The following is a 56,658-nucleotide window of genomic DNA, read 5'->3' on the forward strand; positions in this document are numbered from 1 at the left end:
GGTGAAGGAGCTGCGCGACAAGACCAGCGCCGGCATGATGGACTGCAAGACCGCTCTCGCCGAGACCAACGGCGACATCGAGGCGGCCGTCGACTGGCTGCGCAAGAAGGGCCTGTCCAAGGCCGCCAAGAAGGCCGGCCGCGTGGCCGCCGAGGGCCTCGTGGCCGTGGAATCCTCCGGGCACACCGCCGCCATCGTCGAGGTCAACTCGGAGACGGACTTCGTCGCCCGCAACGACAGCTTCCAGGCCTTCGCGCGCGAAGCCGCCAAGATCGCCCTCATGGGCGACGGCACGGTCGCGTCCCTCGAGGCTGCGCACTTCCCGGGTTCGCAGACCACCGTGAAGGACCGCCTCCAGGAGCTCATCGCCACCATCGGCGAGAACATGACCCTGCGCCGCGTCGCGAGGCTCACGGTCTCCCAGGGCGTGATTGCGACCTATGTCCATAACGTCGTCGCCGAAGGCCTCGGCAAGATCGGCGTTCTCGTGGCGCTGGAATCCGAAGGCGATGTCGACGCGCTGAGCGCCCTTGGCCGTCAGATCGCCATGCATGTCGCGGCGACGAACCCGGTTGCGGTCGACGCCTCCGGCATCGATGCCGCCACGGTGGAGCGTGAGAGCGCGATTCTCCGCGAGAAGAACGCCGGCAAGCCCGACAACGTGCTGCAGAAGATCGTCGAGAGCGGCCTGAAGAGCTACTACAAGGAGGTCACCCTCCTCGAGCAGTCCTTCGTGCACGATCCGTCGAAGACCGTGGCCCAGGTCCTCAAGGAGGCCGAATCCAAGGCCGGTAAGCCGGTGGTCCTGAAAGGCTTCGTCCGCTATGCCCTCGGTGAGGGCATCGAAAAGGAGGAAGCTCCTGATTTTGCTGCGGAAGTTGCCGCGGCGGCCGGCACGAAAGCCTGAGGCCTCTTCTCTTCTCAAACGGCGGCTCTTCAGCCGCCGTTTTCATGAGAGCCCGGGAATGCTTCACTTAACGGAAGGGATGTCCCTTCCGGGAGCATTCCATCCACAAGAAAGAGAGGTCTGGCAGTGACGAAATTCCGGCGCATCCTGGTGAAGCTTTCCGGCGAGGCCCTGATGGCCCCCGACGGCTACTGGCTCGATCCTCAGACCCTTTCGGGCCTGGCGGAGGACCTGGCGGATGCGACCCGCGCCGGATTCGAAATCGCCCTGGTCCTCGGCGGCGGCAACATCATCCGCGGCGCGCGGATGAGCGCCGCCGGCTGGATCGACCGGCCCACGGCCGACGCGATGGGCATGCTCGGGACGGTCATGAACTCGCTCGCCATCGAGACCGCCCTGAACGCCGCCGGCGTCTCGGCCCGCACCATGGCGGCCGTGTCGATGCCCACGATCTGCGAGACTTATGCGCGCCAGCCGGCCCTGCACCACCTGGACAAGGGACAGGTGGTCGTCCTGGCCGGCGGGACCGGCAATCCCTTCTTCACGACCGATACGGCCGCCGTGCTCCGGGCCGCGGAGCTGCGCTGCGACGCGGTGCTGAAGGCGACCCAGGTGGACGGCGTTTACTCCGCCGACCCCAAGAAGGACCCCTCGGCCGTTCGCTACGACCGCATCACCCATGACGAGGCGATCGCCAAGGACCTCAAGGTCATGGATACCGCCGCCTTCGCGCTTGCCCGCGAGAGCCGGCTTCCGATCATCGTCGGGTCCGTTCACGCCCCTTCGTCGATCACGTCGATCCTCAAGGGCGAGGTGCGCTCGACGGTCGTGGCCCCTTGATGCAACCTTCAGGGAAGCGTAAGCCCGTTGAAATAGTTCGAGTTGGGATCAATCACGATGGCAACGACTTTTGACCTCGAAGACGTGAAGCGCCGCATGCAGGGCGCGATCAACGCGTTCAAGCACGACCTCGGCAGCCTCCGGACCGGCCGCGCCGCGCCGAGCCTCCTCGACCCGATCCAGGTCGACGCCTATGGCTCGATGATGCCGATCCCGCAGGTTGCGACCGTGAGCGTGCCGGAGCCGCGCCTGCTCAGCGTCCAGGTCTGGGACCGGGGCATGGTGAGCGCCGTCGAGAAGGCAATCCGCGAATCCGATCTCGGCCTGAACCCGCAGACGGAAGGGCAGGTCATCCGCCTCCGGATTCCGGAGATGAACGAGCAGCGCCGCAAGGAAATGGTCAAGGTCGCGCACAAATACGCCGAAGAGGCCCGCGTGGCGATCCGCCATGTCCGCCGGGACGGCCTCGACCTCCTCAAGAAGCTCGAGAAGGACGGCACCATCGGCGAGGACGACGCCAAGCGCCAGAGCGACCAGGTCCAGAAGGCGACCGACCAGTTCGTGGCCGAGGTCGAGACGGTGCTGACCGCCAAGGAAAAGGAAATCATGCACGTCTGATTTCAGGACGGCATGCGGATGCGCCCATGAACGGTGAAGCGAAGCGCTCGGTTGAGGCCCTCCCCGGCGGAGATGCGGGGGAGGGAATGCCTGCGCATGTCGCCATCATCATGGATGGCAACGGCCGCTGGGCGGCCAAGCGGGGCCTGCCGCGCTTCGAAGGGCACCGCCGGGGCGTCGAGGCGATCCGGCGGGCCGTGCGCGTGGCCGGGGATTTCGGGATCCGCTACCTGACGGTCTACAGCTTCTCGGCCGAGAATTGGCGCCGCCCCGCCCAGGAGGTGTCCGACCTGATGGGGCTGCTCAAGCGCTTCGTCCGGCACGACCTTGCGGATCTTCACGCCAACAACATCCGTGTCCGGATCATCGGCACGCGGGAGGGGCTGGCTTCCGACATCCGGCCCCTGCTCGACGAGGCTGAGCAGCTCACCCGCCATAATACCGGCCTGACCCTGGTGATCGCCTTCAATTATGGCGGGCGCCAGGAAATCGTCCGGGCCGTGCAGGCGCTCGCCCGCAAGGTCAAGGACGGGAGCCTCGCTCCCGAGGCCATCGATGCCGCGACCCTGGAGGCCCATCTCGACACCGCCGGCATCCCGGATCCGGACCTGGTGATCCGCACCTCGGGAGAGCAGCGGGTCTCCAATTTCCTCACCTGGCAGACAGCCTATTCGGAGTTCGTCTTCATCCCGGATTTCTGGCCCGATTTCGACGAGGCCATCTTCCGTGCCGCCATCGACGAATATTTCAAGCGCGAGCGCCGGTTCGGCGGGCTCAGCGCCAGGGCTGTATGACATGGCGGCGGACGTAAGCCCGTCCTCTTCCCCTGAACCTGCCGGAAAGCCACGCAGCGAACTCGCGACCCGGGCTTTGTCCGCCATCGTGCTGATCGCCGTCGCTCTCGCCACGGCCTGGGAGGGCGGCTGGACCTTCGCGCTGTTCTGGCTCGCCGCCGGCATCGCCATGATGGCCGAGTGGACCAACATGACCCGGGTCGAGCCGCGCCGTCCGGTCCAGATCGTTCTGGGCTTAGGGCTTGCGGCGCTCACGGTTGTTTTCCTGCGCGACATGTCCCTGGCGACCGGCGTCGCCGTGACTGTCGTAACGGCAGCGCTAGGGGCTTTGCTCGCCCGCGGTACCGAGGGGCGTCTGTGGGCGGTCAGCGGCTTCACCTACGGGGCAGTCATCGTGCTCGTGCCGCCCCTGGTGCGTGCCCATCCGTTTCTGGGCCTCGTGGGGCTTCTCTGGATGTTCGCGGTGGTCTGGGCCACGGATATCGTGGCCTATTTCACCGGCCGGCGCTTCGGCGGGCCGAAGCTCTGGCCCCGGGTGAGCCCCAAGAAGACCTGGTCGGGCTTTGCGGGTGGCCTCCTGGCCGGGACCCTGGGCGGGTTCCTGGTCGCCTGGGGGGCCCAGCGGCTCGGCTGGATCCAGCCCTTCAGCCTGCGCAATACCATCATCCTGTCCGCGATCGCCTCCGTGGCGAGCCAGCTTGGCGATCTCGGGGAATCTGCCCTCAAGCGGCATTGCGACGTGAAGGATTCGAGCCATCTGATCCCGGGCCATGGGGGCGTGATGGACCGCCTCGACGGCTTCTGGGCCGTCGCCCTCATCCTGGGGATTGTTCTCCTGATCGTCCGCCTTGCCACCTGACCCATGATGCCCTGACCCCATGACGCGCAGCCTCACGATTCTCGGTGCCACGGGCTCCATCGGCCGCTCAACGGCCGAGGTGGTCCTCGCCCACCGGGAGGAGTTTCGCGTCGAGGCGGTGGTAGGCGGCAGCAATGCTGAGGCACTGGCTCAGGTCGCGCGCAGGCTCGGGGCCCGCTTCGCGGCTCTCGCCGACGAGCAGAGCGGCCCGGCTCTGAAGGAGGCTCTGTCCGGATCCGGCATCGGCTCCGGGGCAGGGGCCTCGGCCGTGACCGAGGCGGCGGAGCGGGATGCGGACGTGGTTTTGGCGGCGATCAGCGGCACGGCCGGCCTGCGCCCGATCCAGGCGGCCCTCAAGCCCGGCCGCCGCATCGCCCTTGCCAACAAGGAGAGCCTCGTCTGCGCCGGTGAGGCCTTTATGGCTGAGGCCCGGCGCCTCGGCGTCGAGATCATGCCGGTCGATTCCGAGCACAACGCCCTCGACCAGGCCCTCGCGGCGGGACGGAACAGCGACGTGGAGACGGCAGTCATCACGGCGTCCGGCGGCCCCTTCCGGACCTGGAGCCGGGAGCGTATTGCCCAGGCGAGCGCCGCCGAGGCCTCCGCCCACCCGGTCTGGTCCATGGGCGCCAAGATCAACATCGATTCCGCTACGCTGATGAACAAGGGGCTCGAGCTTATCGAGGCCCATCACCTGTTCGGCCTAGGGGCGGACAAGCTCGACGTGTTGGTCCATCCCGAGGCGATCGTCCACGGGCTGGTGCAATGGACGGACGGCGCCCTTACGGCAGGTCTTGCCCTGCCGGACATGAAGGTTCCCATCGCCAATGCCCTGCGTCACCGTGAACGCCTTGCGATGGCGCTGCCCCGTCTCGATCTTGCCGCTATTGGCCGTTTAAGCTTCGAGAAGGCCGACGAGACCCGCTTTCCATGTCTCGCCCTGGCCAGGGCTGCGCTTCGGGCCGGAGGTGCGATGCCGACGATCCTCAACGCCGCCAACGAGATTGCGGTCGCGGCGTTCATGGCCGGCAAAATTAAATTTTACGCCATTTCCGAAAAGGTTGAGACGGTTTGTTCAATCTTCTCCGGAAGGAATATGTCGGCACCGGTCAGCATCTCGGACGCTCTGGCGATCGACCATGAGGCCCGGGAGGCGGCGCGGCAGCTTGTGCCGGTCTGAGGCAGGTTGGCCGCCGTGAGACCGATGCGAAAGGGATGATGATGGACTGGCTTTCGACGATCACCGGAGCAACGGGCTCCTTTCTCCTCACGATCATCTCGTTCCTGGTCGTCCTTACCGTGGTGGTCTTCATCCACGAGTTCGGCCATTTCTGGGTAGGCCGGCGCTGCGGCGTGGGGGTCACGGCCTTTTCGGTCGGCTTTGGGCGGGAGCTCTTCGGCTGGACCGACCGCTACGGCACCCGCTGGAAGATCTCTGCGATTCCCTTAGGGGGTTACGTAAAGTTCGTCGGCGACCTGAATGCCGCCAGCGTTCCCAACAACGACCAGCTCGTCCATATGAGCGCTGCCGAGCGGGCCGTGAGTTTTCCCCATCAAAATGTGCTCAAGCGCGCCGCCATCGTGGCCGCTGGTCCCATCGCGAATTTCATCCTGGCGATCGCGATCTTCGCGAGCTTCAACTATTTCAGCGGGCGGCAGGTGCTGGAGCCCCGGATCGAGGCCGTCCAGCCGGGCAGCGCCGCCGAGAAGGCCGGATTCAAGCCCCACGATCTCATCCTGTCCATCGACGGGCGGCAGATCGAGACCTTCGCGGACATGCAGCTCCTGGTCAGCTCCAGCGCGGGCGAGGCCCTGACCTTCACGGTGGAGCGGGGCGGGCAGACCGTTGCCCTGTCGGCGACGCCGAATTTCGTGGAGCGTTCCACTCCCTTCGGAAAGCAGCGGATCGGCCTCCTGGGTGTCGAGGCCTCCCGTGATCCGAGCGCCATCAAGCGCGTCTCCTACTCGCCCCTGGGCGCCTTGAAGTCGGGGGCTGTGGAAACCTGGAACCTGGTGGAGCGGACCCTCAACTTCATGCGCCGCCTCGTGCTGGGGTGGGAATCCGCCGATCAGCTCTCGGGTCCCATCGGAATCGCCCGCGCCTCGGGCACGGCTTTCGATGTCGGTGGGGTCTACAGCCTCATCAGCCTGATCGGGTTCATGTCGGTTTCGATCGGCCTCATTAACCTTTTTCCGATTCCGTTGCTCGACGGCGGACACCTCCTTTTTTACGCCATCGAGGCCATTCGGGGCCGTCCTTTGAGCGAAAAAGCGCAGGAAATCGGCTTCCGGATCGGCTTTGCAATCGTTGCGATGCTTATGCTTTTCGCAACCTGGAATGACATTGTTCACCTTGGCACAAGTTTTCTGGCTCGCGGAACGTGACAAGGACGCCACGCAGGACAAAAATGCTACTGTGTAGGGGAAAGCGCCGTTTGCAATGACGGCGAAAGTTTGTACAAGCGGATCACACCGATAAGGTTGGGAGCTTCCGTTCCCAGCCCGCGGAGCGATCCGCTGTAGGACAAAGATAAAGAGACGGGCCAGTTGATGATGTCGACGACCACGCCACGCCGGAGGAAACCGGCCGCCACCGCTATGATCGCCGTCAGCGCGATGATGGCTGGAATCACCGCCGCCGACACCGCGTTCGCTCAGCAGGCCAGCCGCCGGGCTTCCGTTGCGCAAGGACCTATCGTCAACCGGGTCGTGATCGAGGGTAACAAGCGTGTCGAGAAGGGCATGATCGAGGGCGAGCTCCAGGCTCGCGCCCGCGCTCCCTACGACCAGCGTACGGTGGATGCCGACGTCCAGCGCATCCTTGAAGTTTATCGCCGCCAGGGCCGCAGCCTCGCCCAGGTGACCCCCCGCATCGTCGATCTTCCCAACGGCCGCGTCGACATCGTCTATACGGTCGTCGAGGGCGACAAGACGGGCGTGAAGGAGATCCGCTTCGTCGGCAACAACCAGGTCTCGTCCAGCCGCCTGCGCGGCGTCATGACGACGACCGAATCGAACATCCTCAGCTTCCTCAAGAGCACCGACGTCTACGACCCGGCTCGTCTGGCGAACGATCTCGAGCTCGTCCGCCGCTATTACCTCAAGAACGGCTATGCGGATTTCCGCGTCCTCTCCAGCGACGTGCAGTTCGATCCCAATGCCGGCGGGTACGTGGTGACCATCTCGGTGGAAGAAGGGCCGCAGTATCGTCTCGGTAGCGTCGGCATCGATTCCCGCCTCCCTGAGGTGCCGGTCGAGTCCCTGCGCGGCGACCTGTCGACCTCTGCGGGCTCCACCTACAATGCCGACGCGGTGCAGCGCTCCCTGCAGGACATGACCACGGACATCGCGCGCCGGGGCCATCCTTTCGCGCAGGTCCGCCCCGTGGCGACCCGCGATCCCGCGACGCAGACGATCAATCTCTCCTACGTGGTCGAGGAAGGCCCGCGGGTCTACATCGAGCGGATCAACGTCCGCGGCAACTCCCGCACCCGTGACTACGTGATCCGCCGCGAGTTCGATCTCGGCGAAGGCGACCCCTACAACCGCGTCCTCATCGACCGGGCGGAGCGCCGCCTGAACAATCTCGGCTACTTCAAGACCGTTCGCATCTCCAACGAGCCGGGCTCCGCGCCCGACCGGGTGGTCGTGAACGTGGACGTCGAGGATCAATCGACCGGCGCCTTCTCGGTCTCGGGTGGTTACTCCACCCAGGACGGCCTCATCGGCGAGGTGGCGGTCAGCGAGTCGAACTTCCTCGGCCGCGGTCAGTTCGTCCGCGTGGCCGGTCAGCTCGGCCAGCGCACGAACGGCGTCGACTTCTCGTTCACGGAGCCGTACTTCCTCGGCTACCGCATGTCGGCCGGTATCGACCTGTTCTCGAAGTTCAGCGACCAGACCAAGTATTCCCGTTACGAGAACCGCGTGACTGGCGGCCAGCTGCGCCTCGGCCTGCCCTTCACCGAAGAGTTCACGGTGACGCTGCGTTACTCGCTGTTCCAGCAGGACCTGAAGATCCCGAACGACTACAAGCAGCCCTATAACGACTGCTCGCAGCCGCTGCCTGGCTATACGGTGCTCAATCCGGCCGGCGGCCCCGGTGCCGGCCTGCCGAACCGCTTCTTCTGCGAAGGCAACGGCGAAGCCTCGCTCGCGATCAAGGAATCGCAGGGCAAGACCCTGACCTCCCTGGCGGGCCTGACCTTCAACTACAACACCCTCGACAACAACAAGAACCCGCGCAACGGCTTCTTTGGCGAGGTGAAGACCGATTTCGCCGGCCTCGGCGGCGACTCGCGCTACTTCCGCGCCACCGGCGATCTCCGCTACTACAAGGAGATCTGGGAGGACGTGGTGGGGATCGCCCGTGTCCAGGGCGGCCACATCATGGGCTTCGGCAACGAGAACAAGGGATTGGGCGGCGGCGGCGGCGACCTGCGCATCGTCGACCAGTTCTTCCTGGGCCCGACACTGGTGCGCGGCTTCGCCAACAACGGCATCGGTCCGCGCGACGTGTCGAGCTACGACACGAACGCCAACGCCATCGGCGGCACCACCTACTTCGGCGGGTCGGTCGAGGTGCAGTTCCCGATCTTCGGCCTGCCGCGTGAGCTCGGCCTCAAGGGCGCGGTCTTCGCGGATGCCGGTACGCTGTTCGGGTACAAGGGCCCGACGACGTTCGACACGAACGGCAACAGCATCATCGACGGCTACAGCCCGACCCTGGGCTGCACCCAGAGCGCAGTTGTCGCCCAGGAGTGCATCCTGGTCCGCGACAGCCACAAGATCCGCTCCTCGGTCGGTGCCTCGCTCCTGTGGGCTTCGCCGCTCGGACCGATCCGCTTCGACTATGCCATCGCCCTGTCCAAGGACGAGGGCATGCCGACCGCGAACGGCAAGATCGGCGGCGACCGGACCCAGGCCTTCCGCTTCTCGGGTGGTACACGCTTCTAATCGGGGAGGGCGCCCTAGCGGCGCCCTCACTTCTTTTTCATGACAGATTTGAACTTCTTTCCGCAGAGCCAGGCGCTTTCCTTGCGTCAGGTGGCGGAGATGGCCCATGCCACGCTCCCCGACGGTGTCGACGGGGAGCTTTTGCTTCGTGGGGCCGCACCCCTCGAGACCGCCGGGCCTGACGACATCGCCTATATGGACAACGCCTCCTATGGAGAGGCCCTGGGCCGGACCCAGGCGGGCGCCTGCCTGGTGACGCCACGCTTCGCCGCAAAGGTCCCGCCTGGAACCGTGGCGCTCGTCACGCCCCAGGCCTACAGGGTCTTCGCGCAGGTCCTGGCACTGTTCTTCCCCAGCGCCATGCGGCCCGAATCCTCCTTCGCGGCCACGGGCATCTCGCCCGGCTCCTTCGTGCATCCGACCGCACGTCTCGAATACGGCGTGAAGGTCGATCCCGGTGCCGTGGTCGGTCCCCATGCGGAGATCGGCGTCGGCACCCTCGTGGGGGCGCACGCGGTCATCGGCGCCCATGTGAAGATCGGGCGGGACTGCTCCATCGGTCCTCATGTGACCATCACCCATGCGTTCCTGGGCAACCGGGTCATCCTCCATCCGGGCGTCCGCATCGGGCAGGACGGCTTCGGCTTCGCCATGGGCCCGCAGGGACACCTGAAGGTGCCGCAGGTCGGCCGGGTCATCATCCAGGACGATGTGGAGATCGGCGCCAACACCACGGTGGACCGGGGCGCAAGCCGGGACACGGTGATCGGGGAGGGCACCAAGATCGACAATCTGGTGCAGATCGCCCACAACGTGGTGATCGGACGCCATTGCGTCATCGTCGCCCAGGTCGGCATTGCGGGCTCGACCACGATCGAGGATTACGTGGCCCTCGGCGGCCAGGTGGCCGTGAAGGGGCACCTGCGGATCGGCATGGGCGCCCAGATCGCCGCGACCAGCGCGGTCAACAACGATGTTCCGCCCGGCGCCCGCTGGGGCGGCGTGCCGGCCCGTCCGGTCAGGGAGTGGTTCCGCGAGATCAACGCCCTTAAAAAGCTTGCATCCAAGAGCGATTCCGGCGATTCCGCCACCAACGACGGTCCGTCTTCTTCAACCTGAAGACGTTCGAGAGCCCCGGAGTGACTGACATGAGCGAAGCGCCAACCACGCTTCAAACCGCCGACATCATGCGGATTCTGGATCTCCTGCCGCATCGCTACCCGTTCCTTCTTGTCGACAAGATCATCGAGATTGATGGGGACAATTCCTGCATCGGCATCAAGAACGTGACCTTCAACGAGCCGCAATTCACGGGCCATTTCCCGACCCGTCCGATCTTTCCGGGGGTCTACCTGATCGAGGGCATGGCCCAGACGGCCGGCGCCATCTGCGTCGCGTCCAAGATCTCGCAGCAGGAGAAGCCCAAGCAGGTCTTCTTCATGACCATCGACAAGGTCAAGTTCCGCAAGCCTGTGGAGCCGGGGGACCGGGTCGAGTTCCACATGAAGAAGCTGAACAACCGGCGCAACATGTGGTGGTATCGGGGTGAGGCCAAGGTGGACGGCTCCCTCGTCTGCGAGGCGGAAGTCAGCGCCATGCTGGTGATGGACTGATGGAAACCTTCATCCATCCCACCGCTGTAGTGGAGGACGGTGCCGTCATCGGCGCCGGGGCACGGATCGGCCCGTTCTGCATGGTCGGCCCCGAGGTAGTGCTTGGGGAAGGCTGCCAGCTCCTCAGCCACGTGGCCGTGGCAGGGCGCACCACGATTGGTGCGCGCACGCGCATCTTTCCGTTCGCGTCCATCGGCCATATCCCGCAGGACCTGAAATATCGCGGCGAGGCCTCGACCCTGTCCATCGGGGCCGATTGCATGATCCGCGAAGGCGTGACCATGAATCCCGGCACCGAAGGCGGCGGGATGCAGACCGTCATCGGCGACCGGTGCGCTTTCCTGGCCAATTCCCATGTGGGCCACGACACCCGGGTCGGCAGCGACGTGATCCTGTCCAACAACGTGATGCTGGCAGGCCACGTCACGGTGGGGGATTACGTGATCTTCGGCGGGGGCTCGGCCGTCATCCAGTTCGCGCGGGTCGGCTCCCACGCCTTCGTGGGCGGCATGTCGGGGCTGGAGAACGACCTTATCCCCTACGGCATGGCCATGGGCAACCGAGCCCATCTGGCGGGCCTGAACATCATCGGCCTGCGCCGGCGCGGTTTCACGCGCGAGCAGATCCACGACATCCGCCGGGCCTACCGGCTGCTCTTCGCCGACGAGGGCACACTCTCGGAGCGGGTGGAGGACGTGGCGGCCGAGTTCGACAGCCATCCCTTCGTCCACGAGATCCTGGATTTCATCCGGGAGGGCAAGGATCGGGCGATCTGCACGCCCAGGGATCCGGTCGGTTCGGCTGGATGACCGGCAGCGGGCCGATTGCGATCCTCGCCGGCTCCGGGCAGCTTCCGATCCAGCTGGTTGAGTACCTCGAGCGGACAGGGCAGGATTTCCGGATTCTGGCCTTCCGCGGCTTTGCCGCGCCCGAGCTGCGCCGGCGCGCCCATGCCCAGGCGGACCTGCTCGATCTCAAGACCATCATGGCGACTCTGGAGAAGTGGCAGCCGCGGGCCGTGACCCTGGCAGGTGCGGTGCGCCGCCCGGGCTTCTCGGCGCTTCTCGGCGCCTATTCGCTCCTGCGCAACCGGCAGGAGGTGAAGGAGGTCATCGCCCGTGGGGACGATCAGGTCCTGCGCGGTGCCGTCATGCTGCTGGAGGAGCGCGGCTACACAGTCGTCGGCGCCCATGAACTGGCCTCAGGGCTTGTCGCACCCCTGGCCCTGCACGGCGACCTTCATCCGGGCCCGGACGACCGGGAGGCCGTGGAAGTGGGAATTTCACTCCTGACATCTCTGTCCGCCTTCGATATCGGCCAGGCGGCCGTCGTGTCCCGCCGTCACGTGCTGGCGATCGAGGGGCCCGAGGGAACGGACCGGATGCTGCGCCGTGTTGCAGGCCTGCGACGCTCCTGGCTCGGCCTGCGCCGGCGCCGCGAGGGTGGGGTGCTCATCAAGGCGGCAAAGCGCGGCCAGGATTTGCGGGTCGACATGCCGGCCATCGGTCCGCGCACCATCGTCGAATCCGTGCAGGCGGGCCTTTCCGGGATCGCCGTCGGAGCGGGCTCGACCCTTATCCTCGAACAGGAGAAGACGCTGAGGCTCGCCAATGAGCAGGGCCTGTTCCTGGTCGCCGTCGATCTGCCCTGGATGGAGGAAGGCCGTGAGTGAAGCTGCGCCGCTTGCGATCTGGATCGTCGCCGGGGAGGAATCCGGCGACCAGCTCGGCGCGAAGCTCATGCGGTCCTTGAAGGCGCGCCTCGGAGCTGCTCGCATCCGTTTCGACGGTGTCGGCGGCCATGCCATGGAGCGGGAGGGCCTGAAGAGCCTCTTTCCCCTCGAAGACATCGCCGTCATGGGGTTCTCGGCCGTCATCGCCCGCCTGCCGACCATCCTGCGGCGGATCCGCATGACGGCGGATGCGGCAGTCGCCGCGAAGCCGGACCTTCTCGTCATCATCGACAGCCCCGACTTCACCCATCGGGTCGCCCAGGCCGTGCGGGCGCAGGCCCCCGGCATTCCCATCGTGGATTATGTCAGCCCCTCGGTCTGGGCCTGGCGTCCGGGCCGGGCACCGAAGATGCGGGCATACGTGGACCATCTATTGGCCCTGTTGCCCTTCGAGCCTGAGGCGCATCGGCGCCTGGGCGGCCCGCCCACCACCTATGTGGGACATCCGCTGATCGAGCGTCTGGACGAGATCCGCCCCGCTGCGGGCGAGCGCGGGGCGGCGCCGGGAGAGCCCTTGCGGCTCCTCGTTCTGCCGGGAAGCCGGCGCTCCGAGGTCAGCCGGCTGATGGAGCCGTTCGGTCAGGCCCTGGCGCTCCTGAAAGAACGCTCTCCGCGGCCCTTCGAGGTGACGATCCCGGCCGTGCCGCACCTCGCCGACGAGATCCGGCACCGGGCAGCCGACTGGCCCGTGACGCCGACCTTCGTTCAGGGTGAGGCCGCGAAATGGGAGGCCTTCCGCCGGGCCGACGCCGCGCTCGCAGCGTCGGGCACCGTCACTCTTGAGCTCGGCCTGTCGGGCGTCCCGATGGTGGTGGCCTACCGGGTCTCGAAGCTCGAGGAGGTCCTGAAATACCTCATCAAGGCGCCGTCCATCGTCCTTACAAATCTCGTCCTCGGCGAGAACGTGATCCCTGAGCTGATCCAGTGGGACTGCACACCCGAGAAGCTGGCATCCGCGCTCCTCCCGCTCCTCTCCGACACGCCCGAGCGCCGCCGCCAGGAAGAAGCCTTCCGCCGCCTCGACGATCTCATGCGGATCGGCGACGAGCAGCCCAGCGAGCGTGCAGCACGGATCGTCGCCGAGGTGCTTGGGGAGAGCAGGGCTCGTCAGCCGTCGGCCTGACCGCAGACCTCCCTAAGCCCGTTGAGGAGACGGTCTTATCATCCCCGGCCTTATGCCGGGGATTTCTGTTTTTGGCGATGGGCGGTCAGTCTCACTGAATCTTCGGCGGCTCGTCGAAGTTCAGGCCTGGGAGGTCGCCGCCGCCTGGGCCGATGCCCGGGACCAGGAGCTCATCGAGCTTCTTCTGCACCGCCGCCGGGTCGACCTTTGCGGCCGCGCCTTTGTAGTGCATCACGATCTGCGGGAAGAGCACCACGATGGCCACCATGATGAGCTGGATCACCACGAACGGAATGGCGCCCCAATAGATCTGGCCCGTCGTGATGGGCTCCATGCGCTTGCCCGTGACCCGGTCGATATAGGGCACCTTGGGCGCGACCGAGCGCAGGAAGAACAGTGAGAAGCCGAAGGGCGGGTGCATGAACGAGGTCTGCATGTTCACGCCCAGGATGACGCCGAACCAGATCAGGTCGATCCCGAGCTTCTCGGCCGCCGGGCCCAGCAGCGGGATGATGATGAAGGCGAGCTCGAAGAAGTCGAGGAAGAACGCCAGGAGGAAGACGAGCACGTTCACGAAGATCAGGAAGCCGACGTGGCCGCCCGGCAGGGAGGTCAGCAGGTGCTCGACCCAGATGTGGCCGTTCACGCCGTAGAAGGTGAGTGAGAACACGCGGGCGCCAATCAGGATGAACAGCACAAAGGCTGAGAGCTTCGCGGTCGCCTCCGTGGCCTGGCGCACGAGGGTGAAGTTGAAGCGGTTCGGGTTGTTGTCGAGCCGGCGCTTGACGGCCGCCAGGATGACCGAGCCGAGGGCGCCCATGGCGCCGCCTTCGGTCGGCGTCGCGAGGCCGATGAAGATGGTGCCGAGCACGAGGAAGATCAGGAGGAGGGGCGGCACCATCACGAAGGTGACCTGCTCGGCCATGCGCGACATGAGCCTGAAGCCGCTTGCGCGTTCGACGATGCCGACCACGAGCGCATAGACCGCACCGGCGATGACCATCTCGAGCGCGAGCGCCCAGGATTCGTGGTCCTTGAGCAGGACGAAATAGAGGGCGACCAGGGCGGCCGTGAGTAATGCCGAGATGACGACGCGCTTGGCCCCGAGCATCCGGTTCATCAGGGCGCAGATGAGCGCCACGACGGTCGCGACGCAGATGGTGAGGATGACGAAATCGGCGCCCGCCTTCGTATTCGTCTGCGAGAGGACGTAGTAGCCGACGAGGCCCGAGAAGACGACCAGCACGCCGAGCTGCCAGACGCCGCGGGCGCCGTTCGGCTCCCGGTAGCCGATGGCTTCCGGCGGCAGGCCCGGTGCGGCCTTCGGATTGACGATGGATGTCAGGAGCACATAGCCCGCATAGAGGCCCGACAGGATCAGCCCCGGCAGGAACGCGCCCTCGTACATATCGCCGACCGAACGGCCGAGCTGGTCGGCCATGACGATGAGGACAAGCGACGGCGGGATGATCTGCGCCAGCGTGCCGGAGGCCGCGATGACGCCGGAGGCGAGGCGCCGGTCGTAGCCGTAGCGCAGCATGATCGGGAGCGAGATCAGGCCCATCGAAATGACGGAAGCGGCCACGACGCCCGTGGTGGCGGCGAGCAGGGCACCCACGAAGATCACCGCATAGGCCAGGCCGCCGCGGACGGTGCCGAAGAGCTGCCCGATGGTGTCGAGCAGGTCCTCGGCCATGCCGGACCGTTCGAGGATCAGCCCCATGAAGGTGAAGAACGGCACCGCTAGCAGCACCTCGTTCGACATGGTGCCGTAGACACGGTCGGGAAGGGCCTGGAGGAGGGGCCAGGAGAGCGTGATGGTGTCGGGCGCGAGCGGCGCCAGCTCGACCGCCAGGAAGAAGAACAGGAGGCCGTTCGCCGCGAGCGAGAAGGCGACCGGATACCCGAGCAGCAGGAAGACGACGAGCGCCGCGAACATGATCGGCGCGAGGTTCTGGGCAATCAACTCAGCCATGGACTGAAACTCCGGAAAATATGGACAGGGCCTTCACGGTCAGCGGATGCCGTCGCCGGGAGGCTCGCCACCTGTCGCAGTGTTCGGATCGCCCAGTTCCGTCAGGAGCCGTTCGGCCTCGGCCTCGGCGCTGTGGTTCGTCGTTTCATCGTCCAGATCGCCGCGCATGATGGCGATGCGCTTGATGAGTTCGCTCAGCCATTGCAGGCCCAGGAAGAAGAAGCCTAGAAGGATGAGGCCCTTGGCAGGCCAGATCAGCAGGCCGCCAGCATTCGACGAGACCTCGCCCGAAAGGTAGGATTTCTGGAAATACGGCACGCACAGCCAGAGCATGATCGCCACGAAGGGGAACAGGAAGAAGACGTGCCCGAGCAGGTCGATCCAGTTGCGTGTGCGCTTCGAGAGCATGTTCGAGACGATGTCGATGCGGATGTGCTCGTTGACCTTCAGGGTCCAGGGGGAGCAGAGCATGAACACGGCGCCGAACAGGTACCATTGCAGTTCGAGCCAGGCATTCGACGAGACCCCGAAGACCCGCCGGATGATCGCGTTGATCGCCGAAACCAGGATCGCCACCACGATGGCCCAGGCCACGGTCTTCCCCAAGCGCTCGTTCAATGAGTCGATTGCTCGGGACAGCTTCAGGAATGCTGTCATCCGGTTTTCCCCTGATCGTCTCTGTTCGTTGGTTTTGTCAGGGTGTAGCTAACGAAGTTGCAGCCTCTTCGCTAGAGCCCGAAGCCCCTGAACGCACTCAACTTAAGGCGAGTACCCTCTGTGCATTCGTGTCACAAGGGGGCCCGCCACGAAAATTATGATGCGCGACGACGGGCCGTTCGGGCAACGATCGCACTTCCCAAAGGGCATGTCCCGCGTCTTTCCAGGGCGATCCTTTCCGGTATGAGGATTTGCGTCCCATATTCGGGCGCTGGCGGCCCCTTGCGGCTCTTGCTATGGTCCGCCGCGAAAAGGGAGGCGCGTAGCCGTGACGCTGCTGGTTCTGGGTCTGATCGTGTTCCTGGGCACCCATGCGTTCAGCATGGCCCGCAAGGCGCGGGCGAGCCTCGTCGGAAGGATCGGGGAGGGGGCCTATAAGGGGCTCTATTCCCTGGTATCGGCCGTCGGGATCGTGCTGATCGCCATCGGCTTCGGCCGGTATCGGGCCGAGGGCTACATCCCCGTATGGGATCCCCCGGTCTGGACCCGACACTTGGCGCTGCTTCTCGTATGGTTCGCCTTCGTGGCCCTTGCGGCCGCTTATCTCCCGGGCCGGATCAAGCGGGCGCTCAAGCATCCGATGCTGGCGGCCGTGAAGGTCTGGGCCCTCGCCCACCTTCTCGCGAATGGCGACCTCGGCTCGATCCTCCTGTTCGGCTCTTTCCTGGTTTGGGCAGTGCTGGCCCGGATCAGCGCCAAGCGCCGGGATGTCGCTGCCGGGCATGGCGCTCCAAGGGGCAGCGCCCACGAGACCCGCAACGATATTCTCGCTGTCGTCGTCGGCACGGCTGTCTATCTCGCTTTCGTGTTCTGGCTGCACCCGCTTCTCATCGGCGTTCCGGTCCTGCCCGGCCGGGCCTGATCTGCCCCTGAACGGGCGCGGCGAAAGCCGATGCGACGCAATCGGCCTCTCGCCTTCATCGGGGGGCTGTGCTAGGCGACCCACTTCGATGGAGGAGGCGGTTCCGGCCGCAGGAGACGTATGGTTTCGAACGATGAGTTCATCCGCGAGGTCGACGAGGAATATCGCCGCGACCAGATGGCCCAGATCTGGCAGCGCTACAACGGCCTGATCATCGGGGCCGCGATCCTCGTCGTGGCCGGAGTCGGCGGCTGGCGCTACTGGGAGCATTCGCAGGAAACCCGCGCCCAGGCCGCAGCCGTCCGTTACGAGGACGCCTTGAAGCTGTCCCGCGACGACAAGGGCAAGGACGCCGAGGCGGCTCTCGAGAGCCTCGCGAAGGAGAGCGATGGTGGCTACGGCCTCCTCGCCCGCTTCCGCCTGGCCGCCGAGATGGGGCGCCAGAACCCCGAGAACGGCGCCTCCGCCTATGACGCCCTCGCCAAGGACGGAAGCCTGAGCACTCTCTGGCAGGATCTGGCCCGCCTGCGCGCCGCATGGCTGCGGCTCGACAGCGCGGATCCGGCCAAGATCCGCCCGGACCTTGAGCGGATCGCCGTGCCGGAGAACCCCTGGCGGCATTCCGCCCGTGAGCTTCTCGGCCTGTCCGGCCTGAAGGCCGGCGACATGGATTATGCCGGCAAGTGGTTCGACCAGATTGCGGCCGACCGCGAGACCCCGTCGGCCCTCAAGCAGCGGCTTGCGGTGTATACTGCCCTTGTGGCGGGTGGTCCCGTTCCGGTGACCCAGTAAAGGAAGGCGAGACAGGACATGACGCCCACCGTCGCCATTGTCGGGCGGCCGAATGTCGGCAAGTCGACTCTGTTCAACCGGCTCGTCGGCAAGAAGCTGGCCCTGGTCGACGACCGGCCGGGGGTAACCCGCGACCGGCGCGAGGGCGAGGCGCGCCTCGGCGATCTGGAGTTCCGCATCGTCGATACGGCCGGGCTCGAGGAATCGACCGAAGAATCGCTCCTCGGGCGCATGCGCGCACAGACGGAAGCTGCCATCGGGGATGCGGACGTCATCCTGTTCGTCATCGACGCGCGAGTCGGAATCCTTCCGGCCGACCGGCCCTTCGCTGAGCTCGTGCGTCGGTCCGGCAAGCCCGTGATCCTCATTGCCAACAAGGCGGAGGGCGGTGCGGGCCTTGCGGGTGCCTACGAGGCTTTCTCCCTGGGGCTCGGGGAGCCGGTGCCGCTCTCGGCCGAGCATGGGGAGGGCATGGCGGACCTCTTCGAGGCCCTGATGCCGTATTTTCCCGATCCTCGGGATCTGGAAGACGAGGAGGAAGAGGATCCGGGCAAGCCGCTGCAGGTCGCCATCGTCGGGCGCCCGAATGCGGGTAAGTCGACCCTCATCAACCGGATGGTGGGTGAAGATCGCCTCCTCACCGGCCCGGAGGCCGGCATCACGCGGGATTCGATCTCCCTCGACTGGACCTGGCGCGGACGCGCCTTCAAGCTGTTCGACACGGCGGGTCTGCGCAAGCGCGCCCGGGTCGAGGACAAGCTGGAGAAGCTCTCGGTCGCCGATGCGCTGCGCGCCGTGCGCTTTGCCGAGGTGGTGGTGGTCCTCCTCGATGCCACGATCCCGTTCGAGAAGCAGGACCTGTCCATTGTCGACCTAGTGGAGCAGGAGGGCCGTGCCCTCGTGATCGGCCTCAACAAGTGGGACCTGGTGGCCGACCAGCCGGGACTTCTGAAGGAGCTGAAGGAGAAGGCCTCACGCCTCCTGCCCCAGGTGAAGGGAGCGCCCGTGGTGCCGCTTTCAGGACTCGCTGGCAGCGGCATCGACTCTCTGATGAAGGCGATCATGCAGGTTCATGAAACCTGGAACCGCCGCATCTCCACTGCGCGGCTCAATCAATGGCTGTCCGAGGCCCTGGAGGCCAACCCGCCCCCGGCGGTGTCCGGCCGCCGGATCAAAATCCGCTACATGACGCAGGTAAAGGCCAGGCCCCCGCATTTCGCCATCTTCGGCAACCAGCTCGATGCCCTGCCGAAAAGCTACACCCGGTATCTCGTGAACAATATCCGCGAGGCCTTCGACCTCCCGGGCGTTCCGATCCGCGTTTCCCTGCGCATGGGCAAGAACCCGTTCGACAAGGAACGGAAATAAGCGAGCGCGCTGGTCCGCGGCGCGATCTGCAACAGGGCGCTCTTTATCTGAAAGCACTCCCAAAAGGGGAAGCCGCGGCCACAGCGGCTTGCTTCTTCAGGCCAGCGCCGGGATAGTATTCCGGCCGTATTTCGCGTCTGAGTCGTCATGGTCCTGCAACGGGAACGGGACCGGCCGGGAACGCCGACCGATGGATGAGGTTCTGTCGCAGCGTCGCTTGTCGGAGCTGATCGGGGCGATCTACGATTGCGCCCTCGATCCCGGCCGCTGGGAGGCGACCCTTGCGGAGATCGCCGGCACCTTCGATTGCGCGGTCGTGTCCCTCACGCTGAACGATCTCCACGGCAACCGCTTCCTCATCAACAAGGCGGCCGGATGGCAGCCTGAATTGCTGCGGCTCAAGTCCGAGCGGCACGTGGCGGAGATCAACGCCCGGCTGACCGAGTGGCTCGCCCTGCAGCCTTCCATCGACGAGATGTTCGTCACTTCGGCCCATCTGAGCCCCGAATACATTCAGAAATCCCTCTATGTGGAAGAATGCCTGAAGCCGCAGGGGATCGTGGACATCATGCATATGTTCCTGATGTACACCCATCGGCAATTCGCCGAGATCGGCCTAGGGCGCCATGCGCGCCAGGGGCTCATCACGCCGCGGGAGGTTGAGCTCGGGCGCCTGTTGCTGCCACACCTGCGCCGGGCCGTGACGATCAGCGGCATCCTGGACGCGCAGGCCGTCGAGCATGCCCGCATGGCCGAGGCGCTCGATGCGCTGCGGTGCGGGGTCGTGCTCGCCGACGGTCGTGGAGCCATCCTGCACGCGAACCGGGCCGCCGAGGGAATGATGCGCGACGGTGGCCCAATCCGGAGCCAGAACGGCATGTTGGCAGCAGGCACCCAGGCGGCCAGCCGGGAGCTTCGCAATACCATCGGGCTGGCGACACGGGACGAGACGTCCCTTGGACAGGAGGGTAGCGCCGTCCGCCTCACGCCCGCCGGGCTCCCTCCTGCCTACGCGCATGTGCTGCCGATGACGGCCGGAAGCCTGCGCACACAATTGCGGCCCGACGCGGTGGCGGCCGTGTTCGTCAGCATGCCTGACGAGCCATGCAGGGTCGGCCCGCTGGCCCAGGCCTTCAACCTTACGGCGGCCGAGACGAGAGTGCTGGAGGGGCTCCTTGCCGGACATACCCTGGCGGAGACCGCCCGCCATCTCGGAGTGGCGCCGTCGACGGCCAAGACCCATCTGGACCACATCTTCGCGAAGGCCGGCGTGTCCCGCCAGACGGAGCTGATCCGTCTGGCGATGCGAATGACCCTTCCGGTCCAATCGGTTCCGGGAGGCGCCCTTCAGGAGCCGCGCCGCAAACCCGATTAGAAACGCAGTTGTACGGCGTTCGCGGCCATCAGGAGACCGAGCGCTCCCAGGATCAGGCCGGACGCCTTGTTGAAAAGGTTCAGGACCGTCACGCTCAGTCTTGCGCGAAGCACCGCGACGCCACCGCTCACGATCAGCCACCAGCCGACCGAGGCGGCGAACACGCCTGCGATCATCGTCGAGGCGGCACTTGGTTCCGGGGCCGCGACGACCGGCAGGACAGCTGCCAGAAGGACGGGGGTCAGTGGATTGAACAGGGCGCAGGCGACGGCGCTGCAATAGGACGATACGGCACCCCGACTGTCGGTGCACGGCGCCGCCAGGGAGATAGTACGACCGAGGACGCGGGCGCTCAGCCAGAGGAGGAGGCCGGCCGACATGATCGAAAGCGCGACCTGGCTGTCCTTCATAGCGGCCGCGAGGGCAGGGCCGAGGCCCAGGATCGCGCAGGTCGTGTAGAGCACCAGGACGGTCGCGGCTCCGAGCCCGGTGGCGAACCCCGCAAGGGCGCCCGAACCCAGTGCGCGCTGGATGCAGAGCAGGCTCATCGGCCCGATCGGCATGGTGATCGCCAGCCCGACAGTCGCGCCCGACAGGAATGCCGACATGCCGCTCATAAGCCCGCCTCGCTGAAGCCCTTCGCCCGGCCAGGACGCGACGTTAGCGATTCAGGCTCTGCGCCGCGTCCACCGTTCGGTGGAGGCGGATGGCGGCGAAGGGTGCGCTACGTCGTAACGCTCAGCGGGCAAAAGAAAGGGCGGCCTTTCGGGCTGCCCTGACGATGCCGGGAAAACGCGATGCTCTCAGGCGGGCATCTGCGGTGTGAGGACCTTTCCGTCCTGGGTGAAGTCGTAGATCTTGCCGGTCTCGGTCCAGTCCGGACGCGCCAGCTTCACCACGTGAGGCGCGAGGTCCTCGGGGGTCTTCAGGGTCGATTGGTCCTCGCCCGGAAGGGCCGCGCGGCGCATGGCGGTGGCGAGCGGTCCCGGGTTGAGGAGCATCGCCTTCACGGGGGTCGTGACCGTCTCGGCCGCATAGGTCCGCACCAGGGCGTTCAGGGCGGCCTTGGAGACGGAATAGACGCCCCAATAGGCCGTGCATTTGCTCGCGGCGCCCGACGTGACGAAGATCGCGCGGCCCGCGTCGGAGGCGCGCAGCAGCGGATCCAGGGAGCGGAGCAGGCGGTAATTCGCCGTCACGTTGATGGCCATCACGGCGTCCCAGACGGGCTGGTCCACATGCGTGATGGGCGCAAGCTCGCCGAGGATGCCCGCATTGCCGAGCAGGATATCGAGCTTGCCCCAGCGCTCGTAGATGGCGGCGCCGAGCCGGTCGAGGGCGTCGAAATCCTTCAGGTCCACCGGCACGAGGGTCGCGGAGGAGCCCTTGGCGCGGATCTCGTCGTCGAGGGATTCGAGAGCACCCTGCGTGCGGGCCAGCGCGATGATGTGCGCGCCAGCATCCGCAAGCGCGAGCGCGGCCGCGCGGCCGATGCCGCGAGACGCGCCGGTGACGACCGCGACGCGGTTGGAGAGGGGCTTGGTCATGAAACTCAGTCGGCCTCGGCAAGAAGGGAAAGGCGGCGCGGCGTGGCCACCGTCAGGTCGGTCAGCGGGGTCGGGTAGTCGCCCGTGAAGCAATGGTCGGTGAATTGCGGCTGCGCCGGGTTGCGGCTCTTTTCGCCCATGGCCCGGTAGATGCCCTCGATGGAAAGGAACGCAAGGGAATCCGCCCCGATATAGGCGCGCATCTGCTCGAGGTCGTGGGTCGCGGCCAGGAGCTTCTCCTTCTCGGGCGTATCGATGCCGTAGAAGTCCGGATGGGTGATCGGCGGGCTAGCGATGCGGAAATGCACCTCGCGGGCGCCGGCTTCGCGCATCATGCGGACGATCTTCACCGAGGTGGTGCCTCGCACCAGGCTGTCGTCCACCAGCACAATCCGCTTGCCCTCGATGGCCGAGCGGTTGGCCGAGTGCTTCATGCGCACGCCGAGCTCGCGCACCGACTGCGTCGGCTGGATGAAGGTGCGGCCCACATAATGGTTGCGGATGATGCCGAGCTCGTAAGGAAGGCCGCAGCTCTGGGCATAGCCGATGGCGGCCGGAACACCGGAATCCGGCACCGGGATCACCACGTCGGCATCCGCCGGGGATTCCTGCGCGAGCTCCCGGCCCATACCTTTACGCACCGCATAGACGCTGTGACCGTTCACGATGGAATCGGGCCGGGCGAAATAGATGTACTCGAAGATGCAGGGACGGGCCGGCTGCTGCGGCGCGAAGCGGAAGGACTCGATTCCCTCGTCCGAGATGACCACGCATTCGCCGTTCTCGATGTCACGGACGAAGCGGGCGCCGATGATGTCGAGGGCGCAGGTCTCGGAGGTCAGGATGTAGCGGCCGTCGAGCTCGCCCAGCACGAGGGGGCGGATGCCGAGCGGGTCGCGGGCGCCGATGAGCTTCTTGTTGGTCAGCGCCACCAGCGAATAGGCGCCCTCGATCTGCTTGATCGCTTCGAGGAACCGGTCGACCACCCGGCCGTGGCGGCTGCGGGCGACGAGATGGACGATCACCTCCGTGTCCGTGGTGGACTGGCAGATGGCGCCGTCACGGATGAGGTTGCGGCGAAGGGTCAGGCCGTTGGTCAGGTTGCCGTTATGGGCCACCGCGAAGCCGCCGCCGTCCAGTTCGGCGAAGAGCGGCTGCACGTTGCGCAGCACCGTCTCGCCCGTGGTGGAATAGCGTACATGGCCGATGGCCGAGAAGCCTTCCAGGCGCTCGATCACCGAGCGGTCCGAGAAACCGTCACCGACGAGGCCGAGCTTGCGTTCCAGATGGAAGACGTGACCGTTGAAGGACACGATGCCGGCCGCTTCCTGTCCACGATGCTGAAGCGCGTGGAGCCCCAAGGCCGTGATGGCGGCGGCGTCCGGGTGCCCGTAGATGCCGAAGACACCGCATTCCTCGCGTAAGGTATCGCCGTCGAGGTCAAGATCCACCGTTTTGGGCCGGATCTGCCACGTCTCAGACAGAGAAGACATCGTCATTTCCTTGGGGTGGCACCATAGGCGGCGCTTAAGGCACCTATTTAATGAGCCTTGCGCGGAACGCCAACGTTTATTGCGGTCGCGCCCCGGCTGCAGGGCCGGGGTGTTCTTCACGTTGCCGAGGGGCGGAACGGCGACGGGAGCCTAACCCTGTCGCCGATCCGGAAATGTCAGCCGCGGGGCTGCGCGGGCCGGGCCGGCGGCGAGGCCGGCGCAGCCGGAGCAGTGCCGGGGCGCTGCGGATCGGGCTCGGCCGGTTCGCCCTGCTCGATCTCGGGCTTGCCCTTGTCGCGCAGCTTCTGGATCAGCGCTTCGGCATTCTCGGGCAGCATGGCGATGATGCTGTCGCGGGTGTTCTCCATGGCCGGGCGGGTGCGCGACGTCGCGGCCCAGTCGGGGTTCTTGCCCTGGAGGAGCCAGCCCAGGAAGGCCCAGCCGATGACGCAGATGAGGAAGCCTCGCGCCGCGCCGAAGACCAGGCCGAGGGTCCGGTCGAGGGCGCCGATGCGGGAATCGAGAATCAGGTCGGAGATCTGGACCGTGATGATCGAGACCACGATGAGGGTCACGACGAAGATGCCGCCGATCGCCGCCACAAGGGCCACCGTGTGATTGTGGATATATTGCTGCGCCAAAGGCAGCACGGCCGGGTGCAGATACCAGGCCACCGCGGCGGCCGCGACCCAGGCCACGATCGCTAGCACTTCGCGCGTGAAGCCGCGGACGGCGGCCAGAAGACCGGAAATCAGAACGACGCCGACGACAACGAGATCCAGAATGGAAAAAGGCATGGGCAAGCCTGACGCAGGGACGGGGACAGCCTCGCAAGGCGGTGAGGGCGTCGCGGTGTATAGCGGCAAGAAAGGCGTTCGTCACCCCAGGGCAGGTCACAGAGCAGGGATGGGGCCCGGCCGGGCCGGTCAGGCCCGGGAGCGGGCAAGCCGGTTCTGGCGCGCTGCGATCCCGGCCACCAGGTCGGTGATGTGCCCGATGGAGGAGGCTGCCAGGGGCAGACGCTCCTTCCGGTCGGTCCGGGCCGGGGGAGAAACGGCACTGGCAAAGCCGAGCTTGGCGGCTTCCTTCAGCCGCGCCTCGGCCTGGGCGACGGGCCGGATGGCGCCGGACAGGCCGAGCTCGCCGAAATAAACCGTGTCGGGCGGCAGGGGATTGCCCGAGAGCGACGAGACCAGGGCGGCTGCCGCCGCGAGATCGGCGGCAGGCTCCGTGATGCGCAGGCCGCCCGCGACGTTCAGGTAAACGTCGTGCATCCCGAGACGGAGGCCCCCATGAGCCTCCAGCACGGCGAGCACCATGGACAGGCGCGCCGGATCCCAGCCCACGACGGCCCGGCGCGGGGTGCCGAGGGACGAGGGAGCGACGAGGGCCTGGATTTCCACGAGGAGCGGGCGGGTGCCCTCCATGCCGGCAAAGACTGCCGTTCCGGGCGTCGCGAGATCGCGCCCGGCCAGAAAGAGCTCGGAGGGATTCGGCACCTCGCGCAGGCCTCGGTCGGACATCTCGAACACGCCGATCTCGTCGGTCGGTCCGAAGCGATTCTTCACGGCGCGCAGGATGCGGAAATGGTGGCCCGTATCGCCCTCGAAGGAGACGACTGCGTCGACCATGTGCTCGACGACGCGGGGACCGGCGATCTGCCCGTCCTTGGTCACGTGGCCCACCAGGATCACGGCCGTGCCGGTAGTCTTGGCGAACCGGATCAGCGCCTGGGCGCTGCCGCGCACCTGGGTCACGGTGCCGGGGGCGGATTCGACCGTCTCGGTCCACATGGTCTGGATCGAGTCGATGATCGCAAGCGCCGGCGGGCGGCCCTGGGACAGAGTCGCGACGATGTCTTCCACGTTGGTTTCGGAGGCGAGCTCCACGGGCGCCTGGCCGAGGCCGAGGCGCTCGGCCCTAAGGCGCACCTGCGCCACCGCCTCCTCACCCGAAATGTACGCGACCCGCTCACCCCGGTTCGCCAGAGCGGCCGTGGCCTGCATGAGGAGGGTCGACTTGCCGATGCCCGGATCGCCGCCGAGAAGGATGATGGAGCCGTGGACGAAGCCGCCGCCGGTCACCCGGTCGAGCTCCGCGATGCCAGAAGGCGTGCGCGGAGCCTCCTTCGCCTCGCCCGAAAGGCCCTCGAGCGGGAAGATCCGGCCCTTGGCGCGGGACGGGCGCGTGGCCACGGGGCCGACCATCGGGTTCGCAGAGCCGGTCTCCTCGACGATGGTGTTCCAGCCGCCGCAGGCCTCGCATTTGCCCTTCCAGCGATTGTAGACCGCGCCGCATTCCTGGCACGCGAAGGAGGCCTGACGCTTCGCCATCAGAGCGTCGCCCCGGTATAGACGCGCCGATAGCGGGGCCCGAGGCCCGTGAGGATCTCGTAGCCGATGGTGCCAGCTCGGCGCCCGACCTCGTCGACCGTCAGAGGTCCGCCGATCAGGGTCACGGGGCCGCCTCGGACCAGGGCACTCTCCGGCGCGTCCGTGACGTCGACGGCGAGCAGGTCCATGGAGACGGTTCCGGCGAAGGGACACAGCTGCCCTCCCACCAGAGCCATGCCGCGCAGGCCAGGCTCGCCGCTGCGGCCCGGGGAGCTTGCGGAGCGGGGATAGCCGTCCGCATAGCCCACCGAGACCGTGGCGATCCGCCTCCGGCCGCCGGCTGTCCAGCGGCCGTTATAGCCCACAGTCTCGTCCGTCTCGACGAAGCGCAGCTGCACGATCCGGCCTTCGAGCTCCACCACCGGCCGCATGGGATTGGCCTCGCCGGGGGTCGGATTGCCGCCATAGAGGGCATAGCCCGGCCGGACGAGGTCGAAATGAGGCTTCTGGGGCAGGAAGATGCCGGAGGAATTGGCCAGGGAGGCCGGAAGGCCCGGCAGGGCGTTCCGGACGGCCGTGAATGCCTCGATCTGCCGGAGGTTGAGTGGGTTGTCCCGCTCCTCGGCGGAGACGAAATGGCTCATGAGCAGGGCGGGCGTGAAATCCTTCAGCTCCGGCCGAGCCGCGAGGGCGAGGCCCTCGCTGACGGTCAGGCCGAGGCGGTTCATGCCCGTGTCCACATGGATCGCCGCCTCGAAGGCGCGTCCTTCAGCCCGGCAGAAGGACGCCCATTCGTCGATCTCGGGCAGGGAGCCGAGGACCGGCCGAAGGCTATGGGCCACCAGATGCCCGCAGGAGCCGGGCAGGAGCCCGTTGAGCACGTAGATCGTCGCCTCAGGCGCGACCGCACGGGCCCGGATCGCTCCGCTCACATGGGCCAGGAAGAAGGTGCGGCAGCCGGCGGCCGCCAGGGCCGGAACGGCCTTCTCGATGCCGGTGCCATAGGCGTTCGCCTTGACGACCGCCGAGGTCTCGGCGCCGCCCGCCTGCGTGCGCAGGGTCCGCCAGTTGGACACAAGGGCATCCAGGTCGATGCGAAGGAGCGCGCCGGCGGCCTCCTCGGGGATGTGGCCCTGCGGGGCCGTCTGGGACATGTGCTTGTTCAATCGCCGATCCGTTCAGGAAGCTTGTCTTCGTCTGCGAGATTGGTGAAGCGGGTGATGTCGGCCTGGAAGGCGAGCTGTACCGTGCCGGTGGGGCCGTGACGCTGCTTGCCGATGATGACCTCCGCCTTGCCGTGGACCTGGTCCATCTCGGCCTGCCACTTGAAATATTCCTCGGTGCCGGGCTTCGGCTCCTTGTTCTTCAGATAATACTCTTCACGATAAACGAACATGACCACGTCGGCGTCCTGCTCGATGGAGCCGGATTCGCGAAGATCCGCGAGCTGGGGGCGCTTGTCGTCGCGGGCTTCCACCTGACGGGAGAGCTGGGACAGGGCCACGACGGGGACCGCCAGTTCCTTGGCGAGCGCCTTGAGGCCGGTGGTGATCTCGGTCAGCTCCTGCACCCGGTTCTCGCCTTTCTTGGCCGAGGCGGAGAGGAGCTGGAGGTAGTCGACCACCAGCAGGTCGAGCCCACGCTGGCGCTTCAGCCGCCGGGCCCGGGCCGCGAGCTGGGCGATGGAGATGCCGCCGGTCTGGTCGACGTAGAACGGGATCGACTGCATCTCGCGGGCGGCTTCGGTGATCTTGTAGAAGTCGTCCTCGCGCATGTCGCCGCGGCGGATCTTGTAGGAGGCCACGCCGGATTGCTCGGCGATGATACGGGTGGCGAGCTGCTCGGCCGACATTTCGAGAGAGAAGAAGCCCACGATGCCGCCGTTGATCGTCTTCATGGTGCCGTCGGGCTGCTTCTCGGCCTGGTAGGCCTTGGCGATGTTGAAGGCGATATTGGTGACGAGCGAGGTCTTACCCATGGCCGGACGGCCGGCCAGGATCACGAGGTCGGACGGCTGGAGGCCGCCGAGCGTCCGGTCGAGGTCGACGAGGCCGGTCGAGATGCCCGACAGCTTGCCTTCCCGCTTGTAGGCCGCCGCCGCCATATCGATGGCCTGGGTCAGGGCGTCTGAGAAGCGCTGGAAGCCGCCGTCGTAGCGGCCGGTCTCGGCGAGTTCGTAGAGCCGGCGCTCGGCCTCCTCGATCTGGTCCCGCGGAGCGCTGTCGACCGGTGCGTCATAGGCGACGTTCACCATGTCCTCGCCGATGGAGATCAGGTTCCGGCGGATGGCGAGGTCGTAAATCGTGCGGCCGTAATCCTCCGCGTTGATGACCGTCGTGGCTTCGGCCGCGAGGCGCGCGAGGTATTGGGACACCGTGAGGCCGCCGAGGTCCTGGTCACCCAGGAAGGTCTTCAGCGTAATCGGTGTCGCGACCTTGCCGGCCTTGATGAGGCTTGTTGCCACCTCATAGATGCGCCGGTGTAGGTCCTCGATGAAATGGGAGGCCTCCAGGAAGTCGGAGACCCGGTAATAGGCGTCGTTATTGACGAGAATGGCGCCCAGCAGCGCCTGCTCGGCATCGATGTTGCTCGGGGCGACGCGGAATTGCGGCTCTGCCGAATCGATCCGAGCGATCAGGGCATTGGCGGTGGCCATCTGGCGCTCCGAAAAACGAGAACAGGGGGCGGCGATCCTAAACCGGATTCGGACACCGAATGGTTACCGCCCGGACACAGGGCGGGACTTCAGGCCGCCCGTTCGCGGCTTGTCCTCGTTGTCCCCGATTCCCACACCACGCAGACTTCGCCGGCCTTGCGGGTCCGAGGACCCGTTCCGCCAACGAAAAAGCGCTTCCCGCCGAATCGACGGAAAGCGCCATTTTGGAACAAAGAGAGAACGAACGCAAGCTGTTCCGCTCAAGGTTCTCGAGGAGCCGAGAGCATCATTGCAATGCTCTCGGCTCAATAGAAAGCACTGGATCGATCCCAAAAGTGCAAAGCCACTTTTGGGTCTGAAGCCTTAGAGCTCCACGTCGCCGGCTTCGGCGAGGGCGGCACCGACCTCGAGGCCGAGATCGTCGAGGTTGGTCTCCTCGCGGGTCGAGACCGCTTCGCCGCGGGCCTGACGCTCGGCTTCCTCGGGGCTGCGGGCGACGTTGATCGTCACCTCGACCTCGACCTCCGGATGGAGGGCGACCGGGACCGGGTGCATGCCCAGGGTCTTGATCGGGGTGTTGAGGACGATCTGGTTACGGTCGACCGAGAAGCCGTTCTGGGTCATCGTCTCGGCGAGGTCGCGGGTCGAGACCGAGCCGTAGAGAACGCCCGTCTCGCCGGCCTGGCGGATGATGACGAAGCTCTGGCCGTTCAGCTTCTCGCCGACAGCCTCGGCCTCCTTGCGGCGCTCGAGGTTGCGGGCCTCAAGCTGGGCGCGCTGGTTCTCGAAATGCTCTTTGTTGGTCTTGGTGGCGCGCAGGGCCTTGCCGCGTGGCAGAAGGAAGTTGCGCGCATAACCGTCGCGCACCTTCACGGTCTCGCCCATCTGGCCGAGCTTTGCGACGCGCTCGAGAAGAATCACTTCCATTGGTTTTCTCCTTGAATGTTCGTGATCAGGTTGAAGGGGTCTGGGGCAATTTCGGCCCGCGCCGGCCAGGAAAGCGGCGGCGTAGCCCGAAAACGGAATCGGCAATGCCGAACAGGGACAGAGCGATCATCAGGATGCCCTGGGTCAGGAACAGCACCACGTAGAGCGCGCTCAGGATGAAGCCGCGGACCGCATTGCCACGGGTGCGGTCGTGAATGGCCGCGAGGCCCTGCAGGGCGAAGGCCATGAACAGGGCGCCCGCGAGAGCGGTCGCGAAGACGCTGATGAAGCCCTCGAGGCCGAGTGGCAGTGTCAGAAGGCAGGCGCCGAGGACGATCGCAGCCGTCCGCGGCATGATCAGCTCGGGAACCGGCGGCCACGGGCGGGGCAGGCGCTTCGACAGGGCAACGATCTTGGCTGCCGCCCACAGATAGAGGGCGAGGACGGCCGTAAACCCTTGAGCCGACAGGAAGGGCGTGACGCGCGCGAACAGGTCGATCACGCCTGCGCGGGTCTCGGCATCCAGGCTGTTGGGCTGCCCTTGCGGGAATTGCAGGTTGACGAAGGCTTCCGCGACCTCCCGGGCATTGGCCAGGAAAGTGTCGTAATTCCACCCGGTCGAGACAATCCCTGCCGCGACCACGGTCAGGGCTGCGGTGGCGGCCACCCAGGTCAGGAGGCGCCCGGTCGGATACCACTCGATGGAGCCGTCCGCCGCAGGGCGGCCGAGGAGCGCGAGATAGGCGAGCCACCAGGCTGGAAGCGCAGTCACCAGGGCGAAGCCGAGGCCGCTCATGGGCGACAGGACAAGGGCGATCGCCAAGCCGCCGACGAGCGCGGCCACGAGGCCGGCGCGGTGATTCCAGCCGAGCGAGACGATAAGGACCGGGATGGGGGACAGAAGATACAGGACGGCCGCCAGCGGGGTCGCCTTGACGATCACCGCGGTCAGGAGGGCCGAAACGAGGCCCGCGCCGATGCCTGGAAGAAGGAAATTCATGGATCCCGCTGTCCCGCTGCTTGCTGCAGGGTTAGGGGCTTCTGGCCCCAACTGACCCGGCGGATTTTCACCGCCGGGCGGTTTGGTCGTGGGAGGCTGCGGAAACCGCAGCCTCGCCGGATCTTAGCGGATCACGTAGGGCAGCAGGCCCATGAAGCGGGCGCGCTTGATCGCCTGGGCGAGCTCACGCTGCTTCTTGGCCGAAACGGCCGTGATGCGCGAGGGCACGATCTTGCCGCGCTCGGAGATGTAGCGCGAAAGGAGCTTCGTGTCCTTGTAGTCGATCTTCGGAGCGTTCGGGCCCGAGAACGGGCAGGTCTTGCGCCGACGGAAGAAAGGACGACGGCCACCGCCGCCACCAGCACCAGCAGCCATGATTATGCCTCCTCGCTTTCAGCGGTCTCGAAGCTACCGCCATCGCGCTCACGGCGCTCGCGGTCCTTGCGCTCGTCGCGGTCGCGCTTCTGCATCATCACCGACGGCTCGGCGTCGAGCTCTTCCACCCGGATGGTCATGAAGCGAAGGATGTCTTCGCTGATGCGCATCTGACGCTCCATCTCGGCCACCGCCTGAGCGGGAGCGTCGAGGTTGAACATCGTGAAATGCGCCTTGCGGTTCTTCTTGATGCGGTAGGCGAGGGACTTCACGCCCCACATCTCGGTCTTCTCGACCTTGCCGCCATTCTGCTCGATGACGGCCTTATACTGGTCGATCATCGCTTCGACCTGCTGGGACGTCACGTCCTGGCGAGCCAAAAACACATGCTCGTAGAGAGGCATAGTGGGCCTTTCTCAGGTTTGAGTTGAGCCCTGTCACTTGTTTGAAGAAGTGTCCGGGCCGGTTTCGCGCGTCCGATCGGCGCCAAGCCCTTCGAGCCTGCAAGGCCCGAGCGGTTGTCGAAGGCGGAGACACGGGACGACGGGTCCGAAAACCCTGTACGGCAAAGCCGCACCGTCCGTTCAGCCCCCGGCCGGAGCGAACGCGAAGTGGGGCCTATAGTCGATTTGGGGTCGAAGGGCAACCCTGTACAAAGTGGCCTCTGCCCTCAGCCTGGGGCTCTTGCGTCCGGCACGCCGCTGGATGTTCCCTGCAGAGCCTCCATCAGTGCCGATGAGGAGGCGACCCTAGGATAAAGGCAAGACACCCATGAGCCGTCGTCATCCGGACGCATCCGTGAGCCTGGGCCTCGGGCTGCTCTCCATCGGCAGGGCCTGGGGATACCGGCAGGGCGAGCCTCCCCCGGTGAGGGATGCGCTCGATCTCCTTGACCATGCCGTCGCCCGGGGCATCAGGTTCTTCGACACGGCCCCTGCTTATGCCGCGAGCGAACAGATTTTCGGGCATTTTCTCAAGAGCCAGGGTGCAGACGCCGCAAAGCTGACCGTCAGTACCAAGATGGGCGAGCATTGGGACGCGGATCGGCAAAGCGGCTTCGTGGACCATTCCTATGAGGCCCTATGCCGGAGCCTTGACCGGAGCCTGGAGCTGCTCGGACGGATCGATGTGCTCCAGATCCACAAGGCGACCGTCGAGGCTTTGGCATCGAAGGATGTCGCACGGGCCATCGATTACGCCCGTTCCACCGGGATCACGAAGATCGGCGCGAGTATCGCCGATCTTGGCGCCGCGCGAATGGCCTGCGGTTCGGGCTGGTTCAGCCATATCCAGTTCCCCTATAACCGCCTGTCGGAGGCGCTCGAACCGGCCTTCGGGATGGCGCGGCAGGCTCGGATGACCGTCCTGGTCAATCGCCCCTTCGCGATGGGCCAGCTCATTCATGACGCGTCAGCCGATGCCGCCGACGCTCTGCCCGAAGCGCTCGGCTTCGTTCTGCGGCAGCCGTTCAAGGGCGTCATTCTGACCGGAACGAGATCCAAACGGCACCTCGACGAGTCCGTCGCGGCCTTCGAGCAGGCGACCCAAGCTGGCCCTCGCTCATGAAAAGGGGATTGCCCTATCCCTGGCCCCTCAGAGTAAGCTTCGCAAACTCTTTTTGACTGTCGGCCCCGGCGGTGAACTCACGAGCCGCTAGGAAATAAGCCGCTCTCTGCTAAAACACTTTCATGAAAGCTTCTCCTCTTCGCCTCGGCGTCAATATCGACCATGTCGCAACCGTCCGGAACGCTCGCGGGGGCGCGCATCCGGATCCGATCCGGGCGGCCCATCTGGCGGTCCTCGCCGGGGCGGACGGAATCACGGCCCATCTGCGGGAGGACCGGCGGCATATCCGGGATCAGGATATGGAGCGGCTGAAGCGCCAGCTTTTCGTACCCCTGAATTTCGAGATGGCCGCCACCGAGGAGATGATCGGCATCGCCCTGCGGCTGCGTCCTCATGCGTGCTGCCTCGTGCCCGAGAAGCGGGAGGAGCGCACCACGGAAGGTGGCCTCGACATCATCGGCGGTGCCGACCACCTGCGCCCGGTGATCCGCGAGCTCAAGGGGGCTGGGATCCGCGTCTCGCTCTTCGTGGAGCCTGAGCGCGACATCATGGACGCCGCCTGCGAGCTCGGGGCGCCGGTGGTTGAGCTCCATACGGGCACCTATTGCGAGGCCGTCCTTGAGGGCGACCGGGCCAGGATCGAACATGAACTCACGCGACTGCGCGGAGCGGCCGCCCATGGGGCGGGAATCGGCCTCGAGATCCATGCGGGCCATGGCCTCGATCTGCAGTCCGTGCGGCCGGTGGCAGCCATTCCGGAGATCGTCGAGCTCAATATCGGCCATTCGCTGATCGGCGAGGCGATCTTCCTGGGGCTCGACGAGGCCGTGCGCGGGATGCGCATCGCCATGGACGAGGGCCGTCTTCAGGCCGGCGAGCCTGCCGATGCCGCATCGGCTGCCCGGTAGCCGCCCATGATCGTCGGGATCGGGTCGGATCTGTGCGACATTCGCCGCATCGAGCGCTCCCTCGCGCGCTTCGGGGATCGGTTCACGCACCGGATCTTCACGGAGGGTGAGCGGGCGAGGAGCGACCGCAGGGCGGCCCGCGCTGCGTCCTATGCCCGCCGCTTCGCCGCCAAGGAGGCCTGCGCCAAGGCCCTGGGCACGGGAATGAGCCACGGGGTATTCTGGCGGGACATGGAAGTGGTAAACTTGCGGACCGGCCGACCCACATTTCGGCTGACGGGCGGCGCATTGGAGCGGCTGAAGACCCTTATTCCGCAGGGGCATGAACCGGTCGTGCATGTCTCTCTTACGGACGACCCGCCCCTGGCCCAGGCCTTCGTGATCATCGAGGCCGTCCCCATAAAGTAAATCCGCCGCGTTGCGACGGAACGCGCCTTGGGATAGACCGCCGCGACGACCCGTGACGGGCCCGGGGGCCTTCTTTCCTCAAGCAGGGATCGACAGACGTGAGCGATAACGCCAAGAAATTCACCGGCGAGACCGTCAAGAAGGACGAAAGCGGCCTTTGGGAAACCGTCAAGGTCATCCTTCAGGCCCTGCTGATCGCCGTCGTCGTGCGGACGGTCCTGTTCCAGCCCTTCAACATTCCGTCGGGATCCCTGATCCCGACCCTGCTGATCGGCGACTATCTCTTCGTCTCCAAATACGCCTACGGCTATTCGCGGTATTCGATCCCCTTCGGCCCGCCCGTCTTCTCCGGGCGCATCTTCGGCTCGCAGCCCAAGCGCGGCGATATCGCGGTCTTCAAGCTGCCGAAGGACAACTCGACCGATTACATCAAGCGCGTGGTGGGCCTGCCCGGCGACAAGATCCAGGTGATCGGCGGCGTCCTGCACATCAATGGCAAGCCGATCCAGCGTGAGCGGGTCGACGACTACAAGACCACCGACCTTTATGGCCGCACGGTTGCGGTGCCCCGGTACAAGGAGACCTTCCCCGAAGGTACGTCCCATTACGTGATCGAGCGGGACGGCGACCGGGGCTATTGGGACAATACGGAGGTCTACACGGTCCAGCCCAACCATTACTTCATGATGGGCGACAACCGGGACAATTCCACGGATTCCCGCGACGAGGCGAATGTCGGGCAGGTCCCGGCCGAGAATCTGGTCGGCCGCGCCGAGATCATCTTCTTCTCCATCGACGAGGATGCGTCCCTCTGGCGGCCCTGGCAATGGCCGAGCCATATCCGGTGGAACCGGATGTTCGAGCGGATCCGCTGATCCCGTGGCTCGCCGTACGCCCCAGCCCGACCAGCTCCAGGAGACGCTCGGCTACAGCTTCGAGCGGCCCGAACTGCTGACGGAGGCGCTCACGCATGTGAGCGCGCCGAATGCGGGCGGGCAGAGCTATCAGAGGCTGGAGTTCCTGGGCGACAGGGTGCTGGGCCTGATCGTGGCCGAAATGCTCTACGAGACCTTCCCGCACTCGCCGGAAGGAGAGTTGTCCCGCCGGCTGGCGGAGCTGGTCCGCCGCGAAAGCTGCGCCGAGGTCGCCATCGCCTGGGACGTCGGCCCCTATCTCAGGCTCGGCGCCGGCGAGGCCCAGTCGGGCGAGCGACGCAACCTGACGATCCTGGCGGATGTGTGCGAGGCGATCATCGGGGCGGTCTTCCTCGACGGTGGTTACGATGCCGCCAAGACCTTGGTGGTGGGGGCCTTCGGCGTCCTGCTCCACGCGCCCCGCAGGCCCCTGCGCGATCCGAAGAGCGCTCTGCAGGAATGGGCGCAGGGCAAGGGCCTTCCGCCGCCCACCTATACGGTGGTCGAGCAGACCGGCCCTGATCATGCGCCGAAATTCCGCGTGGCTGTGAAGGTGCGGGGGGTCGAGAGTGATTTCGGCCTCGGCACCTCGAAGCGCGCGGCGGAACAGGAGGCGGCCAGAAGCCTTCTTGTCCGTGAAGGAATCTGGACGGAGGAAGACAAGAGCCATGGCTGAGGAAGCCCCCACGAAGGCCGGTTTCGTCGCGCTCATCGGCGCCCCGAATGCCGGGAAGTCGACCCTCCTGAACGCCCTCGTCGGGTCCAAGGTCTCGATCGTTTCCCGCAAGGTCCAGACGACCCGGGCGCTCGTGCGCGGCATCGCCGTGGAGGGCTCGGCGCAGATCGTCTTCGTGGACACGCCCGGAATCTTCAAGCCCAAGCGCCGCCTCGACCGGGCCATGGTCACGTCGGCCTGGGGCGGGGCAGGGGACGCGGACGTGGTGGCGCTCCTCCTCGATGCTCGCAAGGGCGTTGACGAGGAGGCGGACGCGATCCTCGCGAGGCTGCCGGAGCTCAAGCAGCCGAAGGTGCTGATCCTCAACAAGATCGACGTGCTCGAACGCTCGAAATTGCTGGCGCTGGCCGCCTCGCTCAACGAGCGTGTGAATTTCGCCCATACGTTCATGGTCTCGGCCCTCACCGGCGACGGGATCGACCGGCTGAGGTCAGAACTCGCCAAGATGATGCCGGAGGGGCCCTGGCTCTATCCGGAAGACCAGATTTCGGATGCGCCTCTGCGCATGCTCGCGGCCGAGATCACCCGCGAGAAGATTTACGAGCGCCTGCACGAGGAACTGCCCTATCAGTCGACCGTCGAAACCGACCAGTGGCAGCAGCGGCCGGACGGCTCCGTGCGCATCGAGCAGACCGTGTTCGTGGAGCGGGACAGCCAGCGCAAGATCGTGCTCGGCAAGGGCGGCCAGACGATCAAGGCCATCGGCCAGGCGGCCCGAAAGGAGATCGCCGAGATCGCCGAGGCGCCCGTGCACCTGTTCCTGTTCGTGAAGGTGCGCGAGAACTGGGGCGACGACCCCGAGCGCTATCGCGAAATGGGCCTGGAATTCCCGAAAGGCTGAGGCTTTACGCCGTGCGGCGTGCCAGGGCGAGCGTCGCGCCCAGGCCGCACATGACGATGCCGGAGGCCTCGCGCATGCGGCGGATCGCCTTCGGCCGGCTGGATAGGCCGTCCCGGGCCCGTGCGGCCATGTGGACGACAACGACGTCGACGAGCGTGTTCAGCAGCACCGGGACCAGCCCGAGAACGGCGAACTGAAGGGCCACATGACCCTGCGCCGGATCGACGAATTGCGGAATGAAGGCAAGGAAGAAGGCGGCCGTCTTGGGGTTCAGAGCCTCGACGAGAATCCCTTCGCGGAAGGCGCGTCCGGCGCCCGTTCTTGCCACGCCCTGCGGCAGGGCAAAGCGGGCTTCCCGGATCGTCTTGAGGCCGAGCCAGACCAGATAGGCGGCGCCGGCGAATTTCAGGATCGTGAAGGCCTCGGCGCTCGCCATCACCAGGGCCGAGACCCCGAGCGCCCCGGCGGCGATGTGGAAGAGGCCGCCGATCCCTGTTCCGAAGGTCGAAGCCAGCCCCTCGGCGCGCCCGCCCGCGAGGGTTCGAGCCGCGACATAGAAGATGCCGGGGCCGGGCGTGATCGCGATGACGAGAGCGGCGGCGAGAAAAAGGGCAAGCTGGCCGGCGTCGAGCATTCCTGGCTCACTCCTGCAAAGTCGGGAGAGGCGCATGAGAACATGGGCCTTCCCTGCCGTGCAAGCGCGGAGCGGCTTACAGGCGATAGGCCGTCCGCAGCCCGCCCCAGTGCCGCCCCAGGACCCGGATCGGAGCGTCGACCTCCTGCATCATGACGATGTTGCCGCCCCCCATGTCGCGCGCATAGGACTGCACGACGAAGGGCCGTGTGGAGCGCGCGGCCGTTATGCCCGCCCTATCGTCGAAAATGCGCTTGTTCCTAGCATTGGCTGCATTCCAGGCCGGATCGCCCGGCCGCTGGGCCTGCGAATAGAGCCGGTTATGGACCGGGATATAGCCGTTCCGGTCGATGGCGAGGCAGAAAGCCATCTTGGGGTCGGCGGCCAGCACGGGCTCTATCACAGGCGGCAGGAGGCGCTCGAAAAGCTTGAGATAGGTCGTCTCGTACTGGATCGGATCTGTCCCCTGAACGGCCCGATAGTCGGTGTCGAAGATTGCCTCGCGCGACAGGGAGCCGTCCGACAGCGCCTGCCCGATCAGGTCCTCGATCCGGCGCGCGGTTTCCTGCGCCAGGAGGATCCGGGGACGGTAGCTTTCCTCCACCTGGGCGACGAAGCGCTCCATGCGCGTGCGGCTGTCCGTATCGAGATCCGTGAAAGCGCAGTGAATGCCCATGGGACTCGCGGCGACAATCCGCACCTTGGCTCGCCCGACGCCGCGCAGGTCGAGTTCAGCCGAAAGCCCCATCTTGAGGGCAGCGCCGGTCGGCGCGGCCAGAAGAGCTCCGCCCATGCTCACATCCACGAGGCGGGACGGGAAATTGCGGCCCTCGGCCAGAAGCACGGCCGGGCGGTCCACCGGGAATCGGTCGGAGCGGCGCCGGTCTCCGAGCTCGCTCTGGCGGATGACGGTGACGAACCTCTGGCCAAGCGCCTTTGCGAGCGCGTCCGCTGATGTGGTCGCCCGATCGGCCCGATGGGCAAGGTCGCTGGCCTGCAGCGAGATGCGGTCGACCTCCGTCGCGCGCTCACTCACCTGGCTCACGCTGGCGGAGGTCGCATTGGCCAGACGGGCGACTTCGCCGATGGCCGTATCCTGCTCGCTCACGGCCCGTCGCACGGTATCGAAGACCGGCTGCACGTCCCGGACCACATGAGTAATCTCGGTCACGGCCGCCGTAGAGGCGGTGGCGGTTTCGCGCAGCCGTGCGACGCGCAGGCGGATATCGTCGGCCGCGTTGCCCGTCTCGACCGAGAGGGCCTTCACCTCTCCGGCGACAACCGCGAAGCCCTTGCCGGCCGCACCTGCACGCGCTGCCTCGATCGTCGCGTTGAGTGCCAGAAGGTTGGTCTGGCGTGCCACGGCCGAAATTGTGTCGACGATGCCGACGATCTCGGCCGTTGCGGCGGAGAGTTGGGCAATCAGCTCGCCGGCCTTCTGGGCCGCTTCCACGGCGCCCGAAAGACGCGCATTGGCCTGATCCATGGCACGGCCAATCTCGGCCGATGTTGCGGCGAGCTCCTCCGTCGAGGAAGCCAGCGACACGGTCTCGCCGGAGGCCGACCGACCCGAGGTCGCAAGCTCGCCCGCATGGCTGCGGATGGCCGTCAGGTCCCGCTCGACGGCTGCCACGTCGGAGGCAGCCTCCGCGATGGCCCGGGTAACGCCCGAGATGGCTTTGAGAACGTCCGCCTCGAGGCCATCCACGGCCTCGGTGTCGAGCCGCTCCCTGGATACGTCCGACAGCGGGGCAGGAGCAGGCGTGTCCACCTGAGCGCTCGTATCGGGCGGGACCGGTTGCGGCGCGCGTCGCAGGAGGCCGAGCATCGTTCCACTCTTATGATTGATGGCGTTGACGCAGCGTCAGGTTAAAAGGTTAAATAAAGAGAAATCTGTCCTATTCGTCCAAAGTCTTAAGTATCGACTTGGGCAAGACTTGCTGCATGCATCGTCGCCGACCGAAATGGTGGTTGTTGAACCTCGGAATCTTGGACCACGAATGACTTCGCCCGGCCAAGAATTGCCATGGCCGGGCGAAGGGGACGTCGTTTAAAGGGCGTAGGAACGGACGCTTATTGCGGCGCCTGGTTCTGGCCCTGGAGCAGAGGCGTGATCCGCCTGATGGTCACGCGGCGGTTCTGGCGCTCCGCTCCTTGCGTGTCGACTTTCAGGTACTGCTCTCCGTAACCCTGCGTCGTGAGGTTTTCGGCCGGAATGCCGAAGCGCCGGGTGAGGAGCGTCGCCACCGTCTCGGCGCGCCGGTCGGACAGAGTCAGGTTGTCCTCGTCGGACCCGACCGCATCCGTGTGTCCCTCCACGAGGAAGATCTCGTTGGGGTTCCTGTCGAGCGCCCGCCGGATCGCCTCGGCGATACCCGTCATGGCGCCGATCTGAACTTCGGGCAGGGCCCAGGAGCCGGTGTCGAACGTGACGGTATCGAGGTCGACCCGCCGCATCCGTTCGCGCAAGGGCGCGCTCTGGCGGACCTCGTCGAGGGTGTAGGCGCGCTCGATCCGCTCCACCGGCGGGGCCGTGAAGGCCTCGACCAGCTGATCCTCCGAAGCGTCCTCCACGTCGACGATGTATTCCTCGCGCGGGATGCGCACCACCGGAGGCGGCAAGCGCACCACGTCCTCGACGAAATAGCCGTCCCGACGGCGGTCACGCCGGTTGTCGATCAGCACCACCTCGCGGCCCGCCGGCTCACGCCGGATTCGGCGCACGAGATGTCCGTCCTGGTCCACGACCGTGACGATCTCGGTACCGTCGGGCCGGCGGACGATGGTGACGTTCTCCGAGCCCCGGCGCTCCTGGCGCACGTCCGCATCGCTATAGGTGCGACGGAAGCGGTCGGTCTCGTCGTGGCGGATGATGACGCGGTCGCCTTCGCGGATGATGGTGCGGTCACCGGGCTCCTCGATGATGATCCGCCGTCCGCCTTCCTCGGTGCGCTCGCGCCGCTGACGGCGCAGGTCGTCGATGCGGCCCTTCTCGAAAGCCTCGAAGCTCTGCACATCCCGCTCGCCTGCCTGACGCGCTTCGGTGGGCGCGCCGGGAGGCGGGGGAGGCCGGATGCCTTGCAGGGTGGGTGCAGGCGGCTGGGTCGGTGCGGCAGTCGGAGCAGGCGCAGCTGAGGGTGGCGGGGCAGGCGGCTGAGCGGAAGGCTGCTGGGCCGGAGCCAGGGAGCGCTGCGGCGCCTGGGGTGTAGGAGCGGTCGGAGTAGGCGCCGACTTCTGCGCGGGAGCCGTTTCGCCGGTTGGAGCGGCAGAGGGCGCCGAGCGCGGAGCGATCTGGCGATTGGTATCGGACGGCGGAGCTGCACGCGAACCGGGGGGCGCCAGGCGTTCCGCCGGTGGCTGGCGGTTCGGAGCCTCGGTCGGGGATGTGCTCGGAGACGGCGGGCCACGGTCGGGCGCAGCCTGGGGCCGCTCCTGAGGCCGCTGGTCAGGCGCACGTTCCGGAGACCTCTCCCGTGGCCGTTCCTGGGCTCGCGGTTCCTGCTTGCCGGAGGGACGCTCCTCGGGCCGTGTCTGCGGTCGCTCGGGGGATTGCTGTCGTTCCTGAGGCGGGGCCGCCCTGGGCGGCTGCGGCTCGGGCGCGATTGCCGGCGGGGCCGGCCGTTCGCCGGACGGGCCCGGCCGTGCGCCGGGAGGCCCTGGAGGATGGGCAGGGCGAGACGGTTCTTCACCACGGGCTGCTGGACCCCGCTCCCGACCGGGCGGGCCGCGGCGCTGTGGCGCTGTCTCGTCAGAATCCGACTGGTCCGGCCCCGGGCGGGCACGGGGCGGCATCTCGACCGGTGCGCCCTGAGCCAGAACGATGGGCGAGGCCGCCTGCAGCGGCATGGAAGAGGCTGCCGTGGACAGGGCGAGGAAAGGCAGGGCCGTGCCGGCGAGAAGAATGGAAGATAATTTCATGATCCCGTTCGTGGTTGTTATTGCAGGGTCGAAGAGCGAAAATCCCAAGCTCGACATTCGGTTCCCTTCCAGAGCTCGGAAGCGTGTCCGTCCGGTGCGAAAAAATCGCCGGATGTTGTTGAAAGAACTGGAATATCGGACTTTCGATCACTACATTGGAATCTCCACCGAAACACTCGGAACGCCGGATTTCGAAAGCGGCCTCAGCCCATGCAATGGACCGATCAGGGCATCGTGCTCGGCGTGCGCAAACACGGCGAGACGAGCGTCATCCTGGAATTGATGACCCAAGAGCACGGCCGCCATCTCGGCCTCGTGCATGGTGGGCGCTCCAAGACCCAGCAGCCCATCCTGCAGCCGGGCAACACCGTCCAGGCGACCTGGAGGGCCCGGCTCGACGAGCATCTCGGGACCTATCAGGTAGAGGGGCTTTCCCTGCGGGCGGCCCATTTCATGGGCTCGCCGCTCGCGCTCTACGGCCTCGCGACCCTGGCCCATCTGGTGCGCTGCCTGCCCGAGCGGGATCCCCACCCGGCTCTCTACGAGACCTTGTCAGTTCTGGTGGACCACCTGGACGACCGGGACCTTGCCCCAGCCCTGTTCGTGCGATTCGAGCTCGCCATGCTGGCGGAGCTGGGCTTCGGCCTGGATTTGTCCTCCTGCGCCGCCACGGGCACGCACAACGATCTAATCTACGTCTCGCCGAAGAGCGGCCGGGCCGTGAGCGCGGCTGCGGGCGAGGCCTACAAGGACCGACTCCTGAAGCTCCCGGGCTTCCTCATCGGCCAGATGCGGGCCAACCGACCTCGGGAGTCGGAGATCCGGGACGGATTTGCGCTCACGGATTTCTTCCTGCATCAGAACGTGTTCGATCCCCGAGGCCAGCCCGCCCCGGAGGAGCGAGCCCGCTTCGTGGCCTTGGCCACGGCGGAGGAGGTTTAAGTTTGTTTCTGTTATGTTCTCATTTACAACAATGAGAACCGATTCGATTTTGGGGATCTTTACGTATGGGTAAGCCCGTCAATCCACCGACAGGCGGCGAGATTGAGAACATTCATCTCAAGGATGCGCTGGAAGAGCGCTATCTCGCCTATGCCCTGTCCACCATCATGCACCGGGCCCTGCCCGACGCCCGGGATGGGCTGAAGCCGGTCCACCGGCGAATTCTGCACGCCATGCGTCTCCTGCGGCTCGATCCGCGCTCGGCGCCCAAGAAATGCGCCCGCATCGTCGGCGACGTGATGGGTCAGTACCATCCGCATGGCGACCAATCGATCTACGACGCTCTCGTGCGCATGGCGCAGGACTTCGCCCAGCGCTATCCGCTTGCCGAGGGCCAGGGCAATTTCGGCAACATCGACGGCGATAACGCTGCCGCCATGCGCTACACGGAAGCGCGCCTGACCGAGGTCGCCCGCCTTCTTCTGGAGGGGATCGACGAGGACGCGGTCGATTTCCGTGAGACCTACGACCAGGCGAACGAGGAGCCGGTCGTGCTCCCGGCCGCGTTCCCGAACCTGCTCGCCAACGGCTCCCAGGGCATCGCGGTCGGCATGGCGACCTCGATCCCGCCCCACAATGCGGCGGAGCTTTGCGACGCGGCGCTCCACCTGATTGCGCATCCGAAGACGACCTCCGAGGAACTCGTCGGGCAATTCGTCCAGGGGCCGGATTTCCCGACCGGTGGCATCGTCGTCGATTCGTTGGATTCCATCGCCGAGACCTACCGGACCGGCCGCGGCTCCTTCCGCGTGCGTGCCCGCTGGACGAAGGAGGATCTCGGCCGCGGCAACTGGCAGATCGTCGTCACGGAAATTCCCTATGCGGTGCCGAAATCGCGCCTCATCGAGAAGATCGCCGAACTTCTCCAGGAGAAGAAGCTGCCGCTCCTGGCCGATGTGCGCGATGAATCGGCCGAGGATATCCGCGTGGTGCTGGAGCCCCGGGCCAAGACGGTCGATCCCATCATTCTAATGGAATCCCTCTTCAAGCTCACCGAGCTCGAGAGCCGCGTTCCCATGAACGTGAACGTGCTCGCCGGCGGCAAGGTGCCGAAGGTCTTGGGGCTCGCCGAATGCCTGCGCGAATGGCTCGACCACCGCCGCGAGGTGCTGATCCGCCGTTCGAGCTTCCGGCTCGCCGCCATCGACAGGCGCTTGGAAATCCTGGGCGGCCTGCTCATCGTCTATCTCGACCTCGACCGGGTGATCAAAATCATCCGCGAGGAGGACGAGCCGAAGCAGGAGCTGATGCGCGTCTTCAAGCTCACGGAGGTCCAGGCCAACGCGATCCTCGATACGCGCCTGCGTAGCTTACGCAAGCTCGAAGAGATGGAGCTGAAGCGGGAGCAGAAGTCCCTTCAGGACGAGAAGGCCAAGATCGAGAACCTGCTCGGCTCTGAGAAGGTGCAGTGGAAGACCGTCACGGCCGAGATCAAGGAGGTGCGCAAGACCTTCGGGCCCGACACGGCCCTGGGCAAGCGCCGCACCACCTTCGACCAGGCGCCGGACACTTCCGACATCGATTTCGCCGAGGCCATGGTCGAGCGCGAGCCGATCACCGTGATCGTGTCCGAGAAGGGCTGGATCCGCGCCATGAAAGGCCATGTGGCCGATCTTTCGAGCGTGCAGTTCAAGGGCGACGACAGCCTCAAGACGGCCTTTTTCGCCGAGACCACGTCGAAGATCATCGTGGTGGCGACGAACGGGCGCTTCTTCACGCTCGACGCCTCCAAGCTTCCGGGCGGGCGCGGCTTCGGTGACCCGATCCGCCTCATGGTCGACCTGGAGGAGGGCGCCGATTTCATCGCGGCCTTCCCGTACCGGGCTGGTTCGAAACTGCTGGTGGTCGGCTCGGACGGGCGCGGCTTCATCGCGCCGGCCGACGATATCACGGCGAATACGCGCAAGGGCAAGCAGGTCCTCAACCTCGACGCGCCGGCCCAGGCTGTCGTCTGCACGGACGGGGAGGGCGATCACATCGCCATCATCGGCGAGAACCGCAAGCTCCTGATCTTCCCGGTGACGCAGGTTCCGGAAATGGGCCGCGGCAAGGGCGTGCGCCTGCAGCGCTACAGGGATGGCGGCGTCTCCGACGCGAAGGTCTTCCGGTTGAAAGAGGGCCTGACCTGGAAGGACACCGCCGGCCGCACTTGGACGGTCGCCAAGGAAGACCTGCGCGACTGGGTCGCCAACCGCGCCGAGGCCGGCCGCCTCCCGCCGAAGGGCTTCCCGAAGAGCAATAAGTTCGGGGAGTGATGCGGCCCTTGTGGCTCTCCTGATGGGAGAGGTCGTGCGCGACCGGGACGACCCCCCACCCTTAATCCCTCCCCCAAGGGGGATTAAGGGTGGGGGGTCGGCGCAGGACTCTCAGAATGTCGCGCTTACACCCCCACTCCAACTCCTCCCCACCGCAAGTCGGGTGTTCCCGACTTGCGTCTTGAGGGAGCGGATCTCGGGAACACCCGAGATCCGTGGGGAGGAGAGCAGCGCAGCGCTTCCCGAGAATATGAGAGATCTGCAGGGAGGAGCACGGCGCCCTGCACTCGACTAGAACACCCGCTGTGCAGCCCGCCGACCCCCGGACTATGATCTGCCTGGGGAGGGGATCATCTGCCATGAAAAACATCGTCAAGGGGTTGGTGGCTCTGAACCTCCTGGCCCTGGTGGTGACGGCCGCGCTGGCATGGGCCCTCGGCAGAAACTCGCTCCCGGAATGGCTCGATACCGCCAATTTTGTCGGCCTCGGAATGGGTGCGCTCGGAGCACTTATCTTCATGGGTTCCGGTGCTGGATCTAACGGGTCCGCCGGCATGGCGGCCAGCGCGGCGGATCAGCCGAGCAGGATCATGAGCGCGCTCTGGATGGATCGGACAGCAGGCATTTCGACCGGCGCCATGTTCGTTGTGGGTGGCTTAACCTGGATCGCGATCGCGTGGCTGTTGGCCGCTTTTGCCGAATGATCTTGAGGCCGAACGCTTAGTCCCTCTTCGTTCGGAGGGCTCGGCCCTGGGTGATTTCCGATAAGGAAGGTCCGGTTCGCCCGTGAGATCGCCGCGCAAGCGAGGTCTCCCGACGGACGCATTTTCGCCCGCTCGTTACGGGCCCGTTCGCTTTGCTCGAAAGGATACTTCCATGGTCATTCGTCCGCTTGTCCTGGCCGGATTTCTCGCCGCTCCGCTTCTGGCGGCATCTCCGGCTCTCGCACAGTCCGTTCCCCTGGGCTCTCTTATGAATGCCATTGGCGGCGCAGCCCAGCCGGCTCCGCAGCCCGTGCCTGCCCAGCGTCAGCCCATGAAGGGAAAGAAGGCCTCGCAGGCCCCCGAGGCGCGCCCGGGAGCGATACAGTATCAGCGTCAGGCTCCGCGTCGGAGCTATCCGGGCATCCGGATCGGCGCTCCGTCTGACGAAAACGGCTGATCTGCGAAAAACTTCATCTGCGGGTGGGCTATCCCACCCGCGCCCAGCCGTGAGCCATAAGGCGCTCCTGCGGCTTGAAGCGGGCCTTGTAGCCCATCTTCTTCGAACCCTCGACCCAATAGCCGAGATAGAGGTAGGGCAGGCCCATCGCCTTCGCGCGAGCGATGTGGTCGAGGATGATGAAGGTGCCGAGGCTGCGGTCCTGCAGGGCTGGGTCGTAATAGGAATAGACCATCGAGAGCCCGTCGCTCATGGCGTCCGTGAGGCAGACGGCGATGAGGTCGCCCGCGCCCTTTCCGGTGATGCCGCTGTCGATGCCGCGGCGACGGTACTCGACGATATGCGTGTCCACATGGCTGTCCTCGACCATCATGGAATAATCGAGCACGGTCATGTCGGCCATGCCGCCATCGGCGTGACGGGCGTCGAGATAGCGCCGGAACAGGGAATACTGCTCTGAGGACGGGCGGTTCGGAATCGTATGACCGATCAGGTCCGCATTATCCCGCAGGACGCGCCGCAGGTTGCCCGAGGGCTTGAACTCGTCGACGATGACGCGAACCGAGACGCAGGCGCGGCAGGTATCGCAGGCAGGCCGATAGGCGATGGTCTGCGAGCGGCGGAAGCCGCCCTGGGTCAGGATCTCGTTCAGCTCACGCCCTCGCCGACCCACAATATGGGTAAAGACCTTCCGCTCCTCCTTGCCCGGCAGGTAGGGGCAGGAGGACGGAGACGTGAGGTAGAATTGCGGTGCGTCGCGAGGCTGACTCGTCAAGCTTTTATTGCCCCAGTGAGGAACCTTGAGCGCTAGGTTCAACGCTCAAGGATAACATTGGTGCCCGCCACGTCCATGAAAAGAGGCGTCGCAGGAAAAGCCCGGAATGCCGCAGCCCGGCGCCTTCTAAAGTTTCGGACGTGATATCGACCTCACGTCCGAGACTTTAAGCTTTTGTTGCCGAGCATCTTTGCACGCAAAACCGGTTCCCACTTTTGCGTCCGAGGCTCTAGATCCGGATCACCATCATGCCGGTCAGAAGGTCCCGGGCGAAGCGGCGGTCATCCCGCGCGAAACCGATCAGCACGTCGCCGGCCCAGAGCAGGAAGGTGGAGACCGCCACGTAGAACAGGAGCGCGTGGACGGCGGCCGCCAGCATCGACACGGGCGCGGCCGTATGAGGATCGACCACCCGCAGGCCCATGGCCCGCATCCCGACCGTGGCCTGGGCGGACCCGCCGATCGTAATGGCGTTGTAGATGACGAAGGTCAGCCCCGCGATGGGCAGGCCGACCGCAAGGACGACCCAGGTCAGCCCCAGGGTGAGCGGCCCCAGAACCACCAGGGCAAGGCACACCAGGAGGAACCAGAACGAGATCACGACGAGGTCGATGAGATAGGCCCAGAAGCGGCGGCTGATGACGCCCTCGGTCGCGTAGCGCTCGACGGCATAGACCGTCGGGTTGATGGTCGGTACGGGCCGGCTGGCCATAGGCTCTGCTCCTCTCAATAGGCGGTCTCGGACAGGCCGTGGGAATCGATCCGTTTCGGAGCGAGCCCATCCGCCGCCAGGGCTTCGAATATCTCCCATGTATGTTGTCTGTCGCGGGTTTCGATGGTGATGTCGATGGAAACCCCTTTGGCCGGGACGTCGAGGAAGAGACGCCCGTGCGAAACCTCCAGGATATTGGCCCCGAGATCCCCGAGCCGGGTCGCCACCTTGCCGAGGAGGCCGGGACGGTCGTTCGACGTGATCCGGAACGAGGTGATGCGCTCGTCCCGCTCCAGTTCGCGAACCATGACGGAGGCGAGGATGCGGGCATCGATGTTGCCGCCGCAGAGCACGAGGCCGACCCGCTTGCCCTTGAAACGCTCCGGCTGCGCCAGCATGGCCGCGAGCCCCGCCGCACCGGCGCCCTCCGCCATAGTCCGCTGCAGGGTCGCATAGGCGTTGACGGCCCGCTCGATGAGCGGCTCCTCGACCAGGATGATGTCGGAGACCAGGTCCCGCACGATAGGCAGGGGGAGCTGCCCCACGGCCTTCACGGCAATGCCCTCCGCAAGCGTCGCGCCGCCGATGGGCCTATCCTCGTGGCGGATCGCGTTCTGGAACGAGGGATAGAGCGCCGCCTCGACGCCGATGATTTCGATCGAGGGATTGATGGCCTTGACCGCGACCGCAATGCCCGAGATCAGCCCGCCGCCTCCGATGGGCACGACGATCTGGTCGAGATCCGGCGCGTCTTCCAGGATTTCCAGGCCGATGGTGCCCTGGCCGGCCATGATCTTGGGGTCGTCATAGGGATGTACGAGGACAAGCCCCTCGGCAGCCGCGATCTCGCGGGCCCGGTCGGCCGATTCGTAAAGGGTCTCTCCGTGCAGGACGACCCGCGCTCCATAGGAGCGGGTGTTCTCGGCCTTCACCATGGGCGTGCCCACGGGCATCACGATGGTGGCCGGGATGCCGAGGCGCCGTGCGTGGTAAGCCACGGCCTGCGCGTGATTGCCGGCCGACATGGCGATCACGCCGCGGCGGCGCTCCTCGGGCGTGAGGCTTTCGAGCTTGACCACCGCTCCGCGCTCCTTGAACGAGCCGGTCGGCTGCATGTTCTCATGCTTGACGCAGACGGTCGCGCCAGTCAGGTGCGACAGGCGTGGGGCCGGGACCAGAGGAGTGCGCAGCACTTGGCCCCGTATGGTGGCGGCGGCGCTCTTCACGTCGTCGATGGTGATGGCAAAGTCTGCCAAGATATCCTCCGGTTCTTCTTGTCGTCCCGTTCGTCAGACGCTGCGCGGTGTCAGCTCCCTCATGCCGAGAAGGCCTCCCGGACGAAAGATCAGAAACACCACCAGGGCGGCATAGAGCGCCATGTCCCGGGCCTCGATGGGTAGATAAGCGGACCAGAGGGTTTCGAACAATCCCACTGCGACCCCGCCCATGAGCGCGCCCGGAATCGAACCGATGCCGCCGATCACGGCAGCGATCAGCGCCTTCAGCCCGTACTGGAAACCGCCCGCAAAGCCCAGGCCGCCATATTGCGCGACGATCAGCATGCCTGAGAGGCCCGCCATGCCGCCCGCGAGCGCGAGGGTCTGGACGAGAAGGCGGTCACCATCGATGCCGAAGAGCGTGGCGGCGCGGGAATCGTCCGCATAAGCTCGCCAGGCGAGACCGAACTCCGTCGCCTTCATCAGGAAGATCAGGCCCAAGGCGGCGAAGAGCCCGATCGAGGCGGTCACGAGAGAGAGCGGCGTCAGGGTCACGAGGAAATCGCCCGCCCGGGCGAGCGGCCATTGCTCCGACCAGACCGGCGGCAGCCAGACCGTGACCGGGCTCTGCACCAGCCTCAGATATTCCATCAGGAACAGGGACAGGCCGACCGTCGCGATCAGGCTCGGCTGGCTGCTGGCGGTCCGGATCCGTCCGATGGTGAAGATGCCGCCCACGGCACCATGCATGGCGGCCGCGAACAGGGCCGCGAGCAGCCCTGCCGCGAGCCCGACCACCGGGGTGCTGATACCGGCCGCGAGCGCGATGGACGCTCCCGCCACGGTGGCGGCGGAGCCGACCGCCGCGAGTTCTCCGAAGGCGAGATTGATCCGCCCGCTGAGGCCGAACACGAGCGCATAGGCGACCGCGAGGAGGGCGTAGATGGCCGTGCGGGGCAGGCTGGCGACGAGTTGCTGGAGCGAATAGGCAGCTTCGGCCGGGATCTCGGCCACCTCCGCCAGGGGCGGGCTTCCGGGGTCGTTCGCCACGCCCTCCGGCGTGTCGATGTAGTAGTGCTTGAGGAAATAGAGGCTGGCGCCGGAGATGGGGCCGCTCTCAGTCGCCAGAGCCGTCATCTCCGCCTTGTCGGGCGAAAGCCCTTCTGCCGCGAACCGGCAGAGCACGAAACGGTCGAGGGGAGGCCGGTCGGGGTATTCGGCCGCGTAGAAGATCACGAGGCTGTGCGGGCCTTGACCCCGCTCCACCCGTTGCACCGTGATCCGCGCTCCCGGATTGACGGCCGGCAGGGCGGTCCGGCAGACCCGGGTCTGCTCCGCGTCTATCGACAGAGCACAGCCGGACATAAGCGCCAAGGCCGCTCCAAGCAGGGCAAGCCGCCATGCTCGAAACGGGCCGGGGTGAGCCATGGAGGGCGATCAGCCCTGGGCCTTCAGCTTCTCGGCGACCCTTGGGGCGAAATAGGTCAGGATGCCGTCCGCCCCCGCGCGTTTGAAGGCCAGAAGGCTTTCCATCATGGCCTTCTCGCCGTCGAGCCAGCCATTCGCCGCCGCGGCCTGGATCATCGCGTACTCGCCCGACACCTGATAGGCGAAGGTCGGGACCGCGAAGGTGTCCTTCACGCGTCGGACGATGTCGAGATAGGGCAGGCCGGGCTTGACCATGATCATGTCGGCGCCCTCGTCCAGGTCGAGCGCGACCTCGCGCAGGGCCTCGTCGGAATTGGCCGGGTCCATCTGGTAGGTCCGCTTGTCGCCCACGAGGGTCGCGCTGGTGCCGATGGCGTCCCGGAACGGGCCGTAGAAGGCCGAGGCGTATTTGGCCGCATAGGCCATGATCTGCACGTCCTGGAAGCCGGCCTCATCGAGGGCCTGACGGATCGCGCCGATCCGGCCGTCCATCATGTCCGAGGGGGCGATGATGTCGGCGCCGGCCTCGGCCTGCAGGACGGCCTGGCGCGCGAGCAGCGCCACCGTCTCGTCGTTGAGAATCCGTTCGCCGTCCATCACGCCGTCATGGCCGTGGCTCGTATAGGGATCGAGCGCCACGTCCGTGACGATGCCGATCTCCGGCACGGCCCGCTTGATCTCCCGCACCGCGCGGCACACTAGGTTGCGGGCGTTGAGGGATTCCGAGCCCGTCGGGTCGCGCAGGGTCGGGTCCGTATAGGGAAACAGGGCAAGCGCCGGAATGCGCAGTGCCGCGGCCCGCTCGGCCTCGCGGACGGCCTCGACGACCGTCAGCCGCTCAACGCCCGGCATGGAGGTCACCGCCTCCCTTCCGCTCGCGCCTTCGGTGAGGAAGATCGGCCAGATCAGGTCGTCGGTCGTGAGCACGTTCTCCCGCACGAGGCGCCGCGACCACTCCGCCTTGCGGTTGCGTCGCAGGCGCTGGGGCAGAGCCAGGGACGGGGCGGCTTCGGGGGCGGCGGGACGGTGCAGGGGAGACAGCTTCGACATGGATCCTGGTCCAGGGCCGGCTTCGCGTGCCGGCGAATGGCAGAGGGTTAGCACATTTGAGCGAGTCTAAAAAAGGTCCCGGCGCCGCATGAGAGGGTTGCGGCGCGGCGGTCCCGCCTCCAAGCTCGCAAGCTCGGCCGCAGGCGCAATTGACGGTCCCGCAGGCTCTTGTTTTATGCCCTTGGAACCGAAGGACGGAAGGTCTCCCATGGACCACAGCACGGACATCCTCTGCGAGCGGCAAGGAGCGGCGGGCCTCGTCACGCTCAACCGGCCCCGGGCCCTCAATGCCCTGAATCTCGGCATGGTCGAGGAGATGACCCGGGCGCTGGAAGCCTGGGCGAAGGATCCGGCCGTCACGCGGGTCGTCGTTCTGGGGGCAGGCGAGAAGGCCTTCTGCGCCGGTGGGGATATCCGCCATCTGACGGAGCTCGGGCGGGAGGGCCGCAAGGCGGAGGCGCTGGATTTCTGGCGGGAGGAATACCGGCTGAACGCCCTGATCAAGCGGTACCCGAAGCCCTACGTGTCGCTGATCGACGGGATCGTCATGGGCGGGGGCGTCGGGATATCCCTTCACGGCAGCCATCGGGTCGCGGGGGAGCGCTATCTTTTCGCCATGCCGGAAGTCGGGATTGGCTTCTTCCCGGATGTCGGCGCCACTTATGCGCTGCCGCGCCTCCCCGGCGAGATGGGCATGTACATCGCCCTGACGGGCGAGCGGATCCGCCGCGCCGACGCCGTTCTGCTGGGCCTCGCCACCCATGCGGTGGATAGCGGGCGCATGGGGGAGGTGCGGGAGGCCCTGGTTGCCGGAATGCCCGTGGAGGAGGTCCTGGCAGGCGCCAGCGTCGATCCGGGCCCAGCGCCGCTTGCGGCCCATCGTGAACTGATCGACGCCTGTTTCTCCGCCGAGAGCGTCCCGGCGATCCTCCGGCGCCTCGATAAGGCGGCCGAAAAGGGCTCGGAGCATGCCGGTACCCTTGCGGCCACCATTCGGACGAAGTCCCCGACCAGCCTCTCGATTGCCTTCGAGCAGGTGCGGCGGGGGCGTTCGCTCGATTTCGTGGAGGCGATGCGCACCGAGTTCCGCATCGTGTCGCGGATCATCGACGGACACGACTTCTACGAAGGCGTGCGGGCAACCCTGGTCGACAAGGACGGGGCACCCCAATGGCGGCCCGCGACCCTGGACGCCCTCGACCCGGCGACCGTGGACGGCTATTTCGGCGGTCTCGGCCCCGATGAACTGGAGATTGCCTGATGCCCCGTTCCGCCAGCCAGAAGGGCACCCTCGACCTGGCCAAGGACCATGCCTCGGACCGGATCGAGGAGCGGCCGGCCTCGCCCGCCGCCCTGCGCTGGGGGTTCGTCCTCACCTGGTACATGCGGATCCTCGCGATCCTGTGGATCATGAAGGGCCTGAGCGCCTGGGCGTTGATTCTCGGGATCTGGACGCCCGGCCATTTCGAGAGCCGCACCACCGGCTACCAGGCGACCATCATCTACTTCGCCATCATCGATCTCATCGCCGCCGTCGGGCTGTGGATGGGAAGTTCCTGGGGCGGCATCATGTGGCTCCTGGCCGTCATGAGCCATCTGGTTCTCGCGGCCTTCTTTCCGAGCGTCGTTTCCAGCGGCCTCCTGACAATGGCCTTTTTCTTCGCGCTGATCGCCGTCTACCTCGGCATCGCGTGGCTCGAGGCGCAGGAGAAGTAAATCCGGCGTTCCCTAGGAAAGATGAGGCCGGGATGGCTAATACGTCCTCCGAGCCAGAAAAAGAGTCCTAGAAATAGGAATGCTCACGAAAGAGTGTATCCGGAATCACACAGGCATGGGTTAGATAGGGAAATTGCGGGATCAAAAGCCTAAAGGAGCCTCGGACCTGCCGGATTTGCCATAAATCGGCCCCGATGTTCCCTGTTTTCGATACCGTTCCTTAATTCAATCCCGGCATTTTCCGCTGAGATTGAAAGTGGTTAAGGAAAGAGTTCCTCTGCTTTCGCCTCGCTCTTGCAACAACCGGAAAAGCCTGCGCTCATGTTGTCTCGCCGCACCCTTCTGACAGGATCGCTCGCCCTCGTCTTCACGCCGGTCACGGCGGCCTTGGCTCAGCAATTTGCCGGGAATCAGGCCGAGTGGTCGCAGAACTACGAGTCCGTGTCCCGCACGCGTGTGCAGCGCACCTCGACGCCGATGGTCTCCCAGGAAGCCCTGGCCGCCACCGAGCAGATGATCGCCTATTACAAGAATATTGCGGCTCGTGGCGGCTGGCAGTCCGTCCAGGGCGTCCAGGGCCTTCGCGTCGGCTCGAAGAGCCCGGCCGTGGTCGCGTTGCGCCAGCGCCTCATCATCTCCGGCGATCTCGACCAGACCGCCGGCGAATCGCCGATCTACGATTCTTACGTTGAGGCCGGCGTCCGTCGCTTCCAGGCTCGCCACGGCATCAGCTCAACCGGCACCATGACGGCCTCGACGGTCGCGGCCATGAACGTGCCCGTGGACGTGCGCATCCGGCAGCTCGAGATCAACGTGGCGCGCCTCCGCAGCCTGGTGGCCGGCGGCCTTCCCAACCGTTACGTGGTCGCCAACATCCCGGCCGCCCTGGTCGAGACGGTGGAGGGCGGCGTCGTCCATACCCGCCACGCCGCCGGAGTCGGCAAGAGCGACCGCCAGTCGCCGCTCCTGAACACCAAGGTGGTCGAGGTCAACTTCAACCCCTTCTGGACCGTGCCTGCTTCGATCATCAAGAAGGACCTGATCCCGAAGATGCAGAAGGAGCCGAACTACCTGACGGACAACAAGATCCGTATCTTCAACGGGAATACGGAGCTGAGCCCGAGCCAGGTGAACTGGTTCTCGGACGAGGCGACCCGCTACCGCTTCCGTCAGGATCCGGGCGGCGAGCTCAACTCCATGGGCTTCGTGCGCATCAACATCCCGAACCAGCACGGCGTCTACATGCACGATACGCCCTCGAAGGGCATCTTCGGCGACGACTTCCGTTTCGTGTCCTCGGGCTGCATCCGCGTGCAGAACGTGCGCGACTACATCGAGTGGCTCCTGAAGGACACGCCCGGCTGGAGCCGCGAGCAGATCGACGCGACCTTCAAGTCCGGCGAGCGCGTCGACGCCCGCCTGGCGCAGCCGGTTCCGATCCACTGGATCTACATGACCGCCTGGGCGACCCCGGACGGACTCGTCCAGTTCCGCGACGACATCTACAACAAGGACGGTCTCGGCAACGCCATTCCGGTGGCGAGCCGCACCCCGACCGAGCCGGACGAAGAGATGTTCCTGCAGAACTGACGGTCCGACCGCTCCTGAATGCCGCGACAGCCCGCCCGAAAGGCGGGCTGCGCTCATTTTTGGCGGGTGCTCCATGCGGCTTTGCGCGGTTCCATCGGCCATGTTAAAGGCCTGGAACCACAGTTCGACGAGATTGCCGCGGGACGCTGGATCGCACGAGCCCGCTCCCCACATTCAGGCGGCAATCGCAGCAGGCGAGGTTTCCCATGAGCGCGAGCGAAGCGGCACGCAGCCATCTGTCCAATTCCTTCTTCTCGGCAAGCCTCGCCGACAGCGATCCGGAGATCGCCCGTGCCATCGGGCTCGAGCTCGGGCGCCAGCGCGAGGAAATCGAGCTGATCGCCTCCGAGAACATCGTCTCCCGGGCCGTCCTGGAGGCCCAGGGCTCGGTGATGACCAACAAGTACGCGGAAGGTTATCCGGGCCGGCGCTATTACGGCGGCTGCCAGTTCGTCGACATGGCCGAGGAACTCGCCATCGAGCGCGCCAAGCGCCTGTTCGACTGCAAGTTCGCCAACGTCCAGCCGAATTCCGGCAGCCAGGCCAATCAGGCGGTGTTCATGGCTCTGATGAAGCCGGGCGACACCTTCATGGGGCTCGACCTTGCCTGCGGCGGTCACCTGACCCACGGCTCCCCTGTCAACATGTCGGGCAAGTGGTTCAACGTGGTCAGCTACAAGGTCCGGCCCGACGACCAGATCATCGACATGGACGAGGTGGCTGAGCTCGCCCGTGAGCACAGGCCCAAAGTCATCGTGGCCGGCGGCTCGGCCTATTCGCGCTTCTGGGATTTCGCCCGCTTCCGCGAGATCGCCGACGAGGTCGGGGCCTATTTCATGGTTGATATCGCGCATTTCGCCGGTCTCGTGGCCGGCGGGGCGCATCCTTCGCCGTTCCCCCATGCGCATGTGGTCACCACCACGACCCATAAGACCCTGCGCGGCCCGCGCGGCGGCATGATCCTCACCAACGAGGAGGATCTGGCCAAGAAGATCAACTCGGCCATCTTCCCGGGCCTCCAGGGCGGTCCGCTCATGCACGTGATCGCCGCGAAGGCGGTCGCTTTCGGCGAGGCCCTGCGGCCCGAATTCAAGCTCTACGCCCGTTCGGTGGTCGAGAACGCCAAGGTTCTGGCCGACACGATGGTGTCGGGCGGCTATGCGATCGTGGCCGGCGGCACGGACAATCACCTGATGCTGGTAGACCTGCGCCCGAAGAAGCTCACCGGTAAGGCCGCCGAGGCGGCGCTGGGCCGCGCCCACATCACCTGCAACAAGAACGGCGTCCCGTTCGATCCCGAGAAGCCGATGGTGACCTCGGGCATCCGCCTCGGCACCCCGGCCGCCACCTCCCGCGGCTTCGGCGTGGCCGAGTTCAAGAAGGTGGGCGAGCTGATCGTCGAGACCCTGGACGGGCTTGCCCGGCACGGGGACGAGGCGAACGACGCCGTCGAGGCCTCGGTCAAGGGCCGGGTCCACGAACTGACCCGCCGTTTCCCCATTTACGGCTGAGCGGCAGGCGGACGACATGCGTTGCCCCTATTGCGGGAGCCTCGACACGCAGGTGAAGGATTCCCGGCCGACGGATGATTCCTCGGCCATCCGCCGCCGGCGCGTCTGCCCCGATTGCGGCGGCCGGTTCACGACCTTCGAGCGCGTGCAGCTGCGCGAGCTCTTCGTCGTGAAGCGTTCCGGCCGGCGCATGCCCTTCGACCGGGACAAGCTCGAACGCTCCGTGGAGGTCGCGCTGCGCAAGCGGCCGGTCGAGCCGGAGCGGGTCGAGCGGATGCTCAACGGCATCGTCCGCCAGCTCGAGAGCATGGGCGACGCGGACGTGCCGAGCGAGACCGTGGGCGAACTCGTCATGGAGGGGCTGAAAGGTCTCGACGATGTGGCCTATGTGCGCTTCGCATCTGTCTATAAGAACTTCCGCGAAGCCAAGGATTTTGAAGAGATTCTCGGCCGTCTGGCCAATGAGGAGCCCGAGGCGGAGCCGTCCGGTCTGTCCGGAAAAAGCCCCGCGCAGTCCGAGTGATGGCCGCGTCGAAGTCCTCCGGTGACACCACGCCCGACAGAGCCGCGCGGGACCGCCGCCTCATGGCGCTTGCAGTCGCGCTCGGTGCGCGCCAGCGCGGACTGACCTGGCCGAACCCTGCCGTGGGCGCAGTGCTGGTTGACGAGGCGGACGGCGAACCGCTGATCCTCGCCATCGGCGCGACCCAGCCCGGTGGACGGCCCCATGCCGAGCGCGTCGCCCTCGCGGCAGCCGGGGAGAGGGCTCGAGGCGCGACCCTCTATGTGTCTCTTGAACCCTGCTCCCATCACGGCAGGACGCCGCCCTGTGCCGATGCGGTCGTGGAGGCGGGGATCGCCCGGGTGGTGTCGGCCCTGCCGGATCCGGATCCGCGGGTCGCCGGGCAGGGCCATGATCGCCTGCGCCAGGCCGGGATCGCCGTGGAGGTCGGGTGCCTGGGCGAGGAGGCATGGCGCGCCCATCGCGGCCATATCGTGCGGGTCACGAAGGGACGTCCGGCCGTCACCGTGAAGCTCGCCCGGACCACGGAAGGCTTTGCGGGCGTGCGGCAAGGTCCGCGCCTGATGATCACCGGCGAGATCGCCAATGGCCGCGTCCACCTGATGCGCGCCCACGCGGATGCGGTCCTGGTCGGCCTCGGGACAATCCTGGCGGACGATCCACTCCTCACGGTCCGCCTGCCGGGGCTGGAGGGCCGTTCGCCGCTGCGTATCGTCCTCGACAGCGGCTTGCGCATTCCCTTAGGGGCGCAGGTGGTCGCCAGGGCGCGGCGGCATCCAACCTGGGTCGTCACGACCGAAGGAGCGCCCATCGAGGCGGAGCGCGCCCTTGCGGCCGCAGGGGTCGAAATCCTGCGCGTGCCGGCGGATCCTGATGGTCGTGTATCCCTGCCGGAGGCCCTGCGCCGCCTTGCCGAGCGGGGTCTCACGAGCCT

54 protein-coding genes (2 of these 54 running past the window's edge) are annotated in these 56,658 nt (G+C 66.2%); 33 read left to right on the top strand and 21 right to left on the bottom strand.

Translation table 11 applies throughout. From position 1 onward, the window contains the following. The 13 genes from tsf to lpxB all read left to right on the top strand — a co-directional run. On the top strand, nt 1-907 hold the 3' portion of the coding sequence (gene tsf / locus C4E04_RS09380) for a translation elongation factor Ts (RefSeq protein ID WP_109596994.1). 23 nt of this gene lie to the left of the window's left edge; the window shows 907 of its 930 coding nt (coding positions 24-930); its start codon lies off the left edge, out of view; the stop codon is at nt 905-907. Nucleotides 908-1,081: 174 nt separating this feature from the next. Next, entirely contained in the window at nt 1,082-1,747 is a 666-nt protein-coding gene (gene pyrH, locus C4E04_RS09385; RefSeq protein WP_245416311.1) for a UMP kinase, read from the top strand. 57 nt (nt 1,748-1,804) lie between these two features. Beyond that, complete coding sequence (gene frr / locus C4E04_RS09390; RefSeq protein WP_109596998.1) at nt 1,805-2,365, top strand: ribosome recycling factor; 561 nt, start codon at nt 1,805-1,807, stop codon at nt 2,363-2,365. 26 nt (nt 2,366-2,391) lie between these two features. Then, a complete protein-coding gene (locus C4E04_RS09395) occupies nt 2,392-3,159 on the top strand; it encodes an isoprenyl transferase (RefSeq protein WP_109597000.1) in 768 nt (255 codons plus the stop codon). A 1-nt stretch (nt 3,160) separates the two neighbouring features. Next, a complete protein-coding gene (locus C4E04_RS09400; protein ID WP_109597002.1) occupies nt 3,161-4,018 on the top strand; it encodes a phosphatidate cytidylyltransferase in 858 nt (285 codons plus the stop codon). Nucleotides 4,019-4,037: 19 nt separating this feature from the next. Next, a complete protein-coding gene (dxr, locus tag C4E04_RS09405; RefSeq protein WP_109597004.1) occupies nt 4,038-5,198 on the top strand; it encodes a 1-deoxy-D-xylulose-5-phosphate reductoisomerase in 1,161 nt (386 codons plus the stop codon). A 41-nt stretch (nt 5,199-5,239) separates the two neighbouring features. After that, nucleotides 5,240-6,403, top strand: a complete 1,164-nt coding sequence (rseP, locus tag C4E04_RS09410; protein ID WP_109600974.1) for an RIP metalloprotease RseP — start codon at nt 5,240-5,242, stop codon at nt 6,401-6,403. Nucleotides 6,404-6,568: 165 nt separating this feature from the next. Next, nucleotides 6,569-8,971 carry an outer membrane protein assembly factor BamA gene (gene bamA / locus C4E04_RS09415; protein ID WP_109597006.1) on the top strand — a complete coding sequence of 801 codons (2,403 nt, stop codon included), beginning with the start codon at nt 6,569-6,571 and terminating at the stop codon, nt 8,969-8,971. Nucleotides 8,972-9,010: 39 nt separating this feature from the next. Further along, the gene (lpxD, locus tag C4E04_RS09420; RefSeq protein WP_109597008.1) at nt 9,011-10,090 is read left to right on the top strand and encodes a UDP-3-O-(3-hydroxymyristoyl)glucosamine N-acyltransferase; all 1,080 of its coding nucleotides are present in this window, start codon (nt 9,011-9,013) and stop codon (nt 10,088-10,090) included. Nucleotides 10,091-10,119: 29 nt separating this feature from the next. After that, nucleotides 10,120-10,584: a 3-hydroxyacyl-ACP dehydratase FabZ gene (fabZ, locus tag C4E04_RS09425; RefSeq protein WP_109597010.1), complete on the top strand. Its 465-nt coding sequence runs from the start codon at nt 10,120-10,122 to the stop codon at nt 10,582-10,584. Beyond that, nucleotides 10,584-11,393, top strand: coding sequence for an acyl-ACP--UDP-N-acetylglucosamine O-acyltransferase (lpxA, locus tag C4E04_RS09430; protein WP_109597012.1), 810 nt, complete (start codon nt 10,584-10,586; stop codon nt 11,391-11,393). The genes fabZ and lpxA overlap by 1 nt, the downstream gene beginning before the upstream one ends. Continuing rightward, nucleotides 11,390-12,256 (top strand): LpxI family protein, encoded by an 867-nt coding sequence (locus C4E04_RS09435; protein WP_109597014.1) that lies wholly within the window; start codon nt 11,390-11,392, stop codon nt 12,254-12,256. The genes lpxA and C4E04_RS09435 overlap by 4 nt, the downstream gene beginning before the upstream one ends. Further along, on the top strand, nt 12,249-13,439 hold the full coding sequence (lpxB, locus tag C4E04_RS09440; RefSeq protein WP_245416280.1) for a lipid-A-disaccharide synthase: 1,191 nt from the start codon (nt 12,249-12,251) through the stop codon (nt 13,437-13,439). The genes C4E04_RS09435 and lpxB overlap by 8 nt, the downstream gene beginning before the upstream one ends. Nucleotides 13,440-13,530: 91 nt before the next feature. Here the strand turns inward: lpxB and C4E04_RS09445 are convergent, their stop codons facing one another. Together C4E04_RS09445 and C4E04_RS09450 are read right to left on the bottom strand one after the other, a co-directional pair. Then, entirely contained in the window at nt 13,531-15,414 is a 1,884-nt protein-coding gene (locus C4E04_RS09445; protein WP_109597018.1) for a TRAP transporter large permease subunit, read from the bottom strand. 39 nt (nt 15,415-15,453) lie between these two features. Further along, complete coding sequence (locus C4E04_RS09450) at nt 15,454-16,071, bottom strand: TRAP transporter small permease subunit (protein ID WP_109597020.1); 618 nt, start codon at nt 16,069-16,071, stop codon at nt 15,454-15,456. Between the two features lie 328 nt (nt 16,072-16,399). Here C4E04_RS09450 and C4E04_RS09455 point away from each other — a divergent pair, with 328 nt between their 5' ends. The 4 genes from C4E04_RS09455 to C4E04_RS09470 all read left to right on the top strand — a co-directional run bounded on the left by C4E04_RS09455 (nt 16,400) and on the right by C4E04_RS09470 (nt 20,528). After that, entirely contained in the window at nt 16,400-16,993 is a 594-nt protein-coding gene (locus tag C4E04_RS09455) for an NnrU family protein (RefSeq protein WP_109597023.1), read from the top strand. Nucleotides 16,994-17,113: 120 nt separating this feature from the next. Further along, complete coding sequence (locus tag C4E04_RS09460; protein WP_109597025.1) at nt 17,114-17,785, top strand: tetratricopeptide repeat protein; 672 nt, start codon at nt 17,114-17,116, stop codon at nt 17,783-17,785. An 18-nt stretch (nt 17,786-17,803) separates the two neighbouring features. Next, nucleotides 17,804-19,153 (top strand): ribosome biogenesis GTPase Der, encoded by a 1,350-nt coding sequence (gene der, locus C4E04_RS09465; protein ID WP_109597027.1) that lies wholly within the window; start codon nt 17,804-17,806, stop codon nt 19,151-19,153. Between the two features lie 190 nt (nt 19,154-19,343). Continuing rightward, nucleotides 19,344-20,528, top strand: a complete 1,185-nt coding sequence (locus tag C4E04_RS09470; RefSeq protein ID WP_109597029.1) for a helix-turn-helix transcriptional regulator — start codon at nt 19,344-19,346, stop codon at nt 20,526-20,528. Here the strand turns inward: C4E04_RS09470 and C4E04_RS09475 are convergent. The 11 genes from C4E04_RS09475 to rpsF form a co-directional block, all read right to left on the bottom strand. After that, the gene (locus C4E04_RS09475) at nt 20,525-21,145 is read right to left on the bottom strand and encodes a LysE family translocator (RefSeq protein WP_109597031.1); all 621 of its coding nucleotides are present in this window, start codon (nt 21,143-21,145) and stop codon (nt 20,525-20,527) included. The genes C4E04_RS09470 and C4E04_RS09475 overlap by 4 nt on opposite strands. Nucleotides 21,146-21,331: 186 nt before the next feature. After that, complete coding sequence (locus C4E04_RS09480) at nt 21,332-22,075, bottom strand: SDR family NAD(P)-dependent oxidoreductase (protein ID WP_109597033.1); 744 nt, start codon at nt 22,073-22,075, stop codon at nt 21,332-21,334. A 5-nt stretch (nt 22,076-22,080) separates the two neighbouring features. Beyond that, nucleotides 22,081-23,568: an amidophosphoribosyltransferase gene (gene purF, locus C4E04_RS09485; protein WP_109597035.1), complete on the bottom strand. Its 1,488-nt coding sequence runs from the start codon at nt 23,566-23,568 to the stop codon at nt 22,081-22,083. A gap of 176 nt (nt 23,569-23,744) precedes the next feature. Then, nucleotides 23,745-24,365, bottom strand: coding sequence for a CvpA family protein (locus tag C4E04_RS09490; RefSeq protein WP_109597037.1), 621 nt, complete (start codon nt 24,363-24,365; stop codon nt 23,745-23,747). A 129-nt stretch (nt 24,366-24,494) separates the two neighbouring features. Further along, nucleotides 24,495-25,901 carry a DNA repair protein RadA gene (gene radA, locus C4E04_RS09495; protein ID WP_109597039.1) on the bottom strand — a complete coding sequence of 469 codons (1,407 nt, stop codon included), beginning with the start codon at nt 25,899-25,901 and terminating at the stop codon, nt 24,495-24,497. Continuing rightward, on the bottom strand, nt 25,901-27,055 hold the full coding sequence (gene alr, locus C4E04_RS09500; protein WP_109597041.1) for an alanine racemase: 1,155 nt from the start codon (nt 27,053-27,055) through the stop codon (nt 25,901-25,903). Before alr ends, radA begins: the two co-directional genes overlap by 1 nt. Before the next feature lie 8 nt (nt 27,056-27,063). After that, nucleotides 27,064-28,557 (bottom strand): replicative DNA helicase, encoded by a 1,494-nt coding sequence (locus C4E04_RS09505; protein ID WP_109597043.1) that lies wholly within the window; start codon nt 28,555-28,557, stop codon nt 27,064-27,066. A 363-nt stretch (nt 28,558-28,920) separates the two neighbouring features. Further along, nucleotides 28,921-29,484: a 50S ribosomal protein L9 gene (gene rplI, locus C4E04_RS09510; RefSeq protein WP_109597045.1), complete on the bottom strand. Its 564-nt coding sequence runs from the start codon at nt 29,482-29,484 to the stop codon at nt 28,921-28,923. A gap of 25 nt (nt 29,485-29,509) precedes the next feature. Next, entirely contained in the window at nt 29,510-30,484 is a 975-nt protein-coding gene (locus C4E04_RS09515; protein ID WP_109597047.1) for a DUF2232 domain-containing protein, read from the bottom strand. Between the two features lie 123 nt (nt 30,485-30,607). Further along, a complete protein-coding gene (gene rpsR, locus C4E04_RS09520) occupies nt 30,608-30,859 on the bottom strand; it encodes a 30S ribosomal protein S18 (protein WP_109597049.1) in 252 nt (83 codons plus the stop codon). A gap of 2 nt (nt 30,860-30,861) precedes the next feature. Then, on the bottom strand, nt 30,862-31,263 hold the full coding sequence (gene rpsF, locus C4E04_RS09525; RefSeq protein WP_109597051.1) for a 30S ribosomal protein S6: 402 nt from the start codon (nt 31,261-31,263) through the stop codon (nt 30,862-30,864). A 367-nt stretch (nt 31,264-31,630) separates the two neighbouring features. Between rpsF and C4E04_RS09530 the strand changes: the two genes are divergently transcribed. From C4E04_RS09530 to era, 6 genes are all read left to right on the top strand, one after another. After that, the gene (locus C4E04_RS09530; RefSeq protein WP_109597053.1) at nt 31,631-32,425 is read left to right on the top strand and encodes an aldo/keto reductase; all 795 of its coding nucleotides are present in this window, start codon (nt 31,631-31,633) and stop codon (nt 32,423-32,425) included. Between the two features lie 122 nt (nt 32,426-32,547). Further along, entirely contained in the window at nt 32,548-33,333 is a 786-nt protein-coding gene (locus C4E04_RS09535; RefSeq protein ID WP_109597055.1) for a pyridoxine 5'-phosphate synthase, read from the top strand. A 6-nt stretch (nt 33,334-33,339) separates the two neighbouring features. After that, the gene (acpS, locus tag C4E04_RS09540; protein WP_109597057.1) at nt 33,340-33,741 is read left to right on the top strand and encodes a holo-ACP synthase; all 402 of its coding nucleotides are present in this window, start codon (nt 33,340-33,342) and stop codon (nt 33,739-33,741) included. A gap of 98 nt (nt 33,742-33,839) precedes the next feature. Further along, nucleotides 33,840-34,616: a signal peptidase I gene (gene lepB / locus C4E04_RS09545; RefSeq protein ID WP_109597058.1), complete on the top strand. Its 777-nt coding sequence runs from the start codon at nt 33,840-33,842 to the stop codon at nt 34,614-34,616. Further along, the gene (rnc, locus tag C4E04_RS09550; RefSeq protein WP_109597060.1) at nt 34,543-35,331 is read left to right on the top strand and encodes a ribonuclease III; all 789 of its coding nucleotides are present in this window, start codon (nt 34,543-34,545) and stop codon (nt 35,329-35,331) included. The genes lepB and rnc overlap by 74 nt, the downstream gene beginning before the upstream one ends. Beyond that, nucleotides 35,324-36,232 (top strand): GTPase Era, encoded by a 909-nt coding sequence (gene era / locus C4E04_RS09555; RefSeq protein WP_109597062.1) that lies wholly within the window; start codon nt 35,324-35,326, stop codon nt 36,230-36,232. The genes rnc and era overlap by 8 nt, the downstream gene beginning before the upstream one ends. Nucleotides 36,233-36,236: 4 nt before the next feature. On the opposite strand, the gene C4E04_RS09560 is transcribed toward era, so the two are convergent. The 3 genes from C4E04_RS09560 to C4E04_RS09570 form a co-directional block, all read right to left on the bottom strand. Then, entirely contained in the window at nt 36,237-36,866 is a 630-nt protein-coding gene (locus C4E04_RS09560) for a LysE family translocator (RefSeq protein ID WP_109597064.1), read from the bottom strand. Nucleotides 36,867-36,942: 76 nt separating this feature from the next. Next, nucleotides 36,943-38,694 (bottom strand): methyl-accepting chemotaxis protein, encoded by a 1,752-nt coding sequence (locus C4E04_RS09565; RefSeq protein WP_109597066.1) that lies wholly within the window; start codon nt 38,692-38,694, stop codon nt 36,943-36,945. 245 nt (nt 38,695-38,939) lie between these two features. After that, entirely contained in the window at nt 38,940-40,784 is a 1,845-nt protein-coding gene (locus tag C4E04_RS09570) for an OmpA family protein (protein ID WP_174219263.1), read from the bottom strand. 210 nt (nt 40,785-40,994) lie between these two features. Between C4E04_RS09570 and recO the strand changes: the two genes are divergently transcribed. From recO to C4E04_RS09590, 4 genes are all read left to right on the top strand, one after another. After that, nucleotides 40,995-41,726 carry a DNA repair protein RecO gene (recO, locus tag C4E04_RS09575; RefSeq protein WP_109597067.1) on the top strand — a complete coding sequence of 244 codons (732 nt, stop codon included), beginning with the start codon at nt 40,995-40,997 and terminating at the stop codon, nt 41,724-41,726. 65 nt (nt 41,727-41,791) lie between these two features. Beyond that, the gene (gene parC / locus C4E04_RS09580; RefSeq protein ID WP_109597069.1) at nt 41,792-44,041 is read left to right on the top strand and encodes a DNA topoisomerase IV subunit A; all 2,250 of its coding nucleotides are present in this window, start codon (nt 41,792-41,794) and stop codon (nt 44,039-44,041) included. Nucleotides 44,042-44,400: 359 nt separating this feature from the next. Beyond that, on the top strand, nt 44,401-44,745 hold the full coding sequence (locus C4E04_RS09585; RefSeq protein ID WP_109597071.1) for a hypothetical protein: 345 nt from the start codon (nt 44,401-44,403) through the stop codon (nt 44,743-44,745). 172 nt (nt 44,746-44,917) lie between these two features. Then, entirely contained in the window at nt 44,918-45,202 is a 285-nt protein-coding gene (locus C4E04_RS09590; RefSeq protein WP_109597072.1) for a hypothetical protein, read from the top strand. Between the two features lie 28 nt (nt 45,203-45,230). Here the strand turns inward: C4E04_RS09590 and C4E04_RS09595 are convergent, their stop codons facing one another. The 5 genes from C4E04_RS09595 to hemB all read right to left on the bottom strand — a co-directional run bounded on the left by C4E04_RS09595 (nt 45,231) and on the right by hemB (nt 50,384). After that, nucleotides 45,231-45,977: an arginyltransferase gene (locus C4E04_RS09595; RefSeq protein ID WP_109597074.1), complete on the bottom strand. Its 747-nt coding sequence runs from the start codon at nt 45,975-45,977 to the stop codon at nt 45,231-45,233. 229 nt (nt 45,978-46,206) lie between these two features. Further along, entirely contained in the window at nt 46,207-46,689 is a 483-nt protein-coding gene (locus C4E04_RS09600; RefSeq protein ID WP_109597075.1) for an RDD family protein, read from the bottom strand. Between the two features lie 14 nt (nt 46,690-46,703). Next, nucleotides 46,704-47,945, bottom strand: a complete 1,242-nt coding sequence (locus C4E04_RS09605) for a threonine ammonia-lyase (RefSeq protein WP_371682047.1) — start codon at nt 47,943-47,945, stop codon at nt 46,704-46,706. A gap of 33 nt (nt 47,946-47,978) precedes the next feature. Next, the gene (locus C4E04_RS09610) at nt 47,979-49,271 is read right to left on the bottom strand and encodes a branched-chain amino acid ABC transporter permease (protein ID WP_245416313.1); all 1,293 of its coding nucleotides are present in this window, start codon (nt 49,269-49,271) and stop codon (nt 47,979-47,981) included. Nucleotides 49,272-49,343: 72 nt separating this feature from the next. Further along, nucleotides 49,344-50,384 (bottom strand): porphobilinogen synthase, encoded by a 1,041-nt coding sequence (gene hemB, locus C4E04_RS09615; RefSeq protein WP_109597080.1) that lies wholly within the window; start codon nt 50,382-50,384, stop codon nt 49,344-49,346. 208 nt (nt 50,385-50,592) lie between these two features. On the opposite strand from hemB, the gene C4E04_RS09620 reads away from it, so the two are divergent. From C4E04_RS09620 to ribD, 6 genes are all read left to right on the top strand, one after another. Next, the gene (locus C4E04_RS09620) at nt 50,593-51,645 is read left to right on the top strand and encodes an enoyl-CoA hydratase/isomerase family protein (RefSeq protein WP_109597082.1); all 1,053 of its coding nucleotides are present in this window, start codon (nt 50,593-50,595) and stop codon (nt 51,643-51,645) included. Further along, nucleotides 51,645-52,100: a DUF6163 family protein gene (locus C4E04_RS09625; RefSeq protein ID WP_109597084.1), complete on the top strand. Its 456-nt coding sequence runs from the start codon at nt 51,645-51,647 to the stop codon at nt 52,098-52,100. Before C4E04_RS09620 ends, C4E04_RS09625 begins: the two co-directional genes overlap by 1 nt. A gap of 321 nt (nt 52,101-52,421) precedes the next feature. Then, nucleotides 52,422-53,690: a murein L,D-transpeptidase gene (locus tag C4E04_RS09630; RefSeq protein WP_109597085.1), complete on the top strand. Its 1,269-nt coding sequence runs from the start codon at nt 52,422-52,424 to the stop codon at nt 53,688-53,690. 206 nt (nt 53,691-53,896) lie between these two features. Continuing rightward, on the top strand, nt 53,897-55,201 hold the full coding sequence (glyA, locus tag C4E04_RS09635) for a serine hydroxymethyltransferase (protein WP_109597087.1): 1,305 nt from the start codon (nt 53,897-53,899) through the stop codon (nt 55,199-55,201). 16 nt (nt 55,202-55,217) lie between these two features. Beyond that, nucleotides 55,218-55,724: a transcriptional regulator NrdR gene (gene nrdR, locus C4E04_RS09640; protein WP_109597088.1), complete on the top strand. Its 507-nt coding sequence runs from the start codon at nt 55,218-55,220 to the stop codon at nt 55,722-55,724. Next, nucleotides 55,724-56,658: the 5' portion of a bifunctional diaminohydroxyphosphoribosylaminopyrimidine deaminase/5-amino-6-(5-phosphoribosylamino)uracil reductase RibD gene (ribD, locus tag C4E04_RS09645; RefSeq protein WP_109597090.1), read on the top strand. It continues 208 nt past the right edge of the window; 935 of the gene's 1,143 nt are visible here — the first part of the coding sequence; it begins with the start codon at nt 55,724-55,726; its stop codon lies off the right edge, out of view. The genes nrdR and ribD overlap by 1 nt, the downstream gene beginning before the upstream one ends.

Origin of the sequence: Microvirga sp. 17 mud 1-3 (assembly GCF_003151255.1) — a bacterium.
Lineage (GTDB): Bacteria > Pseudomonadota > Alphaproteobacteria > Rhizobiales > Beijerinckiaceae > Microvirga.

Coding starts and splice junctions, on each gene's coding strand:
- lpxD (WP_109597008.1), top strand. CDS start 9,011: ATGACAGATTTGAACTTCTTTCCGCAGAGCCAGGCGCTTTCCTTGCGT.
- C4E04_RS09490 (WP_109597037.1), bottom strand. CDS start 24,365: ATGCCTTTTTCCATTCTGGATCTCGTTGTCGTCGGCGTCGTTCTGATT.
- hemB (WP_109597080.1), bottom strand. CDS start 50,384: ATGTCGAAGCTGTCTCCCCTGCACCGTCCCGCCGCCCCCGAAGCCGCC.
- parC (WP_109597069.1), top strand. CDS start 41,792: ATGGGTAAGCCCGTCAATCCACCGACAGGCGGCGAGATTGAGAACATT.
- C4E04_RS09630 (WP_109597085.1), top strand. CDS start 52,422: ATGTTGTCTCGCCGCACCCTTCTGACAGGATCGCTCGCCCTCGTCTTC.
- recO (WP_109597067.1), top strand. CDS start 40,995: ATGCAATGGACCGATCAGGGCATCGTGCTCGGCGTGCGCAAACACGGC.
- C4E04_RS09620 (WP_109597082.1), top strand. CDS start 50,593: ATGGACCACAGCACGGACATCCTCTGCGAGCGGCAAGGAGCGGCGGGC.
- C4E04_RS09570 (WP_174219263.1), bottom strand. CDS start 40,784: ATGAAATTATCTTCCATTCTTCTCGCCGGCACGGCCCTGCCTTTCCTC.
- alr (WP_109597041.1), bottom strand. CDS start 27,055: ATGTCCCAGACGGCCCCGCAGGGCCACATCCCCGAGGAGGCCGCCGGC.
- rplI (WP_109597045.1), bottom strand. CDS start 29,484: ATGGAAGTGATTCTTCTCGAGCGCGTCGCAAAGCTCGGCCAGATGGGC.
- rpsF (WP_109597051.1), bottom strand. CDS start 31,263: ATGCCTCTCTACGAGCATGTGTTTTTGGCTCGCCAGGACGTGACGTCC.
- C4E04_RS09475 (WP_109597031.1), bottom strand. CDS start 21,145: ATGAGCGGCATGTCGGCATTCCTGTCGGGCGCGACTGTCGGGCTGGCG.
- era (WP_109597062.1), top strand. CDS start 35,324: ATGGCTGAGGAAGCCCCCACGAAGGCCGGTTTCGTCGCGCTCATCGGC.
- purF (WP_109597035.1), bottom strand. CDS start 23,568: ATGTCTTCTCTGTCTGAGACGTGGCAGATCCGGCCCAAAACGGTGGAT.
- bamA (WP_109597006.1), top strand. CDS start 6,569: ATGATGTCGACGACCACGCCACGCCGGAGGAAACCGGCCGCCACCGCT.
- C4E04_RS09470 (WP_109597029.1), top strand. CDS start 19,344: ATGGATGAGGTTCTGTCGCAGCGTCGCTTGTCGGAGCTGATCGGGGCG.
- pyrH (WP_245416311.1), top strand. CDS start 1,082: ATGGCCCCCGACGGCTACTGGCTCGATCCTCAGACCCTTTCGGGCCTG.
- radA (WP_109597039.1), bottom strand. CDS start 25,901: ATGGCGAAGCGTCAGGCCTCCTTCGCGTGCCAGGAATGCGGCGCGGTC.
- rpsR (WP_109597049.1), bottom strand. CDS start 30,859: ATGGCTGCTGGTGCTGGTGGCGGCGGTGGCCGTCGTCCTTTCTTCCGT.
- der (WP_109597027.1), top strand. CDS start 17,804: ATGACGCCCACCGTCGCCATTGTCGGGCGGCCGAATGTCGGCAAGTCG.
- acpS (WP_109597057.1), top strand. CDS start 33,340: ATGATCGTCGGGATCGGGTCGGATCTGTGCGACATTCGCCGCATCGAG.
- C4E04_RS09515 (WP_109597047.1), bottom strand. CDS start 30,484: ATGAATTTCCTTCTTCCAGGCATCGGCGCGGGCCTCGTTTCGGCCCTC.
- C4E04_RS09600 (WP_109597075.1), bottom strand. CDS start 46,689: ATGGCCAGCCGGCCCGTACCGACCATCAACCCGACGGTCTATGCCGTC.
- rseP (WP_109600974.1), top strand. CDS start 5,240: ATGGACTGGCTTTCGACGATCACCGGAGCAACGGGCTCCTTTCTCCTC.
- C4E04_RS09400 (WP_109597002.1), top strand. CDS start 3,161: ATGGCGGCGGACGTAAGCCCGTCCTCTTCCCCTGAACCTGCCGGAAAG.
- C4E04_RS09450 (WP_109597020.1), bottom strand. CDS start 16,071: ATGACAGCATTCCTGAAGCTGTCCCGAGCAATCGACTCATTGAACGAG.
- nrdR (WP_109597088.1), top strand. CDS start 55,218: ATGCGTTGCCCCTATTGCGGGAGCCTCGACACGCAGGTGAAGGATTCC.
- C4E04_RS09610 (WP_245416313.1), bottom strand. CDS start 49,271: ATGTCCGGCTGTGCTCTGTCGATAGACGCGGAGCAGACCCGGGTCTGC.
- C4E04_RS09535 (WP_109597055.1), top strand. CDS start 32,548: ATGAAAGCTTCTCCTCTTCGCCTCGGCGTCAATATCGACCATGTCGCA.
- C4E04_RS09560 (WP_109597064.1), bottom strand. CDS start 36,866: ATGCTCGACGCCGGCCAGCTTGCCCTTTTTCTCGCCGCCGCTCTCGTC.
- C4E04_RS09460 (WP_109597025.1), top strand. CDS start 17,114: ATGGTTTCGAACGATGAGTTCATCCGCGAGGTCGACGAGGAATATCGC.
- dxr (WP_109597004.1), top strand. CDS start 4,038: ATGACGCGCAGCCTCACGATTCTCGGTGCCACGGGCTCCATCGGCCGC.
- lpxA (WP_109597012.1), top strand. CDS start 10,584: ATGGAAACCTTCATCCATCCCACCGCTGTAGTGGAGGACGGTGCCGTC.
- C4E04_RS09480 (WP_109597033.1), bottom strand. CDS start 22,075: ATGACCAAGCCCCTCTCCAACCGCGTCGCGGTCGTCACCGGCGCGTCT.
- C4E04_RS09590 (WP_109597072.1), top strand. CDS start 44,918: ATGGTCATTCGTCCGCTTGTCCTGGCCGGATTTCTCGCCGCTCCGCTT.
- frr (WP_109596998.1), top strand. CDS start 1,805: ATGGCAACGACTTTTGACCTCGAAGACGTGAAGCGCCGCATGCAGGGC.
- C4E04_RS09565 (WP_109597066.1), bottom strand. CDS start 38,694: ATGCTCGGCCTCCTGCGACGCGCGCCGCAACCGGTCCCGCCCGATACG.
- fabZ (WP_109597010.1), top strand. CDS start 10,120: ATGAGCGAAGCGCCAACCACGCTTCAAACCGCCGACATCATGCGGATT.
- C4E04_RS09625 (WP_109597084.1), top strand. CDS start 51,645: ATGCCCCGTTCCGCCAGCCAGAAGGGCACCCTCGACCTGGCCAAGGAC.
- C4E04_RS09395 (WP_109597000.1), top strand. CDS start 2,392: ATGAACGGTGAAGCGAAGCGCTCGGTTGAGGCCCTCCCCGGCGGAGAT.
- C4E04_RS09505 (WP_109597043.1), bottom strand. CDS start 28,557: ATGGCCACCGCCAATGCCCTGATCGCTCGGATCGATTCGGCAGAGCCG.
- C4E04_RS09445 (WP_109597018.1), bottom strand. CDS start 15,414: ATGGCTGAGTTGATTGCCCAGAACCTCGCGCCGATCATGTTCGCGGCG.
- rnc (WP_109597060.1), top strand. CDS start 34,543: ATGCGTCCCTCTGGCGGCCCTGGCAATGGCCGAGCCATATCCGGTGGA.
- C4E04_RS09435 (WP_109597014.1), top strand. CDS start 11,390: ATGACCGGCAGCGGGCCGATTGCGATCCTCGCCGGCTCCGGGCAGCTT.
- glyA (WP_109597087.1), top strand. CDS start 53,897: ATGAGCGCGAGCGAAGCGGCACGCAGCCATCTGTCCAATTCCTTCTTC.
- C4E04_RS09530 (WP_109597053.1), top strand. CDS start 31,631: ATGAGCCGTCGTCATCCGGACGCATCCGTGAGCCTGGGCCTCGGGCTG.
- C4E04_RS09585 (WP_109597071.1), top strand. CDS start 44,401: ATGAAAAACATCGTCAAGGGGTTGGTGGCTCTGAACCTCCTGGCCCTG.